The following is a 57,541-nucleotide window of genomic DNA, read 5'->3' as shown; positions in this document are numbered from 1 at the left end:
CATCCAGTTACCGAGAAACACGTCCATGTTCTTGCCGTCGGCCAGCGACTTGTAGGTCACGGGCACGGAGATCATGGTGGTCTTGGTCTTGTAGCCGAGGGCGTTGAGAACAACGGAAGTGGTGGCGGTGGTAGCGGTGATGTCGGTCCAGCCGACATCAGAGAAGTTAACGAGGCTGCACTGTGCCGGTTCTGCGGCTTGCGCCAGTAACGGCAGACTCAGCAGGGCGGCCAACAACAACGACGGGGAACCTTTCATGGATGGACTCCTTGGTGTTTTTTTTGGCAGTGTTCCGACTGTGGACCACCGCACTTATGGGTTGCGGTTGGTGGCGTTCTGACGACAGCTCTACCGCAGCGCCTTGCAATCGAGTCATCCCGATCATGTACCAGTGAAAATCTGACGCCTACAGGGAGGGTCGTATCCAGTACAGGGATGGTCGCTTCCAGTGTCGGTGACGTCGCTTACAGCTTTTTTCCGCCCCCGATGACCTGCTCGACTGCATAAAAACGGCGTATTTGCGGGGCGAAAACGTAACGACGCTGCTGGACATGACTGCGTCGGTGTCAGACGCCGAGCGCGCCGACAAAAGCCCGATGATGCCGGCATTCGGCGGATCGCAGCTTGAGCGTAGCAGCTCCGCCAGCGGGCGCTTTTGCCGCCCGGACCGGTATTCTCAGGAGCTTCGCAGCAATGGCTATCAGCGTTTTCGACCTGTTCAAAATCGGCATCGGCCCTTCCAGTTCCCACACCGTCGGGCCGATGCGCGCCGCCGCATTGTTCGTCGAGTCGCTGCGCGGCAAGCACCAGCTGGAACAGGTGCGGCGCATCGAGGTGCAGTTGTTCGGATCGCTTTCCGCCACCGGCATCGGCCACGGCAGCGACAACGCGGTGATCATGGGCCTGATGGGCGAGTGGCCGGACGCAATCGACCCGGCGCAGATCGGCCCGCGCATTCAGGCGCTGCGTGAAACCCATACGTTGTTATTGGATGGTCGCCTGTCGGTGCCGTTTGTGTGGGCGCGGGACATGCGTCTGATCGATGAAAACCTGCCATTCCATCCCAACGCCATGACGCTGGTGGCCGAAGGCGAGTTCGGTGAGTTGCACCGTGACACCTACTATTCGGTCGGCGGCGGCTTCGTCGTTGATGAGGCGCAAGCGTCCAGTGGTGTGGTCGATCTGGATCGCACCGAATTGCCCTACGACTTCTCCAGCGCGGTCGAGCTGCTGGAACTGTGCAAGAAGCACAACCTGCGGGTTGCCGAACTGATGATGGCCAACGAAAAAGTCTGGCGCAGTGAAGAAGAAATCCGCGCCGGGCTGATGAAACTGTGGCGGGCGATGCAGGATTGCGTCGAGCAAGGCCTCAAGCACGAAGGCATTCTGCCCGGCGGCCTGAACGTGCGGCGGCGTGCGGCGAAGTTGCACCGCAGCCTGCAAGAGCTGAACAAACCGAACGTCATCGGCTCGACCCTGAGCGCGATGGAGTGGGTCAACCTGTTCGCCCTGGCCGTCAATGAAGAGAATGCCGCCGGCGGGCGCATGGTTACCGCGCCGACCAATGGCGCGGCGGGGATCATCCCGGCGGTGCTGCACTACTTCATGAAATTCAGCGAGGCAGTCACCGACGCCAACGTCGTCGACTATTTCCTCGGCGCGGCGGCGGTCGGCATTCTGTGCAAGAAGAACGCTTCGATCTCTGGCGCCGAGGTCGGCTGTCAGGGCGAGGTCGGTTCGGCCTGCGCGATGGCAGCGGCGGGGCTGGCGGAGATTCTTGGCGCCACGCCCGAACAACTTTGCAATGCGGCGGAAATCGGCCTGGAGCACAACCTTGGTCTGACCTGCGACCCGGTCGGCGGGCTGGTGCAAGTGCCGTGCATCGAGCGCAATGCGATCGCCGCCGTGAAAGCCATCAACGCGGCGCAAATGGCCCTGCGCGGCGACGGCCAGCACTTTATCTCGCTGGACCGGGTGATCCGCACCATGCGCGATACCGGCGCCGATATGCATGACAAATATAAAGAGACTTCGCGCGGTGGCTTGGCGGTCAGTGCGGTTGAGTGCTGACCGTGAACCCGTGGCGAGGGGATTTATCCCCGCTGGGCTGCGAAGCAGTCCCAAATCCTGCAATCGAGTTTTGCCTGACACACTTTGGTGAATGGATTTACGACTGCTGCGCAGCCGATCGGGGATAAATCCCCTCGCCACAGGTTGATCTGGCAGAGTGGAGTGCCAGACCAGTCAAAACTGCTCGACAAAAGAACACCCCGATCCAGCCACGCCACCTTTTGGCGCGTCGCAATCAGACAAGCCTCACTGTCAGTCGTGACTCGTCAGTCGTTACCTGACCGTCCGTCGCCCGTGCTTGCGGTGACACTCTGTGCAAATCCTCTGCAGGCCAGTTCCCACAAGTGCTACCGATCTGCTCACAGGCTGCGCGGCAGGGCTCTGGCGGCGCCTGATGGCACTTCGAAATGGCGTGTTCCGAGGTCTCGGATAGACGCGTCGCGAGGTCGTTTTCAGGAGTTATTGAATGGCCGTCCAATTTCAGGCACGGCAATTGCTCTGTCATAACAAAGCCTGCTTTCTCCGTGAGACGCGGGCAATAACAAGAGCCTCCGCCTGAGGCCGCCACCTGCTTTGTGTGAGGAGATACCGCGATGACGTCGTTCAACTCCGGGGCCCAACCCCAGAACCGTGCGCCTCAATCCATCGGCTTTCTGCTGCTGGACAATTTCACGCTGATTTCCCTGGCGTCCGCCGTTGAGCCGCTGCGCATGGCCAACCAGTTGTCCGGTCGCGAGCTGTATCGCTGGAGCACCCTCACCGTCGATGGCGGCCAGGTCTGGGCCAGTGACGGTCTGCAAATCACCCCCGACGCCTCCATGCACAAAGCCCCGCCCCTGGACACGGTGATCGTCTGCGGCGGCATCGGCATTCAACGTACCGTAACCCGTGAACACGTCTCGTGGCTGCAAAGCCAGGCGCGCCAGTCCAAGCGCCTGGGCGCGGTGTGCACCGGCAGTTGGGCGCTGGCCTGCGCCGGTCTGCTCGACGGCTTCGATTGCAGCGTGCACTGGGAATGTCTGGCGGCGATGCAGGAAGCTTTCCCGCGCGTGGCCATGAGCACACGTCTGTTCACCCTCGACCGTAACCGCTTCACCAGCTCCGGCGGCACCGCGCCGCTGGACATGATGCTGCACCTGATCAGTCGCGATCACGGTCGTGAACTGTCGGCAGCGATCTCGGAAATGTTCGTCTACGAGCGCATCCGCAACGAACAGGATCACCAACGTGTGCCGCTCAAGCACATGCTCGGCACCAACCAGCCGAAGTTGCAGGAAATCGTCGCGCTGATGGAAGCCAATCTGGAAGAGCCGATCGATCTGGATGAACTGGCGGTGTATGTCGCGGTGTCGCGTCGACAGCTGGAGCGGTTGTTCCAGAAATACCTGCACTGCTCGCCGTCACGCTATTACCTGAAGCTGCGCCTGATCCGCGCCCGGCAACTGCTCAAGCAGACGCCGATGTCGATCATCGAAGTGGCGTCGGTGTGTGGTTTCGTCTCCACGCCGCACTTCTCCAAGTGCTACCGCGAATACTTCGGCATCCCGCCGCGTGACGAACGCGTGGGCTCCAACACCACCCAGCAGGTAGCGATGCTGCCGCTGCCGCAGGCCATCGTGATGTCGCCGCTCTCGGGGCCGATGTCGGCGCTGAGTCAGGCGCGCAATGAGTCGACGTTTGCCAGCGTAAGGCTGTAGACCGAGTCTGACCGTTCCCACGCAGAGCGTGGGAACGGTCAGGTGGGAGCGAGCCTGCTCGCGAAGGGGTTTCTCAGGCGCTGTGGGACTGCTGGTAATCCGAGAGGGCCGGCAACAATTGCTTGTCGATCGCCTGACGCACCGCCGGCTGAATGCTGGCGCCGCTGGTGTACATGTCCTTGACCATCTTGCGCAGTTCAAATGCGCGAACATTGTCCAGGCCGCGCACCGCACACTCGCAGGCCTGCTCGGCGGTGGTACCGCTCGGCACCTGAATACCCAAGGCCTTGAGCTGGCCCAACAGATCTTCCTGGTCAATCAAATCGGCGTACATCATTACGCAAATCCTTCTGTGGCAACGGAGGTCTTGGCTCGATTCTGGTGGCCCCGACCGGACGCGGCAAGGGCGTTTTGTCGCGGTGGCCGGGACGACTATGAACAGGTCGTTTTCGGCTAACCGACTGGATGGGCGACTAGGCACACTGGCTCCAGCTCGCTTCACGAAGGTTTGGTCACCCTCGCCTGGCAGCTCCTCAACAGTACCCTCCTCAGCTCCGATCCTGTCACGGCTTGATCGGAGTTTTTTTTTCTTGTGAATCAGCCAGGGATTTGTTGTTCCCGCTGACGCTTTCGCGAGCAGGCTCGCTCCCACTTTGCAATGCGTACCTTTGTGGGAGCGAGCCTGCTCGCGAAGAACGATGACGCGGTTCAACGTTGCAACACCAGAATCCGCGACAACAACTCATCCCGGTCGACATAGCAGCCCTGAAAATGCCGCGCCCCGGTCGCTGGGTCAAAGGCATTGCGCGCATGCAGCGTGCGGCGGTTGTCAAAGCACCACAACTCGCCCGGCTTGAGCCGCTGCATCAGCCGAAACCGCGGCTCGCGGGTCATCGCAATAAAGCGCCGATAGGCTCGATACAGCAGCGGCATCTGCGCCACCGACGTATCGAACGCCCCGCGCAGAAAGTTGGCCATGCGAATCTCCGCCACCCGGCCCAGCGCATCCACAGCGATGATCGGCGCCAGGCAGCGATAGTCGCTGTGCCGGTCCTTGTTGCGAAATTCCACAGGGATTTCGCACAGAGCCTCAAACAGCTGCGGCTCCTCCTGACGCAGGGCGTCGGCGATCGCAAAACCATCGACGAAAATGCTCTCGCCACCCTCGGCATCATTGACCAGGCAATGCAGAAATTGCAGCCCCGGTTGCAGCTCGCGAGTCGGCAGATCCGTGTGCAATGGCAGGTTGAAGGCGGTGTAGGCGTTGCTGTCGGCGTCGGCTTTGGATTGCACATTGAACAGCACGCCGAAATTGCTTTCGCGGATGAAGGAAATCCGTTGCGCGATGAGCTTCAGCGAGCCCGGCTCGGTGGGCACGCCGCGCACTTGGGTCAGGCCGATGTCGCGCACGGCGAGCAACCATTGCAGCAGCGCGGCGTTGTCGTTCATCAGCGCGCTGTAGTCGAACACCGGCAACTGCAGATCGCTGTGCCACAAATGGGGCTGCGGTTTGCCGGCCAGGCGTTCGGCGCGGGATTCATCGTCATAGGCATGTGCGCGCAGCCAGCCCGGATCGAAGCGGCTGAGGTGACCGTCCTGCCAGTCGATGCGCAGGCAGCCATCGCTGTCGATGCGCGTGGCCAGCGGTCGCAAATCCTCGGCGGCATCGACGCTCTCGAAAACCTGCTCGCGAGTGACGCTGTAGACACATTGATCACACGGGCAATTGTCGCGCAGCCATAGGTGGTGAAACGGACTGACACGATCGTCAGCCCATTCGATGACAACGCGATCCGCCAGACCCTGCACGCCACCGAGCGCGCTGATCAACGGATAAGTACGAAAATCGGCAACAGCGACGGCGGTATTCATGGCGGCTCCTTGGCAGTGGGGGATTTACCGAGCGGGTGGCAGCGCGATCACGCGGCCGATGTAAGCGGGAGCGGTCAGGTCGGTCTGATCGGCGACGATGGCTTGCAGGCGATGCAACGTATCGGGGCTGAACGGCGCCGAGCGCGGGCCGGCGAGGTCGACTTGCAAAAGCATCTGTTCATTGCCGGCCAGCGCTTGCTCATCGCCGACCTTGTGCAGGCTGTGATAGATGTGCAGGCGCTTGCTGTCGTGGCCGATGATTTGCGTGCGCACTTCGACCTCGGTGTCGAGCTTCACTTCGTGCAGATAATTGAGGTGCAGCTCAAGGGTGAACAGCGAGTGGCCGCTGGCCTCGCGGTTGCTGCTGTCCATGCCGAGGCGGTCCATCAGCGCATCGGTGGCGTAGCTGAAGATCAGCAAGTAAAAGGCGTCGCGCAGGTGGCCGTTGTAGTCGACCCAGTCGGGGATGATGGTGGTTTGGTAGGTGGTGAGGTGGGGCATGGTTTCGGTTTCCGCAGTTGATGGGTGAAGATCAAGAGCAACCCCCTCACCCCAGCCCTCTCCCCCAAGGGGGCGAGGGGGAAAGGGAGCCGATTTTCGAGCCTTTCAAGTCCAGAGTTCGACGCAGTGGTCAAGTCGGCGTAGCTTGCAAAAACACCTCGGTCAGTCCCCTCTCCCTCCGGGAGAGGGTTAGGGTGAGGGCAGCGGTGCCATGTCATACGCATTACTCGCTGAAACTCATTCCATGCTTTTCCTTGGTGGTTTTCACCGCCTCGAGCACCGCCAGCAAACAGTCATCACGATAGCGCTCCAGCGCCGAAATGCTGTGCCGACCGAGCTGATCAGTGGTGCCATCGACCACATCATCGATCAACTTATCGGTCAGCTCCGGTGCCGGCAGATACGTCCACGGCAACTGCAACGCCGGACCGAATTGCGACATGAAGTGGCGCATGCCGGCATCGCCGCCGGCCAGGGTGTAAGTCAGGAAAGTGCCCATGAACGACCAGCGCAGACCGGCGCCAAAGCGAATCGCATCGTCGATCTCGCCGGTCGTCGCCACACCGTCGTTGACCAGGTGCAACGCCTCGCGCCACAGCGCTTCGAGCAGGCGATCGGCGATGAAACCCGGCACTTCCTTGCGCACATGCAGCGGGCGCATGCCGAGGGATTGGTAGACTTGCATCGCCGCTTGCACCGCCTCCGGCGCGGTGTTTCTGCCGCCGACCACTTCCACCAGCGGCAACAGATAAACCGGGTTGAACGGATGCCCGACCACGCAGCGTTCAGGGTGCGTCGAACTCTCATAGAACTCGCTGGGCAAAAGGCCTGAAGTGCTGGAGCCGATCAGCGCATCGGGCTTGGCGGCGGCGCTGATCTTGCTGTGCAGGTCGAGCTTCAGTTCCAGCCGTTCCGGGGCGCTTTCCTGGATGAAATCGGCGTCACGCACACATTCCTCGATGGTTGCGACAAAGCGCAGACGATCCTGCGAAGCACCCGGCGCCAGGCCGTTTTTTTCCAGCGCGCCCCAGGCATTGGCCACGCGTTGGCGCAATGCCGCCTCGGCGCCGGGCGCCGGGTCCCAGGCCACTACATCAAGTCCGTGGGCGAGGGCGCGGGCGACCCAGCCACTGCCGATGACACCACTGCCCAGAGCGGCGAAGGTTTTGATTTCGGTGATAAAGCGCATGACGATTTCCTGGAGAGAGTTCGGTGATCCCTGTGGAAACTCTGTTCTCGTGGCGAGGGGATTTATCCCCGATCGGCTGCGAAGCAGTCGTAAAACCTGTGCTCTCGGTCTATCTGATGCCCCGGGTTGTCAGGTTTTGGGGCGGCTTCGCCACCCATCGGGGATAAATCCCCTCACCACAAAATTTATGTTCACAGGGAAATAAGGTGAGGTTCAGCCGCGCTGGGTCAGGCCCATTTTTTTGCGACCTTCGGCCGGCGTCAGCACGCGGGCACCGAGGCGGCTGAGGATTTCCGTGGCGCGTTCAACCAATTGGCCATTGGTCGCCAGCACGCCTTTGTCCAGCCACAGGTTGTCCTCCAGCCCGACCCGCACGTTGCCGCCCAGCAGCACCGCTTGCGCCGCCATCGGCATCTGCATGCGGCCGATGCCGAAGCCGGCCCACACCGCGTCGGCGGGCAGGTTGTCGACCATGGCTTTCATCGTGGTGGTGTCGGCCGGCGCGCCCCACGGGATGCCCAGGCACAGTTGAAACAGCGGGTTGTCGAGCAAGCCTTCCTTGATCATCTGCTTGGCGAACCACAGATGCCCGGTATCGAAAATCTCCAGCTCGGCCTTCACCCCCAGTTCGGTGATGCGCTTGGCGCCGGCGCGCAGTTGCGCCGGGGTAGAGACGTAAATGGTGTCGCCGTCGCCGAAGTTCAGCGTGCCGCAATCGAGGGTGCAGATTTCCGGCAGCAGTTCTTCAACGTGGGCGAGACGGGTCAGCGGACCGACCAGATCGGTGTTCGGGCCGAACTCCATCGGCTTCTCGCCAGGGCCGATTTCCAGGTCGCCGCCCATCCCGGCGGTGAGGTTGACGATGATGTCGACGTCCGCCTCGCGGATGCGCTCCATCACTTCGCGGTACAGCGCCACGTCACGGCTGAACTTGCCGGTCTGCGGGTCGCGCACATGGCAGTGCACGACGGTGGCACCGGCCTTGGCCGCTTCCACCGCAGCAGCGGCAATCTGTTTCGGGGTGACCGGCACGTGTGGGCTCTTGGCGGTCGTGTCGCCAGCACCGGTGAGTGCGCAGGTGATGATGACGTCGTGGTTCATGGTGCGTTTCCTTCAGGCGTGATGGATCTGTCCGCAGCCCGTGGCGGGGCTGCGAAGCGTCGTTGAATTCCCTCTCCCTTGGGAGAGGGCTAGGGTGAGGGGGCTTTTGATCGCAAGGTTATTTGCTGGTCAGCTGGAGGTTTTCAGCAGCCGGTTTGCCATCGAAAGTCGTCACACCTTCAAGCCAGCGCTGTTTGTCTTCGGGGTGATCCTTGAGCCACTGCTTTGCCGACTCGAAGGCATCCTTGTGATCGAGCAGCGGCTGCATCATCCGGCTCTCGGATTCGGCGGTGAAGGTCAGGTTGGCCAGCAGGCGGCCGATGTTTGGGCATTGCTCAGCGTACTTCGGTGACGTGACCGTCCACACCGTGGCCATGCCTTCGTTCGGGCCGAGGGCGTCTTCGCTACCAGTCAGATAGGTCATTTGGATATTGACGTTCATCGGGTGCGGCGCCCAGCCGAAGAACACTACGGCTTCCTTGCGGCGCACGGCGCGATCGACGGCGGCGAGCATGCCGGCCTCGCTCGATTCGACCAGCTGGAATTTGCCCAGACCAAACTGGTTCTTGGCGATCATCGCTTTGATCTGCGTGTTGGCACCTGAGCCTGGCTCGATGCCGTAGATCTTGCCCCCCAATTCCTTCTCGAATTTGGCGATGTCAGCGAAGGTTTTCAGGCCCTTGTCAGCCAGATAGGTCGGCACGGCGAGGGTGGCGCGGGCGTCTTTCAGGCTCGGTGCTTCGAGCACTTTGACCTGATTGGCCTCGACGAATGGCGTGATGGTCTGGGTCATCAGCGGGTTCCAGTAGCCGAGGAACAAGTCCAGGCGCTGATCGCGAATCCCGGCAAAGATGATCTGCTGCGAGGCGCTGGTCTGTTTGGTGCTGTAGCCGAGGCCGTCGAGCAGGACCTGGGTCATGGCACTGGTGGCGATCACGTCAGTCCAGTTGACCACGCCCATGCGTACGTTCTTGCAGGAGGCCGGTTCGGCCGCCATCACGCCGGTGCTGAAGAAAGCGGTACCGCTGAGTGCAAGAACGCAGCTGCTGATCAGTCGTTTCATGTCGGGTTCCTCGGCAGTTCGATTATTGTGGTTCCCGGCATCTGCGCGCCGGTGAGGCCAAGTTACGCAGCTATGCACCCGTGAAAGCGCACTGCGGCGACTGGCATTTGCACTGTAGCGACCTGCACGCTTGAACGCCGCCGATAATCGGCGTATCAACGAGCCACGCGACCCGCCAACCGAGTGCGCCCATGCCCCAGGATTTCTACTTTTTGCTGATGCCGGGGTTCTCCGCCATCGGCTTTATTTCCGCGATCGAACCGTTGCGCGTGGCCAACCGCTTTCGCGGCGAGTTGTACCGCTGGCATGTGCTCAGCGCCGATGGCGGCGCGGTACTGGCGAGCAACGGCATGTCGGTCAACGCCGATGCGGCACTGGAGCCGCTGAAGAAAGGCGCGACCTTGCTGGTGGTGGCCGGCTTCGAACCGCTGAAGTTCATCACGCCGACGCTGGAGCACTGGTTGCGCAGGCTGGACAAGGACGGCGTAACCCTCGGCGCCATCGACACCGGCAGCTTCGTCCTCGCCGAAGCGGGCCTGCTCGATGGCCATCGCCTGACCCTGCACTGGGAGGCGATCGATGCGTTCAAGGAGTCTTATCCACAGCTCAGCGTGACCCAGGAACTGTTTGAGATCGACCGGCGGCGGATCACCTCGGCGGGAGGTACGGCCTCGATTGATCTGATGCTCGACCTGATCGCCCAGGCCCACGGCGCGCAACTGGCGATTCAGGTCAGCGAGCAGTTTGTGCTCGGGCGCATCCGCCCGCGCAAGGATCACCAGCGCATGGAAGTCGCCACGCGTTACGGGATCAACAACAAGAAACTGGTGCAGGTGATCGGCGAAATGGAACAGCACAGCGAACCGCCGCTGACCACGCTACAACTGGCCGAGTCGATCAAGGTGACCCGGCGGCAACTGGAGCGTTTGTTCCGGCTGCACCTGAACGATACGCCGAGCAACTTCTATTTGCGGTTAAGGCTTGAGAAGGCCCGGCAACTGCTGCGCCAGACCGACATGAGCGTGCTCGAAGTGAGCATTGCCTGCGGTTTTGAATCACCGTCGTATTTCACCCGCAGCTATCGCGCACGTTTCGCCCGCTGCCCGCGCGAAGACCGGCGTACCGCGCAGGCGTGAATGGTTTCAGCGACACCCTAGAACCCTGTGAGAGCGGGCTTGCCCGCGATGAGGCCAGCACATCCAATATTGTTATTGCCGGACACACCGCCATCGCGGGCAAGCCCGCTCCCACAGGTTCGAAGGTGATTTCGGGAATCGGGTTATTTCTTCACCAACGCCGAACACGCCGCCTTGTAAGCCTCATGCTGATATTTGTTCAACGTCCCCGGCAGCTCGAAATTGTGCTTCTTGGCCTGGGCATTGATCGTCTGCGGCGACAGCAGCGTCACCTCACAACCATCAAGCAGTTGAAACACGCCCTCGATCTTGAACGTCGTCGGCCCACCGGCAAACTCGCCCTTTTTGCTGCGCTTTTTGATCGCGATCCGGTCCACCGAGTTTTCCCGCACAAACGACGCCACCTGCGCCGCAAACCGCCGCACGTTCGCCGCCTCGTCATCGTCATCCAGAGCAATCTTCTTCGTGGCGAGAGGGACGTGGCTCAACGTCGAACCGTCGAGCGCCGCCACGGCGATGATCGCTTCGCTGCCTTTGATTTCAATGCCGCAGATGTTCATGGGAATCCTTAGACTGGCTTAAGAGGTTCAGCTTACAGCTCAAACACTCACTCCTGCCCGATCGACTCCAAAAACTCCGACCGCTCATCACTCATCCGCGCCACGCAATCATTCTGCGCAATGGTGAACGCCTTGCTCCCCGCCGTTGCCGGGAACGCTTCCACCGCGCAATCCGCATCCCGCGTCTTCAACCATTGTTGCTGGGCGGTTTTCAGTTTGGCGGTGATGTCGGCCAGTTGCGTCGGGTTCTTGCCGTAGGCGGTCTGCATGCGTTCGCTGAGGCTGGCGTAGTTGTCTTTGAGCAGGTCTTCGGCGGTGCTGCGGCTGTAGGCGGAGCATTCCAGGGTCTGGATGTCGTTTTCCACCGCGTCGCACGGGTTGTTCTCGGATTCTTCGGCGGCGTGGGCGCCGGTCGCAATCAGTGCCAGGGCGAGGAAGATCGATTTCATTGGGGTCGCTCTAATCCGTTGGTAGGTGCAGGCTGCGGCAGATTCTGGCGCAAGCGCGCGGGCTTGAACAGCCAGCCGAGGAGGGCGGCTGACGACCCTTTGTCGCGGATTGACGCTTTCGGCAATTCCCCTGTCGTTTTTGCACCCGGTCGCCCCGGCACCGAGGCATATGCTGGCCCCAAAGCGCCGGCAGACGATTCGGCGCATGAATCGCCAATAAGGGGACGCCTGATGAGCCCAGCCGAATTACACGCCGACAGCATCGTTATCGACGGTCTGATCATTGCCAAATGGAACCGCGAGCTGTTCGAAGACATGCGCAAGGGCGGTCTGACGGCGGCCAACTGCACTGTGTCGGTGTGGGAAGGCTTTCAGGCGACCGTGAACAACATTGCTGCCAGCCAGAAACTGATCCGTGAGAACAGCGATCTGGTGATGCCGGTGCGCACCACCGCCGACATCCGTCGGGCCAAGGAGCAGGGCAAGACCGGTATCCTCTTCGGCTTCCAGAATGCCCACGCTTTCGAAGACCAGATCGGCTATGTCGAGGTGTTCAAGCAGCTCGGCGTTGGCATCGTGCAGATGTGCTACAACACCCAGAATCTGGTCGGCACCGGGTGCTACGAGCGTGATGGCGGCCTGTCAGGTTTCGGTCGCGAGATCGTTGCCGAGATGAACCGCGTCGGCGTCATGTGCGACCTGTCCCACGTCGGTTCCAAGACCTCCGAAGAAGTCATTCTCGAATCGAAAAAACCGGTCTGCTACTCGCACTGCCTGCCATCGGGTCTCAAAGAGCATCCGCGCAACAAATCCGATGCAGAGCTGAAGTTCATTGCCGACCACGGCGGTTTTGTCGGCGTGACCATGTTCGCGCCGTTCCTCGCCAAGGGCATCGATTCGACCATCGACGATTACGCCGAAGCTATCGAATACACCATGAACATCGTTGGCGAAGACGCCATCGGTATCGGCACCGATTTCACTCAGGGTCACGGCCAGGACTTCTTCGAATACCTGACCCACGACAAGGGCTACGCCCGCCGCCTGACCAGCTTCGGCAAGATCATCAACCCGCTGGGCATCCGCACCGTCGGCGAATTCCCCAACCTCACTGAAACCCTGCTCAAGCGCGGCCATTCCGAGCGCGTGGTGCGCAAGATCATGGGCGAGAACTGGGTAAGCGTTCTTAAGAACGTCTGGGGCGAATAACGCTTTCTCAAGACCGCCGCCGATCTGCCCCCTCTCCTGCGGGAGAGGGCTGGGGTGAGGGCCGCGGCCAACACTGAACCATCATTTTTCTGGAGTTAAGTTTCCATGGCCAAGATCGCCCCGCAATTGCCAATCGAAGTCGACAGCGAGACCGGTGTCTGGACCTCCGACGCCCTGCCAATGCTCTATGTGCCGCGTCACTTTTTCGTCAACAACCACATGGGCATCGAGGAAGTGCTCGGCGCTGAAGCCTATGCCGAGATCCTCTACAAGGCCGGCTACAAATCCGCCTGGCACTGGTGTGAAAAGGAAGCCGAATGCCACGGTCTGGAAGGCGTCGCGGTGTTCGAGCACTACATGAAGCGCCTGTCGCAGCGCGGCTGGGGCCTGTTCAAGATTCAGGACATCGACCTCGACAAGGGCACCGCCAGCGTCAAGCTCGAGCACTCGGCATTCGTCTATGTCTACGGCAAGGTCGGGCGCAAGGTTGATTACATGTTCACCGGCTGGTTCGCCGGCGCCATGGACCAGATTCTCGAAGCCCGTGGCAGCAAGATCCGTACTGTCGCCGAACAAGTCTACGGAGGCTCCGAAGAGGGCCACGATGACGGCTTGTTCATCGTCAAGCCGTTGTAAGCCGAGGACCGTGCCATGGCTTTCGAAGCAATGTTCCAGCCGATCCAGATCGGCAAACTGACCATCCGCAACCGCGTGCTCAGCACCGCGCACGCCGAGGTCTACGCGACTGACGGTGGCATGACCACCGACCGCTACGTCAAATACTACGAAGAGAAAGCCAAGGGCGGTATCGGCCTGGCCATCTGCGGCGGTTCGTCCGTCGTGGCGATCGACAGCCCGCAGGAATGGTGGAGTTCGGTCAATCTGTCCACCGACCGGATCATTCCGCACTTCCAGAATCTGGCCGACGCCATGCACAAGCATGGCGCCAAGATCATGATCCAGATTACCCACATGGGCCGTCGCTCGCGCTGGGACGGTTTCAACTGGCCGACCTTGATGTCGCCGTCGGGCATCCGTGAACCGGTGCACCGCGCCACTTGCAAAACCATCGAGCCGGAAGAGATCTGGCGAGTGATCGGCAACTACGCCCAGGCTGCGCGCCGGGCCAAGGCTGGTGGCCTCGATGGCGTCGAACTGTCGGCCGTGCACCAGCACATGATCGACCAGTTCTGGAGCCCGCGCGTCAACAAGCGTACCGATGAATGGGGCGGCACCTTCGAAGGGCGGATGAAGTTCGGCCTGGAAGTCTTGAAAGCCGTGCGCGCCGAGGTCGGTGACGACTTCTGCGTGGGCATGCGTCTGTGCGGTGACGAGTTCCACCCGGACGGCTTGTCCCACGAGGACATGAAGCAGATCGCCAAGTATTACGACGACACCGGCATGCTCGATTTCATCGGCGTGGTCGGCTCGGGTTGCGATACCCACAACACCCTGGCCAACGTTATTCCGAACATGAGTTATCCACCGGAGCCGTTCCTGCACCTGGCTGCCGGGATCAAGGAAGTGGTCAAGGTGCCGGTGCTGCACGCGCAGAACATCAAGGACCCGAACCAGGCCACGCGCATCCTTGAGGGCGGTTACGTCGACATGGTCGGCATGACCCGCGCGCACATCGCCGACCCGCACCTGATCGCCAAGATCAAGATGGGCCAGATCGACCAGATCAAGCAGTGCGTCGGCGCCAACTATTGCATCGACCGTCAGTATCAGGGCCTGGACGTGCTGTGCATCCAGAACGCCGCGACCTCCCGTGAATACATGGGCGTGCCGCACATCATCGAGAAATCCACCGGGCCGAAACGCAAGGTGGTGATCGTTGGTGCCGGCCCGGCCGGGATGGAAGCCGCACGCGTGGCTGCCGAGCGTGGCCACGACGTCACGCTGTTCGAGAAAAAAGACTTCATCGGCGGGCAGATCACCACCGCATCGAAAGCACCGCAGCGTGACCAGATCGCCGGCATCACCCGCTGGTTCCAGCTGGAACTGGCGCGGCTGAAAGTCGATCTGCGCCTGGGCACGGCGGCGGATGCCGACACCATCATGGACCTGCGTCCGGATGTCGTGGTGCTGGCGGTCGGCGGTCATCCGTACCTTGAGCAGAACGAACACTGGGGCGCGGCCGAAGGGCTGGTGGTCAGCAGCTGGGACGTGCTCGACGGCAAGGTTGCGCCGGGCAAGAACGTGCTGGTCTACGACACCATTTGCGAGTTCACCGGCATGTCGGTCGCCGACTTCCTCGCCGACAAGGGCAGCCAGGTCGAGATCGTCACCGACGACATCAAACCGGGCGTGGCCATCGGCGGCACGTCGTTCCCGACCTACTACCGCAGCATGTACCCGAAAGAAGTGATCATGACCGGCGACATGATGCTGGAGAAGGTCTACCGCGAAGGCGACAAGCTGATCGCGGTGCTGGAGAACGAATACACCGGCGCGAAAGAGGAACGGGTGGTCGATCAGGTGGTCGTCGAAAACGGCGTGCGCCCGGACGAGGAAATCTACTACGCGCTCAAGGACGGCTCGCGCAACAAGGGCCAGATCGACGTCGAAGCGCTGTTCGCGATCCAGCCGCAACCTTCGCTGAGCGAAGCGGGCGACGGCTACTTGCTGTTCCGCATCGGCGACTGCGTGGCGCAGCGTAATACCCATGCCGCGATCTATGACGCACTCAGACTGTGTAAAGACTTTTAAGGCTGGCTAACCGATCGTTCCCACGCTCTGCGTGGGAATGCCTCACTGGACGCTCTGCGTCCGCTTTGGGACGCGGAGCGTCCCGGGCTGCATTCCCACGCAGAGCGTGGGAACGATCATCGAACGCCGTGTTTCTCCAGGCTGTCTGGTGGGAGCTTCACCATGTTGAACACCCTTCTTCCAATCCTGTTGTTCGCAGCCCTGGGCCTTGCGGTCCTCGGCGCGTTGCGGCGGATGAACATGTGGCGTCGGGGCCGAGCCTCGAAGGTCGATCTGCTCGGCGGTCTGCTGGCCATGCCCAAGCGCTACATGGTCGACCTGCACCACGTCGTCGCGCGGGACAAATACATTGCCAACACCCACGTCGCCACGGCGGGCGGTGCGGTGGCGTCGATTGTGCTGGCCATTCTGGTGCACGGTTTCGGCCTGCATAACCGCATCCTTGGCTACGCCTTGCTGCTGATGTCGGCGGTGATGTTCGTCGGCGCGATCTTCATGTACCTGCGCCGGATCAATCCGCCTGCACGTCTGTCGAAAGGCCCGTGGATGCGCCTGCCGAAAAGCCTGCTGGCCTTCTCCGCGTCGTTTTTCCTGGTGACCCTTCCGGTCGCCGGGATCCTGCCGGAAAACTTCGGCGGCTGGCTGCTCGCCGCCATCCTCGGTGTTGGCGTGCTGTGGGGCGTGGCGGAGCTGTTCTTCGGCATGACCTGGGGCGGGCCGATGAAGCACGCCTTTGCCGGTGCGCTGCACCTGGCCTGGCACCGTCGCCCGGAACGCTTCGGCGGCGGGCGCTCGACCGGTTTGAAACCGCTGGACCTGAACAATCCCGATGCGCCGCTGGGCGTGGAAAAACCCAAGGATTTCACCTGGAACCAGTTGCTCGGTTTCGACGCCTGCGTGCAGTGCGGCAAGTGCGAAGCGGCTTGCCCGGCCTTCGCCGCCGGCCAGCCGCTGAACCCGAAAAAACTGATTCAGGACATGGTCGTTGGCCTCGCCGGCGGCACCGACGCGAAGTTCGCCGGCAGCCCGTATCCAGGCAAACCGATCGGCGAGCATGGCGGCAGTCCGCATCAACCGATCGTCAACGGTCTGGTCGACGCCGAAACCCTGTGGTCTTGCACCACCTGCCGTGCCTGCGTCGAGGAGTGCCCGATGATGATCGAGCACGTCGATGCGATCGTCGACATGCGCCGGCATCTGACCCTGGAAAAAGGTGCGACGCCGAACAAGGGTGCCGAAGTCCTCGAAAACCTGATCGCCACCGATAACCCCGGCGGTTTCGCCCCGGGCGGGCGGATGAACTGGGCGGCGGATCTGAACCTCAATCTGCTCAGTGAGAAGAAATCCACCGACGTGCTGTTCTGGGTCGGCGACGGCGCCTTCGACATGCGCAACCAGCGCACCCTGCGCGCGTTCGTCAAAGTGCTGAAAGCGGCAAACATCGACTTCGCCGTGCTCGGCCTCGAAGAGCGCGACAGTGGTGATGTGGCGCGGCGTCTCGGCGACGAGGCTACGTTCCAGTTGCTGGCCAAGCGCAACATCCAGACGTTGGCCAAATACAGCTTCAACCGCATCGTCACCTGCGATCCGCACAGTTTCCATGTGCTGAAAAACGAGTACGGCGCCTTCGATGGCAACTACCTGGTGCAGCACCACAGCAGCTACATGGCCGAGATCATTCAGGCCGGCGCGCTCAACCTCGGCCAGCACAAAGGCAACAGCGTGACCTATCACGATCCGTGCTACCTGGGCCGCTACAACGGCGAGTACGAAGCGCCGCGCGAAGTGCTGCGTGCCCTCGGCATCGAAGTCAAAGAGATGCAACGTTCCGGCTTCCGCTCGCGCTGCTGCGGCGGTGGCGGCGGCGCGCCGATCACTGACATTCCGGGCAAGCAGCGCATCCCCGACATGCGCATGGAAGACATCCGCGAAACCGGCGCCGAACTGGTGGCGGTGGGTTGTCCACAGTGCACGGCGATGCTCGAAGGCGTGGTCGAACCGCGTCCGCTGATCAAGGACATCGCCGAACTGGTCGCCGACGCGTTGCTCGAGGACGCCGCGCCAAGCAAGCCTGCCACGCCGGCCAAACGTGAACCTGCGGAGGTGCACTGATGAGCGACATTATCCGCCGCGACCCGCGCGCCGAATGGATTGCCCGTAACCGTTTGCACCCACTGCACGCGGCGATGCAACCGGCGCAGCACAGCTGGATGGGGCCCAATGGCGTCATCCGCAAGAATCTGCACGGCATGGGTTTTATCGGCCCCAACGGCATCAAACGGATCGACCGCAGCGGTGCGCAGCAGGGTGGGGCGGTCAAACGCTCGGCTGCTGTTGAAGTGCAGTTGCCGCTGCATCAGGTACCGGCCCCGGCGTTCTACATCAGTGTGGTGCCGGATATGGTCGGTGGTCGCCTGAGCAGCCACGACCGCGATCTGCTCGGCCTCGCTCACCAACTGGCCGGCAGCGATGGTGCGGTGCTTGCTGTGGTGTTCGGCGAGCACAAGGAAAGCGCTTTCGAAACTGCTGGCGTCGATCGCCTGCTGGTGCTGGCAGGCGAGGAATTCAGCGGTTATGCACCGGAACAACGGGTGCAGGGCTTGCGCGCTGTGGATAACCAATTCAACCCGCGTCACTGGTTGCTGCCGGACAGCCGCAGCGGTGGCGGCGAACTCGGCCGGCGCTTTGCTGCAGCGTTGGGTGAGCGCCCGGCCACGCGGGTCTGGCAGGTCAAGGATCAGGAGTGCATCGGCCGCGCCGGGGCCGGATTGCAAGACCTGGCGCGTCCAGTGGCGCGGTTGATTCTCGCCGCTGCCGAATGCGCAGAACCGGTCAGCGAAACTCGTCACGAAGCGTTGCCAGTGGAGTTATCCACAAGCGTTGCGCGCAGCTTGTCGCGCATCGAAGATCTCGGCGCAGTGGCGGTAGATCCGGCGGCGATTCCGATGGCCGAAGCCGAGTTCATCTTCTCCGGCGGTAACGGCGTCAAGGACTGGCAGTTGTTCCACGAAACCGCCGCAGCCCTCGGCGCCACCGAAGGCGCTTCGCGGGTTGCGGTGGACGATGGCTTCATGGCCCGGGATCGCCAGGTCGGCGCGTCCGGCACCTGGGTCACTGCGCGGGTCTATGTGGCTGTGGGTATCTCTGGCGCGATCCAGCACCTGCAAGGCATTGGCGCCTGCGACAAGGTGGTGGCGATCAACCTCGATCCGGGTTGCGACATGATCAAGCGTGCCGACCTCTCGGTGATCGGCGAAAGCGCAGAGATTCTGCAAGCGTTGATCGAAGCGGTCGCGGCTTACCGCAACGAAGCCAAGCGCGATGCGGCTTAAGGAAACCCTATGAACACGAACGTTATCAGTCTGGTTTCAATCGGCGCTCACCCGACCTCGGGTCGGCCACGGCGCGCCGATCAGGATGCGCGCGCGGTGGAACTGGGCCTGCAACTGGCTGGGGATAACCTGCAAGTGCTGCACGCCGGTGATGTAGCCGAACCGGCCCTGCGTGCCTATCTGGGCATGGGCCTGGAACAGCTGCATGTGCTGGAACAACCCGCTGGCGCCGACGCCTTGCCGGCGCTGACCGCGTACCTGCGCGATGCCGGAGCGCAAGTGGTGCTGACCGGCAGCCAGGCGGAAACCGGCGAAGGTTCGGGGATGTTGCCGTTCCTGCTGGCCGAAGGTCTGGGCTGGCCGCTGGTGGTGGGCCTGGCGCAGGTCGAATCGATCAATGATGGTTCAGCGCTGGTCCTGCAAGCGTTGCCGCGCGGCCAGCGACGCCGCTTGAAGGTCAAACTGCCGTTTCTGGCCACTGTGGATAACGCCGCGCCGAAGCCTCGGCAGAGCGCGTATGGCCCGGCACGACGGGGCGAATTGGCCGCCGATGACGTTGAAGTGGTGGAGGACCAATTGATGGCCGTCGCCACACTGCAGCCGGCCAAGCCACGGCCCAAGCGCTTGAAGGTGATCAAGGCGAAGAGCGGCGCCGACCGGATGAAGGCCGCGACGGCCAAGGCCAGTGGCGGCGGCGGGCAGGTGCTCAAAGGCGTCACCGCACAGGCTGGGGCGGAGGCGATTCTGAAGCTGCTGATTGAAGAGGGCGTTGTCCGCTGAAAAGCCCCTCACCCTAGCCCTCTCCCAGAGGGAGAGGGGACCTACCGCGGCGAATTGGCCAAGTACACCGACCTGCGACATGGCGGTGGCCTTGGTCTGGCCAAGCCTGAGATCAATACAATGTTTCAGGTCGATGTAACCTCACCAGTCGACGCGGTCGGCCCCCTCTCCCTTTGGGAGAGGGTTGGGGTGAGGGGAAGCGGCTTACCCACATTCTCTGTTGGCGAAGCTGTGGATAACGTGTTCGCCCTTCCGCGCACCCCACGCCATTCAAGCCTTCCAGCCATAAGATCAAAAAACGATCAGCGTAACTCTCGGATTTGTGAGGCTTTTCCCTCGGTATAAATCGAGAACTTGCCCCCAATCTCTGTTGGCGCTTCTGTGGATAAGATGTTCGCTATCAGCTGTAGGCCATATGGAACAAGGCTTACGGAAGGTTGATCATTTCCTGATCAAATGAGCTATCCAAGCAAAGAAAGCGTCCCGCAAGAGCACTTTTCCCCGTCCGCACGGTTTTTTCCACAGGCCAGCCAAAGTTACCCCCGATCTCTGTTGGCGCTTCTGTGGGTAACGTGTTTGCTACCTGCTAGAGGCCTTTAAATACTAGGTCTACAGCGATTCGATCAAAAAACAACCAATCGTTTTCAGAAACCATGCTTATGGATAAGTCACGGTTTTTCTTTGCAAATCAGCAGGATAATTTTCAAGTCATCCACAGTTACCCCCATTTGCTGTGGGCGGGTCTGTGGATAACTTGTTTGCGGAAGGCTGGAGGGCTTGGTGGGTATGGGGGCGGGGGTGGTTGATCGGAAATTGATCAATCAGACTTGTGATGTAGGTCAGGACGCCTTCGCGAGCAGGCTCGCTCCCACAGGGGAATGCATTCCACCTGTAGAAGCTGCCGCAGGCTGCGATCTTTTGCTCCTGATCAGCCCTGAACCGGTACGCCTTTTAGGTAAGGCGCAGGCTCTGCCCCGAGGTTGTTCAACATCCGCTCGCTGTACCAGTCGACGAAGTTGACCACGCCGAATTCATAGGTCTTGGAATAAGGCCCCGGTTGGTAAGCGGTGGAGTTGATCCCGCGCTGGTTTTCCTCAGCCAGACGCCGATCCTGATCGTTGGTCGCGTCCCACACCTGGCGCATGCGCTCGACGTCGTAATCGACACCTTCCACCGCATCCTTGTGCACCAGCCACTTGGTGGTGACCATGGTTTCCTGAGCGCTGATCGGCCACACGGTGAAGACGATGATGTGATCGCCCATGCAGTGGTTCCACGAGTGCGGCAGGTGCAGGATGCGCATCGAGCCCAGGTCCGGGTTCTTGATGCGGCCCATCAGTTTCGCGCAGCCTTGCTTGCCGTCGAGGGTCATCGATACGGTGCCCTTGAGCAGCGGCATGCGCACGATACGGTTGCGCAAGCCGAAACTGGCGTGAGCGTAAGGGATCTTTTCCGCTTCCCAGGCAGCGGCGGAGGCGGCGACGTGATCCTTGAACGCCTGATCGGCGCGCGGATCGGTGACGTCGTCCCACTCCAGCAGGGTTTTCAACAGTTCCGGGTGCGATGCGTTGCAGTGGTAGCACTCGCGGTTGTTTTCCAGCACCAGTTTCCAGTTGGCTTTCTCCATCAAGGTGGTGGTAATCGCCACCTTGGTGTTCTCCATGTCGTACGGTTCCATGTAATGGTTGAGCGTCGACAGGAAGTCATCGATGGCCGGCGGGTTCTCTGCCAGGCTGATGAAGATGTAGCCGCCAGCGGTTTCCACGTTCACCGGTTTCAGGGCGTACTGCTTCATGTCGAAGTCGGCGCCCATCTCGGTGCCGGCGAACAGCAGGCGACCGTCCAGTTCGTAAGTCCACTGGTGGTAATGGCAGACCAGTTTGGCGACTTTGCCTTTTTCACTGGTGCACAGGCGCGAGCCACGGTGGCGGCAAACGTTGTGGAACGCGTGCACCACGCCCTCGGCGCCACGAATGACGATGATCGGGTTCTTGCCGACCTGCAGGGTCAGGTAGTTGCCCTTGGCCGGGATCTCGCAGGTCATGCCGGCGATCAACCATTCCTTCTGGAAGATCTCCTGCATATCGATATCGAACAGGCGCTCGTCGCTGTAGAACGGCTGTGGCAGCGAAAAAGTGCGCTCGCGCTCCTGGAGCATTTGTGCGGTGGCCTTGCGTGCGGGTTCCAGCGGATCGCCCAGGCTGATTTTTGCGGTGACGTCCATCGATGTAATCCTCATGGCCCTCTGCGTGGCCGGCGAAAGTGGCTGATCAGGTGTGCTGCAAAACGGTTGCTACGCAAGGTGTAAAGAAGTCGTCTTGTGTTGGGGCGAGTGTGGGGCCGGCGCTGGGGGGAACCTTATCCATGCGCGACATGGCGCAATCTGTTCCCGACGCGCAAGCCCCGGTGTTCAAGGGCTGGTCGCGATAAGTATGTCAATGTCGCGGATAGGTAAACGCGCGGTCTGCGCTATACGCAGAATCGCCGACAAGAGGCCGACAGTCGGCCGTGGAGAACAGCATGTCCAACAGCTTCCTGAATCCGGTCACCACCCAGACCTGGGCCAATGGCCGACACATTGTCCGTTGCGTCAAAGTCATCCAGGAAACCTGGGATGTGCGCACCTTCTGCTTTATGGCCGACCAGCCGATCCTGTTCTTCTTCAAGCCGGGGCAGTTCGTCACGCTGGAGCTGGAAATCGAAGGCCAGCCGATCATGCGCTCGTACACGATTTCCAGCTCGCCGTCGGTGCCGTACAGCTTTTCGGTGACGATCAAACGCGTGCCGGGCGGCAAGGTCTCGAACTGGTTGCACGACACTTTGCATGAAGGTCAGGAGCTGGCGGTGCACGGCCCGGTCGGGCTGTTCAACGCGATCGACTTCCCGAGCCCGAAGGTTCTGTATTTGAGCGGCGGCGTCGGCATCACCCCGTGCATGTCGATGGCGCGCTGGTTCTACGACACCAACGCCAACGTCGACATGACCTTCGTGCACAGCGCGCGCTCGCCGAAAGACATCATTTACCACCGCGAGCTTGAGCACATGGCGTCGCGGATCGACAACTTCAGCCTGCACCTGATCTGCGAAAAGCACGGCCTCGGTGAGCCATGGGCCGGTTATCGCGGTTACCTGAACCACAAGATGCTCGAACTGATGGTTCCGGACTTCCTCGAACGCGAAGTGTTCTGCTGCGGCCCGACGCCATACATGACTGCGGTCAAACGCCTGCTGGAAGCGGCCGGCTACGACATGTCGCGCTACCACGAAGAATCCTTCGGCGCCACGCCACCCGAGGCCCGCGCCGACGCGGTGGAACAGGCCGAACAAGCCGCCGATGCGCCGGAAATCGACGCCGCGGATCTGCACCAGGTGGAATTCACCGCGTCCGGCAAGAGCATCCGCGTCGGCCCGGGCGAAACCGTCCACGCGGCAGCCGCCAAACTCGGCCTGATGATCCCGAAAGCCTGCGGCATGGGCATTTGCGGGACATGCAAGGTGATGAAACTGGGCGGCGAAGTGGAGATGGAGCACAACGGCGGGATTACCGAGGATGACGAGGCCGAAGGGTTTATCCTGTCGTGCTGCAGCGTGCCGAAGGGGGATGTGCGGATTGAGTTCTGAGGCTTTTATGATCGTTCCCACGCTCCGCGTGGGAATGCCGCCCGGGACGCTCCGCGTCCCATTTCAATACCAGCGCTGAATCTCGATCATACCCTCGATTCCCGCGTAGTCCCTGGCACTCGAATAACGCCAATGCTCCGGTAAATCCACATATCCGCGTTTCACCGGGTTGTTGTGGATGTATTCAAGTTTCTGGCGCATCACCGATTCGCTGTAGACCATCTCTGCGTGTGCACCTTCTTGCCATAGCTGATAAACCCGATCCTGTTTGTGCGCACGCTTGCTGAAGCGCAGGCGCTGCAAGGCTTTGTCGGCGCCTTTGGTTTGCAAGTCGTTGATGATCTGCCGCGCGGTAAAGGATTTGAACTGGCTGAGGCATTTGCTCAGATCGGATGCTTGGGCGACGAAGTGCAGGTGGTTTTCCAGAATCACGTAGCCGTATAGCTTCAAGTCATGATGAGCCTGTTGATATCGCCAGCAGTTGAGCAGGTGCTCAACGATGTACGGGCGAATGAATAACGGCAACCACTCCATTACGGTGCAGGTCAGGAAATGCGGTTTGTCGCTTTCGGTAATCGTATAGCGGTTGCGGCCCATGGGATTCGATCCTTGAATCTTGCGGTGCGAATGAGATGGAACGCGGAGCGTCCCGGGATGCGTTACCACGCAGAGCGTGGGAACGATCAGGGTGAGGCCGGAGTAGGGAACGTGCTAGAAGAGACGTCTGCAACTACAGTGGGAAAAGTCATTCCCGACCTAAGATCGTTCCCACGCTCTGCGTGGGAATGCAGCCACTGACGCTCTGCGTCATAGCGGTCTTGACCTTGTCGATAATGGTGAGGCTGGAACGCGGAGCGTCCCGGGAGACATTCCTTTGCTGCGCGTGGGAACGATCAATGCGGTGGGAATCAGGCCGACATGACCTCGCGAATATCGCGCGCCAGTTCGCGCACGCGCTCTTCTTCGGTGTCCCAGGAGCACATGAAACGTGCGCCGCCCTTGCCGATGAAGGTGTAAAAGCGCCAGTTCTTTGCAGTCAATGCAGCGATGGCCGGCTCGGACAGTTGCAGGAACACGCCGTTGGCCTGCACCGGGAACATCAGTTCGACGCCGGGAATGTCGCTGACCAGTTCTGCCAGCAGTTGCGCGCAGTGGTTGGCGTGGCGGGCGTATTTGAGCCAAGCGTCGTTTTCCAGAATGCCGACCCACGGTGCCGACAAAAAGCGCATTTTCGACGCCAGTTGCCCGGCCTGCTTGCAGCGGTAGTCGAAGTCTTCGGCCAGTTTGTGGTTGAAGAACAGGATCGCTTCACCCACCGCCATGCCGTTTTTCGTGCCGCCGAAGCACAGCACGTCGACGCCGGCTTTCCAGGTCAGGTCGGCGGGCGAGCAGCCGAGGAATGCGCAGGCGTTGGAGAACCGCGCGCCGTCCATGTGCAGGTGCAGGCCCAGTTCCTTGCAGGTTGCGCTGATGGCGCGGACTTCTTCCGGGGTGTAGACGCTGCCGACTTCGGTGGCCTGGGTCAGGGTCACCACGCGCGGTTTCGGGTAGTGGATGTCCTGACGCTTGAGTGCGACTTCGCGGATCGATTGCGGGGTGATCTTGCCGTTTTCAGTGCCGGCGATCAGCAGCTTCGAGCCGTTGGAGAAGAATTCCGGAGCGCCGCATTCGTCGGTTTCGACGTGGGCGGTTTCCGAGCAGATCACGCTGTGGTAACTCTGGCACAGCGACGACAGGGCCAGCGAGTTGGCGGCGGTGCCGTTGAAGGCGAAGAACACTTCGCAGTCGGTTTCGAACAGTTTGCGGAAATGATCCGCCGCGCGGGCGGTCCATTCATCGTCGCCGTAAGCGCGCTGGTGGCCGTGGTTGGCCTGTTCCATGGCAGCCCAGGCTTCCGGGCAGATCCCGGAATAGTTGTCGCTGGCGAATTGTTGGCTCTTGTCGGTCATGGCCGGCTTCCGTAATCGAGACTCTTGTGAAGGCTCGTGGTCAATGAGGATGCGCACTTTACCGAAGATCTTCCGGGGAGCACATGCGATGTCGGGTGGGGAAAATTACCAGTTTATGGGCCGATTATGCACCTGAGCCAACGCGACGGCGCCCTGGATCTGCTCAAATGGCTGGCGTTGCTGAGCATGTTGCTCGATCACCTGCGATATGTCGGCTTCTCCGCCGATTGGTTGTATGTGCCGGGTCGCCTAGCGTTTCCATGGTTTTGCCTGGCGATGGCGGCGAATCTGGCACGAGACGGTTCGCGCAAAATGGAATGGCGCTATCTGGGCTGGCTGTTGCTGTTCAGTGCAATCAGCGAAATCCCTTATCGCTTTTATATCCCCGACCCTGACACGTTCAACGTGATGCCGACGCTGGCGCTGGGCTTGCTGGTGGCGCGCGGCTGGCAGGACTCAGCGTCGGTGCCACGGTTGCTCGCGCTGGCCGCGCTAGTGGTTGCGGCGGTTTTTTCAGAACGACTGATGTTCGGTTTCTTCGGCGTATTGTTGCCATTGGCGATGCTGCTGGTGTTCCGCCGACCCCGGTATTTCAGCCTGTTGCCGGGGCTGGTGTGTCTGGGGGCGAACCAATGGCAGGTGCTGCTCGAATCGGCGCGTTTCGGCAACAGCGTGGCGATTCTCGGCCTGGCGACATGTCTGTTTGCGCCGATGCTCGGAATGTTCTTGTTGCGACATGGGCGACATCTCCAGCCTCCACCGATGCGGCGCTGGGCGTATGCGCTGTATCCCGCGCATTTCCTCCTGCTGCTACTTATCCGCCAGCTCGCCGCTTAACCCTGTGGGAGCTGGCTTGCCAGCGATAGCGGTGGTTCAGCCACCATCCATGCCAGATGTGCCGCCGCCATCGCTGGCAAGCCAGCTCCCACAAGGTCATTTCCAGCCATGTCGTAAACGCACCTTTGCGTGGCGTCCGCAGGCATTTGAGCTGTCTGTGCCGGTCATACCATCGCATCAAAGGGCACTGCCATCATTGCCAGTGCCTTACCGAGACGAATGGCGCACAGATGCCGCTGGGAGAGACGCGATGTTCAGCAAGCAAGACCAGATCCAGGGTTACGACGATGCACTGCTGGCGGCGATGAATGCCGAGGAGCAACGTCAGGAAGATCACATCGAGCTGATCGCGTCGGAGAACTACACCAGCAAGCGCGTCATGCAGGCGCAAGGCAGCGGCCTGACCAACAAATACGCCGAGGGCTATCCGGGCAAGCGCTACTACGGCGGCTGCGAGCATGTGGATAAAGTCGAAGCGCTGGCCATCGAACGCGCCAAGCAACTGTTTGGCGCCGACTATGCCAACGTCCAGCCGCACTCCGGCTCCTCGGCCAACAGCGCCGTGTATCTGGCGCTGATCCAGCCGGGTGACACCATCCTCGGCATGAGCCTGGCCCACGGCGGTCACCTGACCCACGGCGCGAAAGTGTCGTCCTCGGGCAAGCTCTACAACGCTGTGCAGTACGGCATCAACACCGACACCGGGCTGATCGACTACGTCGAAGTCGAGCGTCTGGCCGTCGAGTGCAAACCGAAAATGATCGTTGCCGGTTTCTCTGCTTACTCGAAAACTCTGGACTTCCCGCGCTTCCGTCAGATCGCCGACAAGGTCGGCGCGCTGCTGTTCGTCGACATGGCCCACGTCGCCGGTCTGGTCGCTGCTGGCCTGTATCCGAACCCGCTGCCGTACGCCGACGTGGTCACCACCACCACGCACAAGACCCTGCGCGGTCCGCGTGGTGGGTTGATCCTGGCCAAGTCCAACGAAGAGATCGAGAAGAAGCTCAACGCCGCCGTTTTCCCCGGCGCCCAGGGCGGCCCGCTGATGCACGTCATCGCCGGTAAAGCGGTGTGCTTCAAGGAAGCGCTGGAGCCTGGCTTCAAGGCTTATCAGCAGCAAGTGATCGACAACGCCCAGGCGATGGCCAGCGTGTTCATCAAGCGTGGCTACGATGTGGTCTCCGGCGGCACCGACAACCATCTGTTCCTGGTCAGCCTGATCCGTCAGGGCCTGACCGGCAAGGACGCCGACGCCGCGCTGGGCCGTGCCCACATCACGGTGAACAAGAATGCCGTGCCGAACGATCCGCAGTCGCCGTTCGTGACCTCGGGCCTGCGCATCGGCACCCCCGCGGTGACCACACGCGGCTTCAAGGTCAGCCAATGCGAAACCCTCGCCGGCTGGATCTGCGACATCCTCGACAACCTCGGCGACGCCGATGTCGAGGCCAATGTCGCCCAGCAGGTCTCGGCCCTGTGCGCAGACTTCCCGGTTTATCGCTGAGTCGGTTTTGGAGTAATGACTATGCAACGCTATTCCGGCTTCGGCCTGTTCAAACACTCGCTCAGCCACCACGAAAACTGGCAGCGCATGTGGCGCACGCCCACCCCGAAAAAAGTCTACGACGTGGTCATCGTCGGCGGCGGCGGGCACGGCCTGGCGACGGCCTACTATCTGGCCAAGGAGCACGGCATTACCAATGTCGCCGTGGTCGAGAAAGGCTGGCTCGGCGGCGGTAACACCGCGCGCAACACCACCATCGTGCGTTCCAACTACCTGTGGGACGAGTCGGCGCACCTCTACGAACACGCGATGAAATTGTGGGAAGGCCTGTCGCAGGATCTCAACTACAACGTGATGTTCTCCCAGCGTGGCGTCTACAACCTGTGCCACACCCTGCAGGACATCCGTGATTCCGAGCGTCGGGTCAGCGCCAACCGCCTCAACGGCGTCGACGGCGAACTGCTCGACGCCAAGCAGGTTGCGGACGAGATTCCGTACCTGGACTGCTCGAAAAACACCCGCTACCCGATCATGGGCGCCACCGTGCAGCGTCGCGGCGGCGTCGCCCGTCACGATGCCGTGGCGTGGGGCTTCGCCCGTGCCGCCGATGCCTTGGGCGTGGACCTGATCCAGCAGACCGAAGTGATCGGTTTCCGCAAGGAAAATGGCGTGTGCATCGGCGTTGAAACCAACAAGGGTTTCATCGGCGCCAAACGCGTCGGCGTGGTGACGGCCGGTAACTCCGGGCACATGGCCAAGCTTGCCGGTTTCCGCCTGCCGATCGAATCCCACCCGCTGCAAGCGCTGGTGTCCGAGCCGATCAAACCGATTATCGACAGTGTGATCATGTCCAACGCCGTACACGGTTACATCAGCCAGTCCGACAAGGGCGACCTGGTGATCGGCGCCGGTATCGACGGCTACAACGGCTACGGCCAGCGTGGTTCGTACCCGGTGATCGAACACACCATCCAGGCCATCGTCGAGATGTTCCCGGTGTTGTCCCGCGTACGCATGAACCGCCAGTGGGGCGGCATCGTCGACACCACTCCGGATGCCTGCCCGATCATTTCCAAGACGCCGGTACCGAACATGTTCTTCAACTGCGGTTGGGGCACCGGTGGCTTCAAGGCCACACCCGGCTCGGGCAACGTGTTTGCCGCGAGTCTGGCCAAGGGTGAAATGCACCCATTGGCTGCACCTTTCTCCATCGACCGTTTCCACAACGGTGCGTTGATCGATGAACACGGCGCTGCTGCGGTTGCCCACTAACAGGAGAAATCCCCATGTTGCATATCTTCTGTCCTCACTGCGGCGAACTGCGCTCTGAAGAGGAATTCCACGCATCCGGTCAGGCGCATATCCCGCGTCCGCTGGATCCGAACGCCTGCACCGATGAAGAGTGGGGCGACTACATGTTCTTCCGCGATAACCCGCGCGGTCTGCACCACGAGTTGTGGGACCACGTTGCCGGTTGCCGCCAGTACTTCAACGTCACTCGCGATACCGTGACCTACGAGATTCTCGAGAGCTACAAGATCGGCGAGAAGCCGCAATTCACCGACAAGGCTGGCACTGCAAAAACAGCCACGACGGCGCTGGGAGAGAAGGTATGAGCCAGACCAATCGCCTGTCCAACGGTGGACGGATCGACCGCAACAAAGTGCTGAGCTTCACCTTCAACGGCCAGACCTACAAAGGCTATGAAGGCGACTCGCTGGCCGCTGCCCTGATCGCCAACGGCGTCGACATCATCGGCCGCAGCTTCAAGTATTCGCGCCCTCGCGGCATCTTCGCGGCTGGTTCCGAAGAGCCGAACGCTGTGCTGCAGATCGGTGCCACCGAAGCCACGCAGATTCCCAACGTGCGCGCCACGCAACAGGCGTTGTATCAGGGCCTGGTCGCCACCAGCACCAATGGCTGGCCGAGCGTCAACAACGACATGATGGGGATTCTCGGCAAGGTCGGCGGCAAGCTGATGCCGCCGGGTTTCTACTACAAAACCTTCATGTACCCGCAATCGTTCTGGATGACTTACGAGAAGTACATCCGCAAGGCTGCCGGCCTCGGCCGTTCGCCGACCGAGAACGATCCGGACACCTACGACTACATGAACCAGCACTGCGACGTGCTGATCGTCGGTGCCGGCCCGGCCGGTCTCGCCGCAGCCCTGGCCGCTGCGCGCAGCGGTGCCCGCGTGATTCTGGCCGATGAGCAGGAAGAGTTCGGCGGCAGCCTGCTCGACTCGCGCGAAAGCCTCGACGGCAAACCGGCGATGGAATGGGTTGCCAGCGTCATCGCTGAATTGAAGAACACCCCGGACGTGCTGCTGTTGCCGCGCGCCACGGTCAACGGTTACCACGACCACAACTTCCTGACCATTCACGAACGCCTCACCGATCACCTCGGTGACCGCGCGCCGATCGGACAGGTGCGTCAGCGCATCCACCGTGTCCGCGCCAAGCGCGTGGTGCTGGCGACAGGCGCCCACGAGCGTCCACTGGTCTACGGCAACAACGATGTGCCGGGCAACATGCTCGCCGGTGCGGTGTCGACCTACGTGCGTCGTTATGGCGTAGCGCCAGGCAAGAAACTGGTGCTGTCGACCAACAACGATCACGCCTATCGCGTCGCTCTGGATTGGCTCGATGCCAGTCTGCAAGTGGTGGCGATCGCTGACGCCCGCAGCAATCCGCGCGGTGCATTGGTCGAAGAAGCGCGCGCCAAAGGCATTCGCATCCTCACCGGCAGCGCCGTCATCGAGGTGCGTGGCAGCAAGCGAGTGACCGCTGCACGCGTCGCCGCGATTGACGTAAAGGCCCACGCCGTAACCAGTCCGGGCGAGTGGCTCGATTGCGATCTGGTGGCCAGCTCCGGCGGTTACAGCCCGGTGGTTCACCTGGCTTCGCACCTCGGTGGCAAACCGGTCTGGCGTGAAGACATTCTCGGTTTCGTACCGGGCGAAGCACCGCAGAAGCGCGTGTGCGTCGGTGGCGTCAATGGCGTCTACGCGCTCGGCGATTCGCTGGCCGACGGTTTTGAAGGTGGCGTGCGCGCTGCCGCCGAAGCCGGTTTCCAGACTGTCGAAGGCGTGTTGCCGAAAGCCCTGAGCCGTCTCGAAGAGCCGACCCTGGCGCTGTTCCAGGTGCCGCACGAGAAGAACTCGGCGCGAGCACCGAAGCAGTTCGTCGACTTCCAGAACGACGTCACCGCCGGTGGCATCGAACTGGCGACCCGCGAAGGTTTCGAGTCGGTCGAGCACGTCAAACGCTACACCGCGCTGGGCTTCGGCACCGATCAGGGCAAGCTCGGCAACGTCAACGGTCTGGCCATTGCCGCCCGTTCGCTGAACGTGACCATCCCGCAGATGGGCACCACCATGTTCCGTCCGAACTACACGCCGGTGACCTTCGGCGCCGTGGCCGGTCGGCATTGCGGGCACATCTTCGAACCGGTGCGCTACACCGCGCTGCATGCCTGGCATGTGAAGAACGGCGCCGAGTTTGAAGACGTCGGCCAGTGGAAACGTCCCTGGTACTTCCCGAAAAACGGCGAAGACCTGCACGCGGCGGTGAAGCGCGAATGCAAAGCCGTGCGCGACAGCGTTGGCCTGCTCGATGCCTCGACCCTCGGCAAGATCGACATCCAAGGCCCAGATGCCCGCGAGTTCCTCAACCGCGTGTACACCAACGCCTGGACCAAGCTCGACGTGGGCAAGGCTCGCTACGGTCTGATGTGCAAGGAAGACGGCATGGTCTTCGACGACGGTGTGACCGCGTGTCTGGCCGACAACCATTTCGTCATGACCACCACCACCGGCGGCGCCGCGCGCGTACTGCAGTGGCTGGAGCTGTACCACCAGACCGAATGGCCGGAACTGAAGGTGTACTTCACGTCGGTCACCGACCACTGGGCGACGATGACCCTGTCCGGGCCGAACAGCCGCAAGCTGCTCAGCGCCGTGACTGACATCGATCTGAGCAACGAAGCGTTCCCGTTCATGACCTGGAAAGAAGGTCTGGTCGGCGATGTGCCGGCGCGGGTGTTCCGTATCTCGTTCACCGGTGAGCTGTCGTACGAAGTCAACGTGCAGGCCGATTATGCGATGGGCGTGCTGGAGAAAATCGTCGAGGCCGGCAAGCAGTACAACCTGACGCCGTACGGCACCGAAACCATGCACGTGCTGCGTGCCGAGAAGGGCTTCATCATCGTCGGCCAGGACACCGACGGCTCGATGACCCCGGATGACCTGAACATGGGCTGGTGTGTCGGTCGCACCAAACCGTTCTCGTGGATCGGCCAGCGCGGCATGAACCGTGAAGATTGCGTGAAAGATCAGCGCAAACAATTGGTGGGTCTCAAGCCGATCGATCCGACCAAATGGCTGCCGGAAGGCGCGCAACTGGTGTTCAACACCAAGCAGGCGATCCCGATGACCATGGTCGGCCACGTGACCTCCAGCTACGCGCACAACTCCCTCGGTTATTCGTTTGCCATGGGTGTGGTCAAGGGCGGTCTCAAGCGCATGGGCGAGCGGGTGTTCGCACCGCTGGCCGATGGCAGCGTGATCGAGGCGGAAATCGTGTCTTCGGTGTTCTTCGATCCGAAGGGTGAGCGGCAGAACATCTGACAACCTCGGGAGCGGTGGGCGGGCGGCTATTCGCGAGCAGGCTCGCTCCCACATTCGATCGCGTTCCCCTGTGGGAGCGAGCCTGCTCGCGAAGGCGGCGGCACAGCTACCACAGGAACCAACAGAATTCAGAAGGTGCTTTATGACCACAGCCAATGTTTACCAGCAACGCCCGACCACCGGCGCCCGTGCCGAGTCGTCGCTGCACCATGCCGACCTCGCCAGCCTGGTCGGCAAGGGCCGCAAGAATGCCGGCGTGATCGTGCGGGAAAAGAAACTCCTCGGCCACCTGACTATTCGTGGCGATGGCCACGATGCAGCCTTCGCGGCCGGTGTGCACAAAGCGTTGGGCATTGAATTGCCCGGCGCGCTGAGCGTGATCGTCAAAGGCGAAACCAGCCTGCAATGGATGGGCCCGGACGAGTGGCTGCTGATCGTGCCAAGCGGCGAAGAATTCGCCGCCGAGCAGAAACTGCGTGAAGCGCTGGGCGATCTGCACATTGCCATCGTCAACGTCAGCGGCGGCCAGCAGATCCTCGAGCTGAGCGGGCCGAACGTGCGTCAGGTGCTGATGAAATCCACCAGCTATGACGTGCACCCGAACAACTTCCCGGTCGGTAAAGCGGTGGGCACGGTGTTCGCCAAGTCGCAGCTGATGATTCGCCATACCGCCGAAGACACCTGGGAACTGCTGATCCGTCGCAGCTTCTCGGATTACTGGTGGTTGTGGTTGCAGGATGCTTCGGCCGAGTACGGCCTCAGCGTTCAGGCCTGAAAGATCAAAAGCTACCCCCTCACCCCAGCCCTCTCCCCCAAGGGGGAGAGGGGAAAGGGAGCAGATAGATGATCGTTCCCACGCTCCGCGTGGGAATGCATCCCGGGACGCTCCGCGTCCCAAGAGCGGACGCAGAGCGTCCATGGCGGCATTCCCACGCAGAGCGTAGGAACGATCAGAGGAAAAAATATGAGCCGCGCCCCAGACACATGGATTCTGACCGCCGACTGCCCCAGCGTCCTCGGCACGGTGGACGCGGTCACGCGTTTTCTGTTCGAGCAGGGCTGTTATGTCACCGAGCACCACTCGTTCGATGACCGCCTCTCCGGGCGTTTCTTCATTCGCGTGGAATTCCGTCAGCCCGACGGCTTCGACGAGCAATCCTTCCGCGCAGGTCTGGCCGAGCGCGGACAGGCGTTCGGCATGCTCTTCGAGCTGACCGCGCCGAACTACCGGCCGAAAGTGGTGATCATGGTCTCCAAGGCCGATCACTGCCTCAACGACTTGCTCTATCGCCAGCGCATCGGCCAGTTGTCGATGGACGTGGCGGCGGTGGTGTCCAACCATCCGGATCTCAAGCCGTTGGCCGACTGGCACCAGATTCCCTACTACCATTTCCCTCTCGACCCCAACGACAAACCGGCGCAGGAGCGTCAGGTCTGGCAGGTGATCGAAGAGGCCGGCGCCGAACTGGTGATCCTTGCCCGCTACATGCAGGTGCTGTCGCCGGAGCTGTGCCGCAAGCTCGACGGCAAGGCGATCAACATTCATCACTCCCTGCTGCCGGGCTTCAAGGGCGCCAAGCCGTATCACCAAGCCTACAACAAGGGCGTGAAACTGGTGGGCGCGACGGCGCATTACATCAACAACGATCTCGATGAAGGGCCGATCATCGCCCAGGGCGTCGAGGCGGTGGATCACAGTCATTACCCCGAGGACCTGATTGCCAAGGGCCGGGATATCGAAGGCCTGACCTTGGCGCGGGCGGTCGGGTATCACATCGAAAGAAGGGTGTTCCTGAACGCCAACAGAACTGTCGTTCTTTAGCGCAAGCTCCAAGCTACAAGCCGCAAGAACAAGCGGTCAGCACACTTCTTGCGGCTTGTAGCTTGCCGCTTGAAGCTCAATCAACTCTCTACCCAACAACAAATATAGAGGTGATGGCATGTCTGGCAATCGTGGTGTGGTGTATCTCGGCGCTGGCAAGGTCGAAGTACAGAAAATCGACTATCCGAAAATGCAGGACCCGCGTGGTCGCAAGATCGAGCACGGGGTCATTCTCAAAGTGGTTTCCACCAACATCTGCGGCTCCGACCAGCACATGGTGCGCGGCCGAACCACGGCGCAGACCGGTCTGGTGCTGGGTCACGAAATCACCGGCGAGGTGATCGAAAAGGGCTCTGACGTCGAAAACCTGAAGATCGGCGATCTGGTCTCCGTACCGTTCAACGTAGCTTGTGGGCGCTGCCGTTCCTGCAAAGAGCAACACACCGGCGTCTGCCTGACCGTCAACCCGGCCCGTGCCGGCGGCGCATACGGTTATGTCGACATGGGCGACTGGACCGGTGGCCAGGCCGAATACGTGCTGGTGCCGTACGCCGACTTCAACCTGCTGAAACTGCCGGATCGCGACAAGGCCATGGAGAAAATCCGCGACCTGACCTGCCTCTCCGACATCCTCCCGACCGGTTACCACGGCGCCGTCACTGCCGGCGTTGGCCCGGGGAGCTCCGTGTACATCGCTGGCGCCGGTCCGGTCGGCCTCGCCGCTGCCGCTTCCGCACGTTTGCTCGGTGCGGCGGTGGTGATCGTCGGCGACGTCAACACCATCCGCCTGGCTCACGCCAAGGCACAGGGTTTTGAGGTCGTCGACCTGTCCAAGGACACCCCGCTGCACGAACAGATCGCCGCGCTGCTGGGCGAGCCGGAAGTCGACTGTGCGGTGGACTGCGTCGGTTTCGAAGCACGCGGCCACGGCCACGACGGCGTCAAGGCCGAAGCCCCGGCCACGGTGCTCAACTCACTGATGGGCGTGGTGCGCGTTGCCGGCAAGATCGGTATTCCGGGCCTTTACGTCACCGAAGATCCGGGCGCCGTCGACGCTGCCGCGAAAATGGGCAGCCTGAGCATCCGCTTCGGCCTGGGCTGGGCCAAATCCCACAGCTTCCACACCGGCCAGACGCCAGTGATGAAGTACAACCGCCAGTTGATGCAGGCGATCATGTGGGACCGCATCAACATTGCCGAAGTGGTCGGCGTGCAAGTGATCAGCCTCGATCAGGCGCCGGAAGGTTACGGCGAGTTCGATGCGGGTGTGCCGAAGAAGTTTGTGATTGATCCGCATAAGTTGTTCAGTGCGGCGTAAGGTTTTACCGCAACGCAAAACGGCGACCTCAGGGTCGCCGTTTTTATTGCCGCATTTTCACATTTTCTCGACGGACCGTGGCTGAGAATGGATCTGCAACCCGGAACATGCCGCCCGATACCCGGTCAAACCGGCAGTTTCGTCGCCGTTGTCCGGTGGCAGCTTTTCCCCAAGAGGATGTCTGAATGAAGATTTCACGCGGTTTTGCCCTGGCATCGCTCCTGACTCTGGCCGCCGGGCCGGTGTTTGCCGGTTTCAGTTTGAACGACGTGGCCGGTGCGGTAGCGGGGATGCAGGGTGGTGACAAGGCGGCTGCTTCGGCGCCGACCTCGGAGACCGCTGGTTTGTTGAGTGCTCTGAGTGCACTGGACGTCACGCCGGAGCAGGCCGTTGGCGGTACCAGTGCGATGCTCGGGCTGGCGAAGAATCAGTTGAGCAGCACCGACTATTCGCAACTGGCCAAGGAAGTGCCGGGTATCGACAAGTTGTCCGGTGGCAGCGGCAATCTGGCGGCGCTCGGGGCTTTGCTCGGTTCGTCCGGCAAGTCCGCAGGCCTTGAGAATGCACTGGGCAATGTCAAAGACAGCAACGACCTCAACAACGCGTTCAGCGCGCTGGGCATGGACAGCGGCATGATCGGCCAGTTTGCCCCGGTGCTGCTGCAATACCTCGGTCAGCAGGGCGTCGGCGGTTCGCTGTTGAGCAGCCTGGGCAGCATCTGGGGTGTCGGCACGGGCACCTGAGTCAGCGGCGCTCGTTGCGCAGCTCGACGATGCGCTGATCCTTCTCGGTCCAGAGCTGGTTGACCCAGTTCTGGACGTGTTGGCGAAAGGCCGGATCTTTCTCGTAATCGCCCTGCCACAGCGCCGGGTCGAGTTCGCGGGTCCTGATGTCGATGATCACTCGCGGCACGTTGCCGCTGATCAGATCCCAGAAGCCCGGGATTTTTTCCTGCGGATACACCACCGTCACATCGAGCATCGCGTCGAGCTGTTCGCCCATCGCCGCCAGCACGAACGCCACGCCGCCGGCCTTGGGTTTGAGCAAGTGGTTGAACGGTGATTCCTGCTGGGTGCTTTTCGCCAGGGTATAGCGCGTGCCTTCCAGATAATTCACCACCGTCACCGGTTGGCGCTTGAACAGCTCGCACGCCGCTTTGGTGATTTCCAGATCCTTGCCCGCCAGCTCGGGGTTCTTTGCCAGAAAGGCTTTGGTGTAGCGCTTCATGAACGGGTAATCCAGCGCCCACCACGCCAAGCCCAGGAACGGCACCCAGATCAGCTCTTTCTTCAGGAAGAACTTGAAGAACGGCGTGCGTCGGTTGAGGGTCTGGATCAGTGCTGGAATGTCGACCCACGATTGATGGTTGCTGACCACCAGATAGGACGTGTCGCGGCGCAGATCGTCGCCGCCGCGAATGTCCCACTGCGTCGGGATGCACAGCCGGAAGATCAGCTTGTCGATCTCGGCCCAGGTCTCGGCAATCCACATCACCGCCCCCGATGCGTAATCCCGCCAGCGCCCGGGTGCAACCAGCTTGAGCAGGGCGAACACCATCAACGGCCCGATCAGGATCAGGGTGTTGAGCAACAGCAGCAGGGTGACGAAACAGCCGGTGAGCAGGCGGCGCATAAGCAACTCTATGAAGTGGCAGGGGCGAGCCATGATAAGCAGCTTCGCGCAGCAGGCCAAATCGGCGCTGACGAATGTTTCACTTCAGTCCCGTTAACCTGATCGTTCCCACGCTCTGCGTGGTAACGCCGCCCGGGACGCTCCGCGTCCCCTGTGACGCAGAGCGTCACTGGATGCATTCCCACGCAGAGCGTGGGAACGATCAACCGCGCGACGGTCTAAAGTGCCGTTGCCCAACCTCCCAAGGAAGCCCCTTACGTGAAATCCCTCCTTGCTCTGTTTGCCCTCGTTGCGCTGCCGGTCATGGCCGCCGAGCCGACGCTGTACGGTCGCTACGAATACATCGCGCTGCCGGAAATCGGTGGCGAAGTGCTCAAGGCCAAGATGGACACCGGCGCGCTGACCGCCTCGCTGTCGGCAAAGGACATCGAGACCTTCACCCGTGATGGCGAAGACTGGGTGCGTTTCCGCCTCGCCACCAAGGACGCCAGCAACAAGGTTTTCGAGCACAAGGTCGCGCGCATCAGCAAGATCAAAAGCCGTTCCGACGAGGACGATGAAGAGCGCGACAGCAGCGATGTCGCCAAGCGCCCCGTGGTCGATCTGGAACTGTGCCTGGGCAACGTCAAGCGCACCGTCGAGGTCAACCTGACCGACCGCAGCCATTTCAACTACCCGCTGCTGATCGGCGCCAAGGCCTTGCGTGAGTTCGGCGCGGCGGTCAACCCGGCGCGGCGTTACACCGCCGACAAGCCTGACTGCTAAGTGGTCTGATTGACGTAACCCCGGGCTTGGGGCACCGTTCGCGCACTAACTGCCACGGGCTCGGACGCCATGCCGCACATCCTGATTGTCGAAGACGAAGCGGCGATTGCCGACACATTGATTTTTGCCTTGCAGGGCGAGGGGTTCAGCACCACGTGGCTGAACCTCGGCGCGGCGGCGCTGGAGCATCAGCGACAAACCCCGGCCGACCTGATCATTCTCGATATCGGTTTGCCGGACATCAGTGGCTTCGAAACCTGCAAGCAGTTGCGACGCTTCACGGAAGTGCCGGTGCTGTTTCTCAGCGCCCGCGACGCCGAGATCGACCGCGTGGTGGGTCTGGAGATCGGTGCCGACGATTACGTGGTCAAGCCGTTCAGCCCGCGTGAAGTGGCGGCGCGGGTCAAAGCCATCCTCAAGCGCATGGCGCCGCGCGCAACCCTGGAAGCAGGCTCAACGCTGTTTCGCATCGATGCTGAACGCGTGCAGATCAGCTATCGCGGCCAGCCGCTGAGCCTGACCCGCCATGAATTCCGCTTGTTGCAATGCCTGCTCGAACAACCTGAGCGGGTGTTCAGCCGCGAGCAATTGCTCGATGCGCTGGGCGTAGCGGCAGACGCCGGTTACGAACGCAGCATCGACAGCCACATCAAAAGCCTGCGCGCCAAGTTGCGCCTGGTGCGCGCCGAGGCCGAGCCGATCCAGACCCATCGCGGCCTCGGTTACAGCTACAGCCCGGGGCACAGCTGATGTCGCTGGGGCTGCGAATCTTTCTGGTGTATGTGCTGTTTGTCGGCCTGACCGGTTATTTCGTCCTCAACACGGTGATGGAAGAAATCCGCCCCGGCGTGCGTCAGTCCACCGAAGAGACGCTGGTGGACACCGCCAACCTGATGGCAGAAATCCTGCGCGACGATTTCAAGGCCGGCACCCTCAGCGAGAACCGCTGGCCGCAATTGCTCCGTGCCTATGGCGAGCGTCAGCCGCAAGCGACCATCTGGGGCTTGCCGAAAAACCAGGTAAACCACCGCATCTACGTCACCGACGCCAAGGGCATCGTCGTGCTCGACTCCAGCGGCGTCGCAGTCGGCCAGGATTATTCGCGCTGGAACGACGTCTACCTGACCCTGCGCGGCGAGTACGGCGCGCGCTCCAGCCGTAGCGATCCTGACGATCCGAGCTCTTCAGTGATGCACGTCGGCGCGCCGATCCGCGACAACGGCAAGATCATCGGCGTGGTCACCGTGGCCAAGCCCAACAGTTCGCTGCAACCCTACGTCGATCGCACCGAGCGGCGCTTGCTGTTTTACGGCGCCGGACTGATCGGCCTCGGCCTGCTGTTCGGTGCTTTGCTCTCATGGTGGCTGAGCCGCGCGCTGCACCGTTTGACCGGTTATGCCCAAGCGGTGAGCGAAGGCCGGCGCGTGGAAGTGCCGCATTATCGCGGCGGCGAACTGGAGCAACTGGCGACTGCGGTGGAGCAGATGCGCACGCAGCTCGAAGGCAAGGCCTACGTCGAGCGCTACGTGCACACCCTGACCCATGAATTGAAAAGTCCGCTGGCGGCGATCCGGGGCGCAGCGGAGCTGCTGCAAAGTGATATGCCGGCCGTCCAGCGTTTGCGCTTTGTCAGCAACATCGACAGCGAAAGCGCGCGGATGCAGCAGTTGATCGAGCGCCTGCTCAACCTGGCGCAAGTCGAACAACGCCAAGGGCTGGAAGAACGGGTGGCAGTGCCGCTGGCGCCGTTGGTCGCAGAACTGCTCAAGGCGCAGGCCGCGCGAATCGAGGGCAGACAACTGCGTGTCGAGCAATTGATCGGCGAGGATCTGCTGTTGATTGGCGAGCCGTTTCTGCTGCGCCAGGCGTTGGGCAATCTGCTGGAAAACGCACTCGATTTCACCCCGACGTCGGGGCTGTTGCGCTTGAGCGCCGAGCGGGTTGGCGAGCTGATCGAGTTCCGCCTGTTCAACCAGACCGCGCCGATTCCCGATTACGCCTTGCCGCGTTTGACCGAACGCTTCTACTCGTTGCCGCGCCCGGACAGCGGACGTAAGAGCACCGGGCTGGGGCTGAACTTCGTTGAAGAAGTGGTCAAGTTGCATGGCGGGGTGATGCGCATTGGCAATGTCGAGGGCGGGGTTGAAGTGGTATTGCGCTTGCCGTGAGACCCCGTTGCTGCCTTCGCGAGCAGGCTCGCTCCCACAGGGAATGCATTCTCCACACAATCTCCATATTCCCCCCACACTGCCACCACACCGCATCAGCAGACTCCTCCCATCCAAACAGGGAGAGTCCCATGAACAAGAATCTGACCATCAAACTCGGCGCGATCGCCTTGCTGATCCTGCTGTTGCTGATCCCCTTGCTGATGATCGACGGCATCATCGATGAGCGTCAGCAACTGCGCGACGGTGTGCTCGAAGACATCGCGCGCAGCTCCAGTTACAGCCAGCAACTGACCGGGCCGGTGATGGTGGTGCCGTATCGCAAGGTGGTGCGCACCTGGAAAACCAACGAGAAAACCAACAAGCGCTACGAAGAAGTCAGCGAAGCGCGCGGGCGTCTGTACTTTCTGCCGGAGCGTTTCGAACTCGACGGCCAGGTGCAGACCGAGCTGCGCAAACGCGGCATTTACGAGGCGCGACTGTTTCACGCCGATAACCGTATCGACGGGCATTTTTCCCTGCCGGCGCAGTTGGGCATCAAGGAAAATTTTGCCGATTACCAATTCGACGCGCCGTTCCTTGCCGTCGGTATCAGCGATATTCGCGGTATCGAAAACGCGCTGAAACTCGAGCTCGCCGGCCAGCAACTGGATTTCGTGCCCGGCAGCGAAGTGGCCTGGATCGGCGAGGGCGTGCACGTCACCCTGCCGGCGCTCGACGCCAGCAAAGCCACGCAACTGACCTTCGGTTTCGACCTGCGCCTGCAAGGCACCGGCTCGCTGCGTGTGGTGCCGGTGGGCAAGACCAGCAGTGTCAGCCTCGCCGCCAACTGGCCGCACCCCAGCTTCGTCGGCAACTTCCTGCCGGCCAAGCGCGAGATCAACGATCAGGGTTTCAGCGCCGACTGGCAGACCTCGTTTTTCTCCACCAACCTGCAAGAGGCGATGGAGCGCTGCGTCGCTGGCGACTGTGATGCACTCAACGGGCGCAGCTTCGGCGTCAGCTTCATCGATCCGGTGGATCAGTACCTGAAGAGCGATCGGGCGATCAAATACGCGCTGCTGTTCATCGTCTTGACCTTCGCCGGTTTCTTCCTCTTCGAAGTGCTGAAAAGCCTGGCGGTGCACCCGGTGCAATATGCCCTGGTCGGTGTTGCGCTGGCCTTCTTTTACCTGCTGCTGTTGTCGCTGTCGGAACACATCGGTTTTGCGCTGGCGTATCTGTTGTCGGCCAGTGGCTGCGTGTTGTTGATCGGTTTCTATGTCAGCCACGTCCTGCGCAGCGCGCGGCACGGCTTGAGTTTTTCGGCCGGGCTGGCGGCGCTGTATGGCTTGCTGTACGGCTTGCTCAGTGCCGAGGACTACGCGCTGTTGATGGGCTCGCTGATGCTGTTCGGTCTGCTCGGGGTGTTCATGGTGCTGACGCGCAAACTGGACTGGTACGGGATTGGTTTGAAGCCGGCCAGGCCGCTGGAGTTTGACGTGGAGGCGATGCAATGAGCGGGTGGCTTGGGTTACGCGAGGAACAGCGGGAAGCGGAGGTTTTGGTGACGCTGCTTATTGCGTCACTACCTCCGAAACCGAGTTGGTGCATTCGCGAGCAAGCTCGCTCCCACATTGGAATGTGGTCAACTGTGGGAGCGAGCCTGCTCGCGAAGAGGCCGGAACAGGCAGCCCAGATCTAAGGCTTGGGCATCGTCGCCACCATGGACGGTCGCTGACTCACCTCGAAATACCAGTTGGCCAGTTGCGGATTGGCTGCACGCCAGTCCATGTCCGGGAAGCGCAGATCCAGATAGCCCAGCGCGCAGGCCACGCTGATCGCCGCGACATCGAAGTGGCTGGTCAGCTCGGCAATCGCTTCGCTCTCCAGCACGGCGAGGGCGCGGCGGATCTTGTCGCGCTGAGCGTCCAGCCATTCATCCCAGTGTTTTTCCACCGGGCGCAGGACGGTTTCATAACGCACCATCACCGAGGCATCCATGATCCCGTCAGCCATCGACGCCAGGGTCAGGCGCCGCCAGCGCGCCGCACCTTCACGGGGGATCAGCGGATTGCCGACGTGCTGCTGGTCGAGGTACTCAAGGATGACGCGGCTGTCATGGATGACATTGCCATCGGCCAGGCGCAGGGCGGGGATCTTGCTCAACGGGTTGTCGGCGATCAGCTCCGGGTTCGGGCTGACCGGGCTGAGCACACAGTCCTGCAGCGCGACACGATCCTGCTGACCGGTTTCGTGCAGCAGCACCATGACCTTGCGGACGAAGGGCGACAGGGTGTTGTGGTACAGGGTCATGCTGGGGGCGGACATGGGCAAGGTCTCGATCAGGACAATGATCGGGCAGCATAGCCTGCTCGCGTCCGGCGCAGAACCCATGTGGGAGCGAGCCTGCTCGCGAAGGCGTCGTGACAGTCGACTTTGATGTTGAGGGTCCGGGCGCTTTCGCGAGCAGGCTCGCTCCCCCAAGGGATTCTCAGCTTCGCGGCAGAAAACCTCTTATCGCCAGAAATGCCGGCACACCAAGCCCGACCCAGCTCAACGCATCCCAGATTCCATCCCCCAGCAACGCCGCAAACAGCCCCGCCGCACTGAGCAGGGCGATCACGATCGGTGTGCTGAAAACCTTCCAGAAACTCGACTGACGCGGCTTCATGCCGAGGCCTCCGCCGGTTCCAGAACAGGCTTGGCCGCCTTGCGCCGCACTACCCAAAGATAAACGCCACTGGCCAACACGATGATCGTCAGCACATCCAGCGTCGCCCAGAGAATCTTCATCGGCATGCCGCCGTAGTCACCAAAGTGCAGCGGCTGCGACATGCCCATGGCGTCCATGTACCACGGCCGTTCGGCCACGGCGGTGACTTGCAGCGTCGTGGCGTCGATCAGCACCGGCGTCAGCAGGTGCGAGGTCAGGTGCGTGCCGCCCTTCATGAACACCGAATAATGGTGCTCGCTGGAAAAACGGGTGCCGGGGAAGGCGATGAAATCCGGTTTCATCCCCGGTGCGACTTCCTCGGCGATGTCGAGCAGCCGCGTAGCCGGGGCCAGTTGGGTCAACGGCGGCGCATCGCGATACGGCGCGATCAGCGTGGTCAACGCGTCGTTGCGCCAGGCGGCGATGAGCAGGTCGGCGCAGGCGCTGATCACTCCGGTCACGCCCACCACCAGGCACCAGGTCAAAGTGACGACGCCGATCAAATTGTGCAGGTCGAGCCAGCGCAGTCTTGTCGATTTGTCCTGGCGCACGGTGCCGAATTTCAAGCGGCGCATGAACGGCAGGTACAGCACCGTGCCGGACACGATCGCCACGACAAACAACAGACCCATGAACGCCAGCAGCAGCTTGCCCGGCAGCCCGGCGAACATGTCGACGTGCAGGCGCAGGATGAACAGCATCAAGCCACCGTTGGCCGAAGGGGTTTCCAGCGCTTCGCCAGTGCGCGCATCGAGCATGAAGGTGTGCGAAGAGTTCGGCTCGGTGTCGGCCGTCCTGGCCATGATCGCGAACGCCGCGTTCGGCTCTTCGTCGTCATAACCGAAGTACTGCATGACTTCGCCCGGGCGATGTTTCTGCGCGGCATCTACCAGTTGCTGCAGATCGAGTTGCGGCGTGTCGGCCGGCATCTCGCGCAGCTCCGGGGCGTTGCCCAGCGCGTGATCAATCTCGTGGCTGAAAATCAGCGGCAGACCGGTCAGCGCCAGCATCAGCAGAAACACCGTGCAGATCAGGCTGGTCCAGGTGTGGATGAACGACCAGCGGCGGATGGTTTTACTTTTCATTGCATGACCTTCAAAAACACCAAAGCCGTCCGGTACGGACGGCCTGGGAACATGGCCTGTTTCAGCTCACTGGCTTACCACTTGTAAGTGGCGCTGGCGACGACACTGCGCTGGTCGCCGTAGTAGCAATAGAAGCTGTCGCAGGTGGAAATGTAGTCCTTGTCGAACAGGTTGGTCGCGTTCACCGCCAGCGATGCACCTTTGAGACTGTTGTCCAGACGGCCCAGATCATAATGCACGCTGGCGTCGAACACGGTATAGGCATCGGCCTTGCCCAGCCAGGTGTTGGCCTTGTCGCCGTAGGTGTTGCCGGTGTAGCGCACGCCGGCGCCAATGCCGAAACCGTCGAGCACGCCGGCGTGCCAGGTGTAGTCGGTCCACAGCGAGGCTTGTTGGTTGGGCATCAGTTGCAGGCGGTTGCCCTTGTCGACGCCTTTCTGCACTTCGGATTTGGCCAGGGTGTAGGCGGCGATGACTTTGAGGTTGTCGGTCACATCCGACACCGCTTCGAGCTCCAGGCCTTTGACCTTCACTTCGCCAGTCTGGCTGGTCACCGAGACGTTGTTGACGAAGGTGTTCACCGCGACGTTCTTTTGGGTCAGGTCATACACGGCGGCGGTCAGCAGGGTCTTGCTGCCCGGAGGCTGGTATTTGATGCCCAGTTCCCACTGCTTGCCTTCGGTTGGCTTGAGCGAGCCGGTCGAGGTGGCATCGGCGCCCGTCGTCGGCTGGAACGACTCGGCGTAGGACAGGTACGGCACGAAACCGTTATCGAAGACGTAGCTGAGCGCCGCGTTGCCGCTGAATTTCTTGTCACGCTGAGTGTTGGTGGCGTCGCTCTGGTTGATGAATTGGGTGCTGGTGTGGACCCAGTCTTCACGGCCGCCGAGGGTCAGGCGCCACTGGTCGAGAGCCATTTGGTCTTGCACGTAGAGACCGGTCTGGTAGGTCTTCTGGTTGTAGTCGTAAAACGCCGTGGAGCGCGCCGGACGTACGATCGGCTGGCCGTAGATCGGGTTGATGACGTTGGTTTGCAGACCATCGCCAAAGATCGAGGTGTAGTTGGTGTTGCTGCGCTGGTGATCCAGACCCAGCAGCAAGGTGTGGCGAATGTCGCCCGTGGCGAAGTCGGCCTGGAAGTTGTTGTCCACGGCAAACTGGCTGATGTCTTCGTCGACGCTGGTGCTGGTGCGGCCGACGTTGCCCTCTGCATCCACGGTGGTGAACGGGTAGGAACCGGGTGTCAGCGACTGGAAAGACAGGTCCGACTTGGTGTAGCGCAGGTTCTGTTTGAACTGCCAGACATCGTTCAGCCGATGTTCGAAGGCATAACCCAGCGCGTAGTAGGTGCGGTCGTAGTATTCCCAATCCGGATCGCCGAGATTCTTGTGATGGGAAATATCACCGAGCGGCGATTTGATCTTCGTGCCCTGGATCGGCAGAAACTGGCTGGTGATGCCGGTGTCATCGCGGGTGAACTGGCTCAGCAGAGTGAGTTTGGTGTCGTCATCGATGTTCCAGGTCAGGCTCGGCGCGATGTTGTAGCGCTTGTTGTCGACGTGGTCGATCTGGGTGCCGCTGTCGCGCACCACGCCGCTGAGGCCATAGAGAAACTGCCCGGCCTCATCGATCTTGCCGGTGCTGGCGAAGTTGATCTGTCGGTGGTTGTCGCTGCCGTATTGCAGCTGGATTTCGCTGCTGGCCTCCGCGCTCGGGCGGCGGCTGACCATGTCGAGCAAACCGCCCGGCGGTGTCTGGCCGTACACCGACGAGGCCGGACCGCGGAGCAGGGCGAGGCGGTCGAGGTTCCAGGTTTCCTGTTTCGGGTTGGCGTACACGCCTTTGGGCAGCGGCAGGCCGTCGAGGAACTGGGTCGGTTCGAAACCGCGCACGCGCAGCCAGTCGGCGCGGGTGTCGCTGCCGTAGCTGCTGGCGGTGATGCCCGGCATGTAGCGCACCGCGTCGTCGAGGCTGTGCACGCTGCGGTCGTCCATTTGCTGGCGGGTTGCCACCGAAATCGAACGCGGTGCTTCGACCAGGGCGGTATCGGTCTTGGTGCCGGCGGCGGTGCGGGTCGCGGTGTAGCCTTCGACCGGGCCCCAGGCGCTTTCGAAGTTTTCCACGCCGATGACCGAAGTTTCCGGCAGGGCCAGCGTGCCTTCAGGCACGGCCACCAGGGTGTAAGTGCCGGCGCTGCTCTGTTCCAGCTGCAGACCGGTGCCGCGCAAAGCCGCGCGCAGGGCACCGGCGGCGTCGTACTGGCCGTTGACCGGCGCCGAGGTTTTGCCGGCGGCCAGCGCAGGATTGAGCGACAGGGCGAGGCCGCCCTGGCTGGCGATCTGGTTCAGGGTGGTCGACAGCGGCGCCGCCGGCAGGTTGTAGGCGCGCACGCTGGACGCTTGCTCAGCGGCGAGCAACGGGCTGCTGATCAGCGGCGTGCCGAAAGCGATGGCAAAAGCCAGCAGACTGGGGCGCAACAAGGTGTCTGGCGAACGGGACATACGGCGGCTCCTGAATGGAAATATTTCTCAATTGCCTGTGTGCCGGACGAGATTGGAAAAGTGATAGGGCTGGGTGGAAATTCTTTTTTGCGGGAAATGGTTGTGCGGCTGATGGCGCCTTCGCGAGCAGGCTCGCTCCCACACTGATCGTTCCCACGCTCCGCGTGGGAATGCCTCAATGGACGCTCTGCGTCCGCTTCGGCAGGGACGCAGAGCGTCCCGGGCTGCATTCCCACGCAGAGCGTGGGAACGATCATGTCAAGGGGCGGAGGGTTCCGCCTTCGCCACGGTGACCCAATACGGCGTATGCCGCTCGATCTGCACCGGCAGGGTCGGCAGCAAAGCGCTCAGGGCCTTGTCGATGTCATGCAACGGAAAACTGCCGGTAATGCGCAGATCGGCCACTTCCGGCGCCACGCCCAGATGCCCGCGACGATAGCGCCCGAGCTCATGCACCAGATCGCCCAGCCGTGCGTTGTCCACCACCAGCATGCCGCGCGTCCAGGCATCGGCGCCGGGGGCGAGGGCGGCAATCGAGCCCAGCCCGTCACTGCGCAACAGCACCTGCTGGCCTTCGCGCAGAACCAGTTCTTGCGGGTTGGCCTGGGCATGGGCCGCGACCGCCGACTGCAACACGCTCAGGCGTGTGCCATCGTCCTCGCGCTTGACCAGAAACCGCGTGCCCAGCGCGCGCATGCTGCCTTCGCGGGTTTCGACGATAAACGGCCGCGCGTCGCCATGCCCGGTCTCGACGAGGATTTCGCCCTCCTGCAACACGATCAAGCGGCGTTCGTCATCGAAGCGTACGTCGACCGCGCTGTGGGTATTGAGGTTGAGCAGAGTGCCGTCGGACAGGCGCACGGTGCGCTGTTCACCGGTGGCGGTGCGCTGATCGGCGAGCCAGTAATCCAGCGGCAGGTAGCGCTCGCTGACAAACAGCCCCAGACCGATCATCACCACGACACTGGCCAGCCCGCTGCCGAGTTTGCGCACGCGCCGGCGAATGCCTTCGCGCGATTGCAGCAACGCGCTTCGGGCCGGGCCCTTGGCGACGCTGAAGCGCTGATCGAGCATGCCCAACTGACGCCAGGCACGGGCATGTTCTTCATGGGCGGCATGCCATTTAGCGAATTCTTCACGCTCCAGCGCGGTGCTCGAATCGAGGGTCAATTGCCAGGCAATCGCCGCGTCCAGCACATGCGCCGGCACCGGGCGCGAACTGGCCGCCGTCATGTCGGCTCACCGTACAGGGCGATGTAGCACTGGCGCAGGCCTTGGGCCAGATACTGCCGCACGCGCGGTACCGAGACACCGAGTTTGTCTGCGATTTCGGCGTGGCTGAGGCCGTCGAGGCGGTTATACAGGAAGGCCGCGCGGGCCTTGGTCGACAACTTGCCGAGCAGGCGATCGATGGCTTTGAGGTCGTCGAGGATCATTTGCTGTTCTTCCACCGAAGGCTGCTCGTCTTCGGGGATCAGCATCAGTTCGGTGAGGTAGGCCTGTTCCAGCGCGGCGCGGCGGAAGTAGTCGAACAACAGGCCTTTGGCGATCGCCACCAGAAACGCCCGAGGTTCGCGCGGCGTAAGCAGTTCGTCGCGGTTGAGCAAGCGCACGAAGGTGTCCTGGCTCAGGTCTTCGGCACGCTGCGGACACGCCACATTGCGCCGCAACCACGCCAGCAGCCAACCGCGATGGTCGCGATACATCGCACCGACGAGCTCACTGTGGGGGTTGGGCACTGACGACACCGGACATCACCGATTGGGAAATGTTAACTAACGAGAATAGTTCGCGATTCTGGCAGAGGTGGGAATGGTTAGCAATTGGCCACTGGTCAGGTGATAGGGCTGCATGCCTCTGTAGGAGCTGCCCAAGGCTGCGATCTTTTGATCTTGCTGTTTATAAAATCAAAAGATCGCAGCCTGCGGCAGCTCCTACAGGGGTAGCGCTAGAAAGAGTGAGTTTGCTGCCGCCGCTTCCACTGGCTCAACCGCTGCTGCAACTGCAACGGACTGTAAATCTGCTGCGCCCGCGCCCGGCTGAACAGAATCAATGCCAACTCCGCCGTGGCCAGCGCATCGGCACTCGCGTTATGCCGCTCGAACACTTCAAGCCGGAACCACTCGATCCACTCATCCAGCCCGGCCTCGCGAATCTGCGCCTGCGGACATAACAGCGGCGCAATGTCCGCCACATCCAGAAACACATGCTGCAGCTTATGCCCCAAGTGCTCCTTCACTGCACGCCCGAGCATGTGCTGATCGAACGGCGCATGAAACGCCAGCACCGGGCTGTCGCCGATGAACTCCAGCAACTCCAGCAACGCTTCCGCCGGGTCGCTGCCTGCGGCAATCGCATTCGGCCCCAAGCCATGAATCAGTACGCTGGGGCTGAGCTTCAGCTCGCGACATTGCAGCGTGCGCTCGAACTGCTGACTGAAATCGATCGCGCCGTCCTCGATCACCACGGCGCCGATCGACAGGACCCGATCCTTGCTCATATTCAGGCCGGTGGTTTCCAGGTCCAGCACCACCCAGCGCTGCCCGCGCAGGCTGCATTCGTTCAGCTCGGCGAGCGCCGGCAGCTTCGCCAGCCGCTGCTGCGAGTCCGCCGACACCACGGGGCTGGCCGGGCGTAGCCAGGAGAACAGGCTCATAGCTGATACCGCAAGGTCAGGCTGCTTTGCAGGCGCTGCGCCTGGCGCAGGGATTCGCGCAGGATGCGCCGGTCGAGATGATTGAGGCTGTCGGGATCGACGCGGTTGGAGTACGGCTGATTTTCCCGGGTTTGCAACTGATGCTGCTGCATGCGCGTTTGTTGAATGAAGTGATAGGCCTCTTCATACGCCGCGCCGTCGAGCGGCTCGATGACCTCTTTATCGACCAGTTGGCGAAAGCGTTCGAGGGTGTTGTTGGCGTCGATGCCGTTGGCCAGCGCCAGCAGACGGGCGCCGTCCACGAACGGCGTCAGGCCCTGGATTTTCAGATCCAGCGTGGCCTTCTCACCGTTCTTGCGGGCCAGCACGAATTCACGGAAGCGCCCAACGGGAGGGCGATTGCGCAGCGCATTTTCGGCGAGCATGCGCTGGAACAGACGATTGTCAGCGACTTGATCGAGGATGCCCCGGCGCAATTGCTCGCAGCCTTGCTCATCGCCCCAGACCACGCGCAGGTCGAAATAAATGCTCGAGCCCAGCAGGTTCTCCGGCGTGGCTTCGCGGATGAACGCCGCAAAGCGCCGCGCCCATTCGGCCCGCGACAGACACAGCTCGGGATTGCCGGCCATGATGTTGCCCTTGCACAGGGTAAAGCCGCACTGCGCCAGGCTCTGGTTGATCTGCTGGGCAATCGGCAGCAGCTTGCCGCGAATCTCTGCTGCGTGCGCGGCATCGCGGGCATCGAACAGGATGCCGTTGTCCTGGTCGGTGTGCAGCGTCTGCTCGCGCCGACCCTCGCTGCCGAAACACAGCCAGCTGAACGGCACGCCCGGGTCGCCCTTTTCGGCGAGGGTCAGTTCGATCACCCGACACACCGTGTGATCGTTGAGCAGGGTGATGATGTGGGTAATCTGCGTCGACGACGCGCCGTGGGCGAGCATGCGCTCGACCAGTTGGCCGATCTCGCCGCGCAAGGTCACCAGTTGTTCGACCCGTTGCGCGCTGCGGATGGTCCGGGCCAGGTGCACCAGATCGACCCGTTGCAGGGAGAACAGGTCACGCTCGGACACCACGCCACACAGGCGTTGATCCTTGACCAGGCAGACGTGAGCAATGTGCCGCTCGGTCATGGCGATCGCCGCATCGAAGGCACTGTGATCCGGCGACAGATAAAACGGTGATCGAGTCATGTGCTGTTCGATGGCGTCGCTGAAATCGCCGACACCTTCGGCGACCACATGGCGCAAATCGCGCAGGGTGAAAATCCCCAGCGGCGCCTTGTGCTCATCCACCGCGACGATGCTGCCGACCTGTTGCTCGTGCATCAGCTTCACCGCTTCACGCAGCGGCGTCTCGGCGCTGCAAGTCACCGGATGGCGCATCGCAAGTTCACCGAGACGGGTGTTCAGCGAGTATTGAGTGCCGAGGGTCTCCACGGCTTTTTGCTGGACTTGCTGGTTGACCTGATCGAGCAGGCTGCTCACCCCACGCAAGGCGAAGTCGCGGAAGGCGCTGGAGAGGGCGAACAGTTTGATGAACGCCAGTTTGTTCAGTTGCAGGCAGAAGGTGTCTTCGCCCGCCAGATGTTCGGTGCGCGTGGCGCGTTCACCGAGCAGCGCGGCCAGCGGAAAGCATTCGCCGGTGGTGATTTCGAACGTGGTCTCGGTGCCGGGCTTGGTGATGTGCTGGCGTTCGCCGACCACCCGACCCTGTTTGACGATATGAAAGTGTTCCACCGGGCCGTCGGCCGGTTTGATGATGCTCTCGCCCTGGGCAAAAAAACGCAGCTGACATTGCTCCACCAGATAGGCGAGGTGGGCATGTTCCATCTGATTGAAGGGCGGGAAGCGCTGGAGGAATTGCAGGGTGCCCTGAATGTTCTGCAACACCGCGGTTTTCCCTGCCTGGGTGAAGGCGTCCGCTTTGCTCATAACCATTACCGCAGTCTTTTTCGAATTGTTGTTGTCGGATCGTTGCGACCATGGTCGGCCCCGGCGGGCAGGGTGCCCATTGGACGTAAGTCTAGGTTTTGCCACCATTGGCCGATTTTCGGAAATAACCTACGCAAAAGGTCGGAAAAGCTTGCGCTAGCCACTTGGAAAAAATTCCGACGAAGTGCACATTGAAGCGCTGTCCGGTGATGTCTGACGACTTGCCAGGGATTGTTTGAACATTTAGAGAGCGCCATGTCCGACCACGATATTTTGAGCGACGCCGAGCGGGAAGCGCTCAGCGCAGTGATGCTCGAACCTGATCTGCCGCCGCAGCGTGTCCTGATCGTCGACGACGACAAGGACGCCCGCGAGTTGTTGTCGGAGATTCTCGCGCTGGACGGCATTCGCTGCATGACCGCAGCCAGCGGTGAAACCGCGCTGAAAATGCTCGATGAAAAGCCTTCGATCGGTCTGGTCATTACCGACCTGCGCATGGGCAATGTCGATGGCCTCGAGCTGATTCGCCAGGTGCGTGAATCGGTACGGGCAGCGATGCCGATCATCATCGTCTCCGGCGATGCCGACGTGAAAGATGCGATCGAAGCGATGCACTTGAGCGTGGTGGATTTTCTGCTCAAGCCGATTGATACGGGGAAGTTGCTTGAGCTGGTGAAACACGAATTGGGCATAGAACCCTAAGACATATTTCGCCGCCCAGCAGATGATCGTTACCAGGGTCTGCGTGGGAATGCATCAATGGACGCTCCGCGTCCGCAGTTGTGGGACGCGGAGCGTCCCGGGCTGCATTCCCACGCAGAGCGTGGGAACGATCAATCCACCTCAAAAACAAAAAGGCCCTGATCTCTCGATCAGGGCCTTTTTCATTCCAACCATCAACTCAAGTCACAGACCATTCTTGGCCTTGAACTCGCGACGACGACGGTGCAGCACCGGCTCGGTGTAGCCGTTCGGTTGCTTGGTGCCTTCGATGACCAGTTCGACCGCCGCCTGGAAGGCGATGTTGCTGTCGAAGTCCGGTGCCAGCGGGCGATACAGCGGGTCGTTGGCGTTCTGGCGGTCAACCACCGGCGCCATGCGCTTGAGGCTTTCCATCACTTGCTCTTGGCTGACGATACCGTGGCGCAGCCAGTTGGCGATGTGCTGGCTGGAGATACGCAGCGTCGCACGGTCTTCCATCAGGCCGACGTCGTTGATGTCCGGCACTTTCGAGCAACCGACACCCTGGTCGATCCAGCGCACCACGTAACCGAGAATGCCCTGGGCGTTGTTGTCCAGTTCGTTCTTGATCTGCTCTGGCGTCCAGCTTGGGTTCACTGCCAGTGGAATGGTCAGGATGTCATCCACCGAGGCGCGCGCACGTTTGGCCAGTTCGGCCTGACGCGCAAACACGTCAACCTTGTGGTAGTGCAGCGCGTGCAGCGCAGCGGCAGTCGGCGATGGCACCCAGGCAGTGTTGGCGCCGGCGAGTGGGTGAGCGATTTTCTGCTCGAGCATCGCGGCCATCAGATCCGGCATCGCCCACATGCCTTTACCGATTTGCGCGCGACCTTGCAGGCCGGTGCTCAGACCGATATCGACGTTCCAGTTTTCGTAGGCGCCGATCCACTTCTCGGCCTTCATGTCCGCCTTGCGCACGACAGGGCCGGCTTCCATGGAGGTGTGGATTTCGTCGCCGGTGCGGTCGAGGAAACCGGTGTTGATGAACACCACGCGCTCGCTGGCGGCCTTGATGCAAGCCTTGAGGTTGACCGTGGTGCGGCGCTCCTCGTCCATGATCCCGACTTTCAGGGTGTTGCGCGGCAGGCGCAGGACGTCTTCGATACGCCCGAACAGCTCGTTGGTGAACGCCGCTTCTTCCGGGCCGTGCATTTTCGGTTTGACGATGTACACCGAACCGGTGCGGGTGTTGCGCCGCGAGGTGTTGCCGTTGAGGTTGTGCATTGCTGCCAGGCAAGTCACCAGACCGTCGAGAATGCCTTCCGGCACTTCGTTGCCTTGGCTGTCGAGGATCGCATCAATGGTCATCAGATGGCCGACGTTGCGCACGAACAACAGCGAACGACCGTGCAGGGTCACTTCTCCGCCATTGGGCGCGGTGTAGGTGCGATCCGGGTTCATGGTGCGGGTAAAGGTCTGGCCGCCCTTGGACACGGATTCCGCGAGGTCGCCCTTCATCAGGCCGAGCCAGTTGCGGTAGATCACCACTTTGTCGTCGGCATCAACGGCGGCCACGGAGTCTTCGCAGTCCATGATCGTGGTCAGCGCCGCTTCCATGAGGATGTCTTTGACGCCGGCGGCGTCGGTCTGGCCGACCGGGGTGCTGGCGTCGATCTGGATTTCGAAGTGCAGGCCGTTGTGCTTGAGCAGCACCGCGATCGGCGCGTTGGCGTCGCCCTGGAAGCCGATCAACTGAGCGTCATCGCGCAGGCCGCTGTTGCTGCCGCCCTTCAGAGTGACGACCAGTTTGCCGTCAGCGATTTTGTAGCCGGTCGAATCGACGTGGGAGCCTGCGGCCAGTGGTGCGGCTTCGTCGAGGAAAGCACGGGCGAAAGCGATGACTTTGTCGCCACGCACCTTGTTGTAGCCTTTGCCTTTTTCCGCGCCGCCGTCCTCGCTGATCGCGTCGGTGCCGTAGAGAGCGTCGTACAGCGAACCCCAGCGGGCGTTCGAAGCATTGAGCGCGAAGCGCGCATTCATCACCGGCACGACCAGTTGCGGGCCGGCGGTGCGGGCGATTTCATCGTCGACGTTTTGCGTCGTGGCCTGGAAATCAGCCGCTTCTGGCAGCAGATAGCCGATCTCTTGCAGGAAAGCTTTGTAGGCCACGGCATCGTGCGCCTGGCCGGCATGCTGCTGATGCCAGGCATCGATGCGCGCCTGGAAGTCATCGCGTTTGGCGAGTAGGGCTTTGTTCTTCGGCGCCAGGTCGTGAATGACCTTGTCGGCACCTTCCCAGAATTGTTCGGCGGTGAGGCCGGTACCGGGAATGGCTTCGTTGTTCACGAAGTCGAACAGGACTTTGGCGACCTGCAGGCCACCGACTTGAACGTGTTCAGTCATTGCTTGCCTCACTCTGCTCAGCTATTTCGCTTTTCAGCTCGTCAATTTAACAATGAAGCTTCCGGCCATTTAAACCACAAACCTGCGGACCAGTACATGCCATTGCTGGCGGCTGGGCTAGGACCAATCAACGGCTTGGAGGCCTTGCTGACGGGGCTTTCAGGGTTGCGAAGGGCCTTGGGCAGACATCGATCCAGCGTTATGTAGTGCGCGCTGCGGCATACTACATGATGAGTTGCGCTTGTGAAAATCAGACTAATTACGTCGTTCTGCGACCTCATGACGCATTGCGGTCACGTCGCGGAACGGGATGTTCTCAAAAAAGCATTGGATTGTTCCAGCTAAATATCGAAAGTTGTACACATAATTACTGTGGGCCTGCTAAGGGGCAATTTGGGTGTAACGATTTGTGGCGAGGGCATTTATCCCCGTTGGGTGGCGAAGTCGCCCCCTGCGGTCCGGCTGGCAGACCCAATTGGCAGGACTCACGACTGCTGCGCAGCCGGACGGGGATAAATCCCCTCGCCACAGATTCTCAGCACAAGTTGCGATGACAGGCTGAATCACTCCGCTTGCCTATACTTGCCCTTCGATAACAAAAGACATGACAAGAGGGCTGCGCCATGGACCATCTCGTACTCACCGTTTTCGCCCCGGACAAGCCCGGGCAGGTCGAGCGCATCGCCCAATGCATTGCCGAGCACGGCGGCAACTGGCTGGAAAGCCGCATGTCACGCATGGCCGGGCAGTTCGCCGGGATTCTGCGCGTGGGTGTGCCGGCGGAGGCTTACGACGAACTGGTCGATGCCCTGCAAGCGCTGTCGGCCCATGGCATTCGGGTACTGATAGCCGAAAGCGGAGTGGAGCAGTCCTGCACGTGGAAACCGATCACTATGGAACTGGTCGGCAATGACCGACCGGGTATCGTCCGCGATATCACTCGGCTGTTGAGCGAGCAGGGTGTGAACCTGGAGCGACTGGTAACTGAGGTGCGCCCGGCGCCGATGAGCAGCGAGCCGCTGTTTCACGCCGAGGCGATTCTGGCGGTGCCACTCACCTTGTCGCTCGACGTTCTGCAGGCGCGCCTGGAAACCCTGGCCGATGATCTGATGGTCGAACTGGTGTTACGCACAGAGGTTTAGCGCAGACAGGGTTATTCAGGTTTAACGTGCACCTGCCTGTGGATAACCTGTAGAGACAGACCGCCACGCCACGCCGGCCGTGGCTTTGCGCAGGTTGATCAAAAAACCGCCAGCATTCAGTGACTTGCGCACAAACGGCGGGGATCACGCTGTGGATAAGCTTGGGAAGGAACGATGCAGGCCACGAGAACCGTGGCCTGCAGAGGTTTGTGCGTTTTTTGATCAGGCGCGCCGGCGCAAACTTATCCACGCATCAACGCTATAGACCGCCAGGCCGGCCCAGATAAACATGAACGCAACCAGCGTGCTGGACGACAAATGCTCGCCAAACAGCAGCACGGCTTGCAGCAACACCAGCGTCGGCGCGATGTATTGCAGGAAGCCGATGGTGGTGTAGGGCAAGTGGCGGGTGGCGGCGTTGAAACACACCAGCGGCACCAGTGTCACCGGGCCGGCGGCCACCAGCCACCAGGCTTCGGAGGTGGTCCAGAAGGCCGGCTGCACACTCGTGGCAGTCTGATTGAACAGCAACCATGCAATCGCGATCGGCACCAGCATCCAGGTCTCCACCACCAGCCCCGGCAACGCCTTGACCGGCGCCTGCTTGCGGATCAGACCGTAGAAGCCGAAGGTCAGCGCCAGCGCCAGCGACACCCACGGCAGACTGCCGACCTGCCACACCTGCTGCGCCACGCCGATGGCAGCCAGCCCGACCGCCACCCACTGCATGCGCCGCAGTCGTTCGCCGAGCAGCACCATGCCCAACAGCACGTTGACCAGCGGATTAATGTAATAACCCAGACTCGCCTCGAGCATGCGACCGTTGTTCACCGACCACACGTAGGTCAGCCAGTTGGCCGCGATCAGCGTGCCGCTCAAGGCAAGAATCGCCAGGCGCTTGGGATTGTCGAGCAACTCGCGCAGCCAGCCCGGGTGTTTCCACACCATCAGCAGCAACGCACCGAACAGCGCCGACCACAGCACCCGATGGATGATGATCTCGACGGCCGGGACTTCGGCAATGGCTTTGAAATAGATCGGGAAAAGGCCCCAGATGATGTAGGCGCTCAGGCCCAGAATATACCCGCGACGCGGGTTGGCGGCTTGCATGCAGAATCCTTGCTCAGGCAGCTGACAAAGGAGGGATTGTAAGGAGATTTGTCCGCGAATGTCGTAGACCAATGTTCATAGAATTGTGAACAGCGATCTTGTGGGAGCGAGCCTGCTCGCGAACGCGGTCTGACATTCAACATCGATGTTGCCTGAAATGACGTCTTCGCGAGCAGGCTCGCTCCCACAGGGTTCAGGTTTGAATCAGAAGAGTTTCAGCGGTTCTTCATTCAGTGCCGCCAACTGCTCACGCAATGCCAGCACCTGGTCGCCCCAATACCGCTCCGTGCCAAACCACGGAAAGCTGTGCGGGAACGCCGGGTCATCCCAGCGCCGCGCCAGCCAGGCGCTGTAGTGCATCAGGCGCAAGGCGCGCAACGGTTCGATCAGCGCCAGCTCGCGCGGGTCGAAATCATGGAATTCGTTGTAGCCGTCCATCAATTCCGACAACTGCCCGAGACATTCCTGGCGATCGCCGGCGAGCATCATCCAGATGTCCTGCACCGCCGGGCCCATGCGGCAGTCGTCGAGGTCGACGATGTGGAACATCTCGTCGCGGCACATCATGTTGCCGGGGTGGCAGTCGCCGTGTATGCGGATGTTCTGGTGCGGCGTGGCGGCGTAGACGTCTTCGACGCGTTTGAGCAGGTCGCGGGCAACCGACTCGTAAGCCGGCAGCAGGCTCTTGGGAATGAAATTGCCTTCGAGCAAAGTGTTCAGCGAGGCATGGCCAAAGTTCTGCACTGCGAGGGCTTCGCGATGCTCGAACGGCTTGGTGCCGCCCACCGCATGCATGCGCCCGAGCAACTGGCCAAGGCGATAGAGTTGATCAAGATTGCCCGGCTCCGGCGCCCGGCCACCACGACGCGGGAACAGGGTGAAGCGGAAGCCGGCGTGCTCATGCAGGGTTTCGCCGTTATGAATCAGCGGCGCTACCACCGGAATGTCGATGTCGGCCAGTTCGAAAGTGAACTGGTGCTCTTCGATTATGGCCTCGTTGGTCCAGCGCTGCGGACGATAGAACTTGGCAATCAGCGGCTCGGAGTCTTCGATACCGACCTGATACACCCGGTTTTCGTAGCTGTTGAGCGCCAGAATGCGCGCGTCGCTGAGGAAACCGATGCTTTCAACGGCATCCAGGACGAGATCGGGGGTGAGGGTTTCAAACGGGTGGGCCATGCTGACTCCTGCGCGCAGCAGGCTGCTGCGTCCGGCTCGGCATGGTAGCGCAGATGGCGGCGCGAAGGGTGTTGGTGTCTGCCCGGGCCTCTTCGCGAGCAGGCTCGCTCCCACCTTGGAATACGATTCCCTGTGGGAGCGAGCCTGCTCGCGAAAGCGGTTTATCAGGCGCCGACAACCCCGCCGTCTTCGCGAGTAATCGCCATCACCGAAGACCTTGGCTTGCCGTTGGGCAGATGCT

General features: G+C 61.5%; 49 protein-coding genes (1 of these 49 only partly in view). 25 read left to right on the top strand and 24 right to left on the bottom strand.

Features of this window, described 5'->3' with window-relative positions:
• Positions 1-258: the 5' end (the start) of a choline ABC transporter substrate-binding protein gene (locus D8U61_RS14775; protein WP_016772806.1), read on the bottom strand. Its footprint begins 690 nt before the window's first position; the window shows 258 of its 948 coding nt (coding positions 1-258); its start codon is at positions 256-258; its stop codon lies beyond the left edge, outside the window.
• 435 nt (positions 259-693) lie between these two features.
• On the opposite strand from D8U61_RS14775, the gene D8U61_RS14770 reads away from it, so the two are divergent.
• Positions 694-2,070 carry an L-serine ammonia-lyase gene (locus D8U61_RS14770; protein ID WP_016772807.1) on the top strand — a complete coding sequence of 459 codons (1,377 nt, stop codon included), beginning with the start codon at positions 694-696 and terminating at the stop codon, positions 2,068-2,070.
• Between the two features lie 593 nt (positions 2,071-2,663).
• The gene (locus D8U61_RS14765; protein ID WP_007949927.1) at positions 2,664-3,767 is read left to right on the top strand and encodes a GlxA family transcriptional regulator; all 1,104 of its coding nucleotides are present in this window, start codon (positions 2,664-2,666) and stop codon (positions 3,765-3,767) included.
• A 73-nt stretch (positions 3,768-3,840) separates the two neighbouring features.
• On the opposite strand, the gene D8U61_RS14760 is transcribed toward D8U61_RS14765, so the two are convergent.
• The 6 genes from D8U61_RS14760 to D8U61_RS14730 all read right to left on the bottom strand — a co-directional run bounded on the left by D8U61_RS14760 (position 3,841) and on the right by D8U61_RS14730 (position 9,493).
• Positions 3,841-4,104, bottom strand: a complete 264-nt coding sequence (locus D8U61_RS14760; RefSeq protein WP_016772808.1) for a hypothetical protein — start codon at positions 4,102-4,104, stop codon at positions 3,841-3,843.
• Between the two features lie 371 nt (positions 4,105-4,475).
• Complete coding sequence (locus tag D8U61_RS14750; RefSeq protein ID WP_130927180.1) at positions 4,476-5,639, bottom strand: gamma-butyrobetaine dioxygenase; 1,164 nt, start codon at positions 5,637-5,639, stop codon at positions 4,476-4,478.
• 24 nt (positions 5,640-5,663) lie between these two features.
• Complete coding sequence (locus D8U61_RS14745) at positions 5,664-6,140, bottom strand: thioesterase family protein (protein ID WP_130927179.1); 477 nt, start codon at positions 6,138-6,140, stop codon at positions 5,664-5,666.
• Between the two features lie 223 nt (positions 6,141-6,363).
• A complete protein-coding gene (locus D8U61_RS14740) occupies positions 6,364-7,329 on the bottom strand; it encodes an L-carnitine dehydrogenase (RefSeq protein ID WP_016772811.1) in 966 nt (321 codons plus the stop codon).
• 213 nt (positions 7,330-7,542) lie between these two features.
• Positions 7,543-8,430: a 3-keto-5-aminohexanoate cleavage protein gene (locus D8U61_RS14735; RefSeq protein WP_024014602.1), complete on the bottom strand. Its 888-nt coding sequence runs from the start codon at positions 8,428-8,430 to the stop codon at positions 7,543-7,545.
• 118 nt (positions 8,431-8,548) lie between these two features.
• On the bottom strand, positions 8,549-9,493 hold the full coding sequence (locus D8U61_RS14730) for a choline ABC transporter substrate-binding protein (RefSeq protein ID WP_024014601.1): 945 nt from the start codon (positions 9,491-9,493) through the stop codon (positions 8,549-8,551).
• A 191-nt stretch (positions 9,494-9,684) separates the two neighbouring features.
• On the opposite strand from D8U61_RS14730, the gene D8U61_RS14725 reads away from it, so the two are divergent.
• Positions 9,685-10,629 (top strand): GlxA family transcriptional regulator, encoded by a 945-nt coding sequence (locus tag D8U61_RS14725; RefSeq protein WP_123443797.1) that lies wholly within the window; start codon positions 9,685-9,687, stop codon positions 10,627-10,629.
• Between the two features lie 143 nt (positions 10,630-10,772).
• Here the strand turns inward: D8U61_RS14725 and D8U61_RS14715 are convergent, their stop codons facing one another.
• Both D8U61_RS14715 and D8U61_RS14710 read right to left on the bottom strand, forming a co-directional pair.
• Positions 10,773-11,189 carry a DUF3010 family protein gene (locus D8U61_RS14715; protein WP_016772815.1) on the bottom strand — a complete coding sequence of 139 codons (417 nt, stop codon included), beginning with the start codon at positions 11,187-11,189 and terminating at the stop codon, positions 10,773-10,775.
• Between the two features lie 47 nt (positions 11,190-11,236).
• A complete protein-coding gene (locus D8U61_RS14710) occupies positions 11,237-11,638 on the bottom strand; it encodes a lysozyme inhibitor LprI family protein (protein ID WP_125925563.1) in 402 nt (133 codons plus the stop codon).
• Between the two features lie 231 nt (positions 11,639-11,869).
• Between D8U61_RS14710 and D8U61_RS14705 the strand changes: the two genes are divergently transcribed.
• From D8U61_RS14705 to D8U61_RS14680, 6 genes are all read left to right on the top strand, one after another.
• Positions 11,870-12,847 (top strand): dipeptidase, encoded by a 978-nt coding sequence (locus tag D8U61_RS14705; RefSeq protein ID WP_024014597.1) that lies wholly within the window; start codon positions 11,870-11,872, stop codon positions 12,845-12,847.
• A gap of 105 nt (positions 12,848-12,952) precedes the next feature.
• Positions 12,953-13,483, top strand: a complete 531-nt coding sequence (locus tag D8U61_RS14700; protein ID WP_039757633.1) for a 4-vinyl reductase — start codon at positions 12,953-12,955, stop codon at positions 13,481-13,483.
• Between the two features lie 15 nt (positions 13,484-13,498).
• On the top strand, positions 13,499-15,559 hold the full coding sequence (gene dgcA / locus D8U61_RS14695; RefSeq protein ID WP_024014595.1) for a dimethylglycine demethylation protein DgcA: 2,061 nt from the start codon (positions 13,499-13,501) through the stop codon (positions 15,557-15,559).
• Positions 15,560-15,721: 162 nt separating this feature from the next.
• Entirely contained in the window at positions 15,722-17,671 is a 1,950-nt protein-coding gene (gene dgcB / locus D8U61_RS14690; RefSeq protein ID WP_130927178.1) for a dimethylglycine demethylation protein DgcB, read from the top strand.
• Positions 17,671-18,891: an electron transfer flavoprotein subunit alpha/FixB family protein gene (locus D8U61_RS14685; protein WP_130927177.1), complete on the top strand. Its 1,221-nt coding sequence runs from the start codon at positions 17,671-17,673 to the stop codon at positions 18,889-18,891. The genes dgcB and D8U61_RS14685 overlap by 1 nt, the downstream gene beginning before the upstream one ends.
• Positions 18,892-18,900: 9 nt before the next feature.
• Entirely contained in the window at positions 18,901-19,671 is a 771-nt protein-coding gene (locus D8U61_RS14680; RefSeq protein WP_130927176.1) for an electron transfer flavoprotein subunit beta, read from the top strand.
• Between the two features lie 928 nt (positions 19,672-20,599).
• On the opposite strand, the gene gbcA is transcribed toward D8U61_RS14680, so the two are convergent.
• Positions 20,600-21,895, bottom strand: coding sequence for a glycine-betaine demethylase subunit GbcA (gbcA, locus tag D8U61_RS14675; protein WP_130927175.1), 1,296 nt, complete (start codon positions 21,893-21,895; stop codon positions 20,600-20,602).
• Between the two features lie 296 nt (positions 21,896-22,191).
• Between gbcA and gbcB the strand changes: the two genes are divergently transcribed.
• Entirely contained in the window at positions 22,192-23,292 is a 1,101-nt protein-coding gene (gene gbcB, locus D8U61_RS14665; RefSeq protein WP_016772824.1) for a glycine-betaine demethylase subunit GbcB, read from the top strand.
• A 63-nt stretch (positions 23,293-23,355) separates the two neighbouring features.
• Here gbcB and D8U61_RS14660 read toward each other — a convergent pair whose 3' ends face one another.
• Together D8U61_RS14660 and D8U61_RS14655 are read right to left on the bottom strand one after the other, a co-directional pair.
• Entirely contained in the window at positions 23,356-23,889 is a 534-nt protein-coding gene (locus D8U61_RS14660) for a transposase (protein ID WP_130927174.1), read from the bottom strand.
• A 311-nt stretch (positions 23,890-24,200) separates the two neighbouring features.
• On the bottom strand, positions 24,201-25,241 hold the full coding sequence (locus tag D8U61_RS14655; RefSeq protein WP_016772826.1) for a low specificity L-threonine aldolase: 1,041 nt from the start codon (positions 25,239-25,241) through the stop codon (positions 24,201-24,203).
• 126 nt (positions 25,242-25,367) lie between these two features.
• Between D8U61_RS14655 and D8U61_RS14650 the strand changes: the two genes are divergently transcribed.
• The 9 genes from D8U61_RS14650 (at position 25,368) to D8U61_RS14605 (ending at position 36,095) form a co-directional block, all read left to right on the top strand.
• Entirely contained in the window at positions 25,368-26,078 is a 711-nt protein-coding gene (locus tag D8U61_RS14650; protein WP_125925477.1) for a TraX family protein, read from the top strand.
• A 250-nt stretch (positions 26,079-26,328) separates the two neighbouring features.
• Positions 26,329-27,582, top strand: a complete 1,254-nt coding sequence (glyA, locus tag D8U61_RS14645; protein ID WP_130927173.1) for a serine hydroxymethyltransferase — start codon at positions 26,329-26,331, stop codon at positions 27,580-27,582.
• A 21-nt stretch (positions 27,583-27,603) separates the two neighbouring features.
• The gene (locus tag D8U61_RS14640; RefSeq protein ID WP_016772829.1) at positions 27,604-28,854 is read left to right on the top strand and encodes a sarcosine oxidase subunit beta; all 1,251 of its coding nucleotides are present in this window, start codon (positions 27,604-27,606) and stop codon (positions 28,852-28,854) included.
• A 14-nt stretch (positions 28,855-28,868) separates the two neighbouring features.
• Entirely contained in the window at positions 28,869-29,198 is a 330-nt protein-coding gene (locus D8U61_RS14635; RefSeq protein ID WP_016772830.1) for a sarcosine oxidase subunit delta, read from the top strand.
• Positions 29,195-32,212, top strand: a complete 3,018-nt coding sequence (locus D8U61_RS14630) for a sarcosine oxidase subunit alpha (RefSeq protein WP_130927172.1) — start codon at positions 29,195-29,197, stop codon at positions 32,210-32,212. The genes D8U61_RS14635 and D8U61_RS14630 overlap by 4 nt, the downstream gene beginning before the upstream one ends.
• A gap of 142 nt (positions 32,213-32,354) precedes the next feature.
• Positions 32,355-32,987 carry a sarcosine oxidase subunit gamma family protein gene (gene soxG / locus D8U61_RS14625; protein WP_016772832.1) on the top strand — a complete coding sequence of 211 codons (633 nt, stop codon included), beginning with the start codon at positions 32,355-32,357 and terminating at the stop codon, positions 32,985-32,987.
• A 189-nt stretch (positions 32,988-33,176) separates the two neighbouring features.
• Positions 33,177-34,034: a formyltetrahydrofolate deformylase gene (gene purU, locus D8U61_RS14615; protein ID WP_039757644.1), complete on the top strand. Its 858-nt coding sequence runs from the start codon at positions 33,177-33,179 to the stop codon at positions 34,032-34,034.
• Between the two features lie 118 nt (positions 34,035-34,152).
• Positions 34,153-35,352, top strand: a complete 1,200-nt coding sequence (fdhA, locus tag D8U61_RS14610) for a formaldehyde dehydrogenase, glutathione-independent (protein WP_016772834.1) — start codon at positions 34,153-34,155, stop codon at positions 35,350-35,352.
• A 185-nt stretch (positions 35,353-35,537) separates the two neighbouring features.
• Complete coding sequence (locus D8U61_RS14605) at positions 35,538-36,095, top strand: DUF2780 domain-containing protein (protein ID WP_130902421.1); 558 nt, start codon at positions 35,538-35,540, stop codon at positions 36,093-36,095.
• 1 nt (position 36,096) lies between these two features.
• Here D8U61_RS14605 and D8U61_RS14600 read toward each other — a convergent pair whose 3' ends face one another.
• A complete protein-coding gene (locus D8U61_RS14600) occupies positions 36,097-36,984 on the bottom strand; it encodes an acyltransferase (RefSeq protein WP_130927171.1) in 888 nt (295 codons plus the stop codon).
• Between the two features lie 258 nt (positions 36,985-37,242).
• Here D8U61_RS14600 and D8U61_RS14590 point away from each other — a divergent pair, with 258 nt between their 5' ends.
• The 4 genes from D8U61_RS14590 to creD all read left to right on the top strand — a co-directional run bounded on the left by D8U61_RS14590 (position 37,243) and on the right by creD (position 41,416).
• Complete coding sequence (locus tag D8U61_RS14590) at positions 37,243-37,749, top strand: ATP-dependent zinc protease (RefSeq protein ID WP_016772839.1); 507 nt, start codon at positions 37,243-37,245, stop codon at positions 37,747-37,749.
• A 69-nt stretch (positions 37,750-37,818) separates the two neighbouring features.
• Positions 37,819-38,499, top strand: coding sequence for a two-component system response regulator CreB (creB, locus tag D8U61_RS14585; protein ID WP_024014583.1), 681 nt, complete (start codon positions 37,819-37,821; stop codon positions 38,497-38,499).
• Positions 38,499-39,917 carry a two-component system sensor histidine kinase CreC gene (gene creC, locus D8U61_RS14580; RefSeq protein ID WP_130888270.1) on the top strand — a complete coding sequence of 473 codons (1,419 nt, stop codon included), beginning with the start codon at positions 38,499-38,501 and terminating at the stop codon, positions 39,915-39,917. The genes creB and creC overlap by 1 nt, the downstream gene beginning before the upstream one ends.
• Before the next feature lie 131 nt (positions 39,918-40,048).
• Positions 40,049-41,416 (top strand): cell envelope integrity protein CreD, encoded by a 1,368-nt coding sequence (creD, locus tag D8U61_RS14575; protein ID WP_130927170.1) that lies wholly within the window; start codon positions 40,049-40,051, stop codon positions 41,414-41,416.
• A gap of 181 nt (positions 41,417-41,597) precedes the next feature.
• Here creD and D8U61_RS14565 read toward each other — a convergent pair whose 3' ends face one another.
• The 8 genes from D8U61_RS14565 to D8U61_RS14525 all read right to left on the bottom strand — a co-directional run bounded on the left by D8U61_RS14565 (position 41,598) and on the right by D8U61_RS14525 (position 50,785).
• Positions 41,598-42,227, bottom strand: a complete 630-nt coding sequence (locus tag D8U61_RS14565) for a glutathione S-transferase (RefSeq protein ID WP_051600799.1) — start codon at positions 42,225-42,227, stop codon at positions 41,598-41,600.
• A 163-nt stretch (positions 42,228-42,390) separates the two neighbouring features.
• Complete coding sequence (locus D8U61_RS14560; protein WP_016772844.1) at positions 42,391-42,570, bottom strand: hypothetical protein; 180 nt, start codon at positions 42,568-42,570, stop codon at positions 42,391-42,393.
• The gene (locus tag D8U61_RS14555) at positions 42,567-43,697 is read right to left on the bottom strand and encodes a PepSY-associated TM helix domain-containing protein (protein ID WP_016772845.1); all 1,131 of its coding nucleotides are present in this window, start codon (positions 43,695-43,697) and stop codon (positions 42,567-42,569) included. Before D8U61_RS14555 ends, D8U61_RS14560 begins: the two co-directional genes overlap by 4 nt.
• 74 nt (positions 43,698-43,771) lie before the next feature.
• Positions 43,772-46,198: a TonB-dependent siderophore receptor gene (locus D8U61_RS14550; RefSeq protein WP_130927169.1), complete on the bottom strand. Its 2,427-nt coding sequence runs from the start codon at positions 46,196-46,198 to the stop codon at positions 43,772-43,774.
• 258 nt (positions 46,199-46,456) lie between these two features.
• Positions 46,457-47,431 carry a FecR family protein gene (locus tag D8U61_RS14540; RefSeq protein ID WP_130888267.1) on the bottom strand — a complete coding sequence of 325 codons (975 nt, stop codon included), beginning with the start codon at positions 47,429-47,431 and terminating at the stop codon, positions 46,457-46,459.
• Positions 47,428-47,904, bottom strand: a complete 477-nt coding sequence (locus D8U61_RS14535; protein ID WP_189691481.1) for an RNA polymerase sigma factor — start codon at positions 47,902-47,904, stop codon at positions 47,428-47,430. Before D8U61_RS14535 ends, D8U61_RS14540 begins: the two co-directional genes overlap by 4 nt.
• Before the next feature lie 242 nt (positions 47,905-48,146).
• Positions 48,147-48,854, bottom strand: a complete 708-nt coding sequence (locus D8U61_RS14530; protein ID WP_130888266.1) for a 3'-5' exonuclease — start codon at positions 48,852-48,854, stop codon at positions 48,147-48,149.
• The gene (locus tag D8U61_RS14525; RefSeq protein WP_306662997.1) at positions 48,851-50,785 is read right to left on the bottom strand and encodes a putative nucleotidyltransferase substrate binding domain-containing protein; all 1,935 of its coding nucleotides are present in this window, start codon (positions 50,783-50,785) and stop codon (positions 48,851-48,853) included. The genes D8U61_RS14530 and D8U61_RS14525 overlap by 4 nt, the downstream gene beginning before the upstream one ends.
• A gap of 255 nt (positions 50,786-51,040) precedes the next feature.
• Here D8U61_RS14525 and D8U61_RS14520 point away from each other — a divergent pair, with 255 nt between their 5' ends.
• Positions 51,041-51,487, top strand: coding sequence for a response regulator (locus tag D8U61_RS14520; RefSeq protein ID WP_016772851.1), 447 nt, complete (start codon positions 51,041-51,043; stop codon positions 51,485-51,487).
• A gap of 204 nt (positions 51,488-51,691) precedes the next feature.
• Here D8U61_RS14520 and D8U61_RS14515 read toward each other — a convergent pair whose 3' ends face one another.
• Positions 51,692-53,869 (bottom strand): malate synthase G, encoded by a 2,178-nt coding sequence (locus D8U61_RS14515; RefSeq protein ID WP_130927167.1) that lies wholly within the window; start codon positions 53,867-53,869, stop codon positions 51,692-51,694.
• A 623-nt stretch (positions 53,870-54,492) separates the two neighbouring features.
• On the opposite strand from D8U61_RS14515, the gene D8U61_RS14510 reads away from it, so the two are divergent.
• Complete coding sequence (locus tag D8U61_RS14510) at positions 54,493-55,011, top strand: glycine cleavage system protein R (RefSeq protein ID WP_130888262.1); 519 nt, start codon at positions 54,493-54,495, stop codon at positions 55,009-55,011.
• Between the two features lie 222 nt (positions 55,012-55,233).
• Here the strand turns inward: D8U61_RS14510 and rarD are convergent, their stop codons facing one another.
• Positions 55,234-56,121 carry an EamA family transporter RarD gene (rarD, locus tag D8U61_RS14505; RefSeq protein ID WP_016772855.1) on the bottom strand — a complete coding sequence of 296 codons (888 nt, stop codon included), beginning with the start codon at positions 56,119-56,121 and terminating at the stop codon, positions 55,234-55,236.
• 204 nt (positions 56,122-56,325) lie between these two features.
• Positions 56,326-57,300: a serine/threonine protein kinase gene (locus D8U61_RS14495; RefSeq protein ID WP_130888261.1), complete on the bottom strand. Its 975-nt coding sequence runs from the start codon at positions 57,298-57,300 to the stop codon at positions 56,326-56,328.
• Between the last annotated feature and the right edge of the window lie 241 nt (positions 57,301-57,541).

Origin of the sequence: Pseudomonas sp. Sample_14, assembly GCF_004307515.1 — a bacterium.
In the GTDB taxonomy this organism is placed as follows: Bacteria; Pseudomonadota; Gammaproteobacteria; order Pseudomonadales; family Pseudomonadaceae; genus Aquipseudomonas; species Aquipseudomonas atacamensis.
The sequence above is the reverse complement of the archived record's forward strand: the minus strand, read 5'-3'. Positions and strand labels throughout refer to the sequence as shown.

Bases quoted from the DNA above. Each gene is read 5' to 3' on its own strand.
- D8U61_RS14770 (WP_016772807.1), top strand. From the start codon at position 694: ATGGCTATCAGCGTTTTCGACCTGTTCAAAATCGGCATCGGCCCTTCC.
- D8U61_RS14765 (WP_007949927.1), top strand. From the start codon at position 2,664: ATGACGTCGTTCAACTCCGGGGCCCAACCCCAGAACCGTGCGCCTCAA.
- D8U61_RS14760 (WP_016772808.1), bottom strand. From the start codon at position 4,104: ATGATGTACGCCGATTTGATTGACCAGGAAGATCTGTTGGGCCAGCTC.
- D8U61_RS14750 (WP_130927180.1), bottom strand. From the start codon at position 5,639: ATGAATACCGCCGTCGCTGTTGCCGATTTTCGTACTTATCCGTTGATC.
- D8U61_RS14745 (WP_130927179.1), bottom strand. From the start codon at position 6,140: ATGCCCCACCTCACCACCTACCAAACCACCATCATCCCCGACTGGGTC.
- D8U61_RS14740 (WP_016772811.1), bottom strand. From the start codon at position 7,329: ATGCGCTTTATCACCGAAATCAAAACCTTCGCCGCTCTGGGCAGTGGT.
- D8U61_RS14735 (WP_024014602.1), bottom strand. From the start codon at position 8,430: ATGAACCACGACGTCATCATCACCTGCGCACTCACCGGTGCTGGCGAC.
- D8U61_RS14730 (WP_024014601.1), bottom strand. From the start codon at position 9,493: ATGAAACGACTGATCAGCAGCTGCGTTCTTGCACTCAGCGGTACCGCT.
- D8U61_RS14725 (WP_123443797.1), top strand. From the start codon at position 9,685: ATGCCCCAGGATTTCTACTTTTTGCTGATGCCGGGGTTCTCCGCCATC.
- D8U61_RS14715 (WP_016772815.1), bottom strand. From the start codon at position 11,189: ATGAACATCTGCGGCATTGAAATCAAAGGCAGCGAAGCGATCATCGCC.
- D8U61_RS14710 (WP_125925563.1), bottom strand. From the start codon at position 11,638: ATGAAATCGATCTTCCTCGCCCTGGCACTGATTGCGACCGGCGCCCAC.
- D8U61_RS14705 (WP_024014597.1), top strand. From the start codon at position 11,870: ATGAGCCCAGCCGAATTACACGCCGACAGCATCGTTATCGACGGTCTG.
- D8U61_RS14700 (WP_039757633.1), top strand. From the start codon at position 12,953: ATGGCCAAGATCGCCCCGCAATTGCCAATCGAAGTCGACAGCGAGACC.
- dgcA (WP_024014595.1), top strand. From the start codon at position 13,499: ATGGCTTTCGAAGCAATGTTCCAGCCGATCCAGATCGGCAAACTGACC.
- dgcB (WP_130927178.1), top strand. From the start codon at position 15,722: ATGTTGAACACCCTTCTTCCAATCCTGTTGTTCGCAGCCCTGGGCCTT.
- D8U61_RS14685 (WP_130927177.1), top strand. From the start codon at position 17,671: ATGAGCGACATTATCCGCCGCGACCCGCGCGCCGAATGGATTGCCCGT.
- D8U61_RS14680 (WP_130927176.1), top strand. From the start codon at position 18,901: ATGAACACGAACGTTATCAGTCTGGTTTCAATCGGCGCTCACCCGACC.
- gbcA (WP_130927175.1), bottom strand. From the start codon at position 21,895: ATGGACGTCACCGCAAAAATCAGCCTGGGCGATCCGCTGGAACCCGCA.
- gbcB (WP_016772824.1), top strand. From the start codon at position 22,192: ATGTCCAACAGCTTCCTGAATCCGGTCACCACCCAGACCTGGGCCAAT.
- D8U61_RS14660 (WP_130927174.1), bottom strand. From the start codon at position 23,889: ATGGGCCGCAACCGCTATACGATTACCGAAAGCGACAAACCGCATTTC.
- D8U61_RS14655 (WP_016772826.1), bottom strand. From the start codon at position 25,241: ATGACCGACAAGAGCCAACAATTCGCCAGCGACAACTATTCCGGGATC.
- D8U61_RS14650 (WP_125925477.1), top strand. From the start codon at position 25,368: ATGCACCTGAGCCAACGCGACGGCGCCCTGGATCTGCTCAAATGGCTG.
- glyA (WP_130927173.1), top strand. From the start codon at position 26,329: ATGTTCAGCAAGCAAGACCAGATCCAGGGTTACGACGATGCACTGCTG.
- D8U61_RS14640 (WP_016772829.1), top strand. From the start codon at position 27,604: ATGCAACGCTATTCCGGCTTCGGCCTGTTCAAACACTCGCTCAGCCAC.
- D8U61_RS14635 (WP_016772830.1), top strand. From the start codon at position 28,869: ATGTTGCATATCTTCTGTCCTCACTGCGGCGAACTGCGCTCTGAAGAG.
- D8U61_RS14630 (WP_130927172.1), top strand. From the start codon at position 29,195: ATGAGCCAGACCAATCGCCTGTCCAACGGTGGACGGATCGACCGCAAC.
- soxG (WP_016772832.1), top strand. From the start codon at position 32,355: ATGACCACAGCCAATGTTTACCAGCAACGCCCGACCACCGGCGCCCGT.
- purU (WP_039757644.1), top strand. From the start codon at position 33,177: ATGAGCCGCGCCCCAGACACATGGATTCTGACCGCCGACTGCCCCAGC.
- fdhA (WP_016772834.1), top strand. From the start codon at position 34,153: ATGTCTGGCAATCGTGGTGTGGTGTATCTCGGCGCTGGCAAGGTCGAA.
- D8U61_RS14605 (WP_130902421.1), top strand. From the start codon at position 35,538: ATGAAGATTTCACGCGGTTTTGCCCTGGCATCGCTCCTGACTCTGGCC.
- D8U61_RS14600 (WP_130927171.1), bottom strand. From the start codon at position 36,984: ATGCGCCGCCTGCTCACCGGCTGTTTCGTCACCCTGCTGCTGTTGCTC.
- creB (WP_024014583.1), top strand. From the start codon at position 37,819: ATGCCGCACATCCTGATTGTCGAAGACGAAGCGGCGATTGCCGACACA.
- creC (WP_130888270.1), top strand. From the start codon at position 38,499: ATGTCGCTGGGGCTGCGAATCTTTCTGGTGTATGTGCTGTTTGTCGGC.
- creD (WP_130927170.1), top strand. From the start codon at position 40,049: ATGAACAAGAATCTGACCATCAAACTCGGCGCGATCGCCTTGCTGATC.
- D8U61_RS14565 (WP_051600799.1), bottom strand. From the start codon at position 42,227: ATGTCCGCCCCCAGCATGACCCTGTACCACAACACCCTGTCGCCCTTC.
- D8U61_RS14560 (WP_016772844.1), bottom strand. From the start codon at position 42,570: ATGAAGCCGCGTCAGTCGAGTTTCTGGAAGGTTTTCAGCACACCGATC.
- D8U61_RS14555 (WP_016772845.1), bottom strand. From the start codon at position 43,697: ATGAAAAGTAAAACCATCCGCCGCTGGTCGTTCATCCACACCTGGACC.
- D8U61_RS14550 (WP_130927169.1), bottom strand. From the start codon at position 46,198: ATGTCCCGTTCGCCAGACACCTTGTTGCGCCCCAGTCTGCTGGCTTTT.
- D8U61_RS14540 (WP_130888267.1), bottom strand. From the start codon at position 47,431: ATGACGGCGGCCAGTTCGCGCCCGGTGCCGGCGCATGTGCTGGACGCG.
- D8U61_RS14535 (WP_189691481.1), bottom strand. From the start codon at position 47,904: ATGTATCGCGACCATCGCGGTTGGCTGCTGGCGTGGTTGCGGCGCAAT.
- D8U61_RS14530 (WP_130888266.1), bottom strand. From the start codon at position 48,854: ATGAGCCTGTTCTCCTGGCTACGCCCGGCCAGCCCCGTGGTGTCGGCG.
- D8U61_RS14525 (WP_306662997.1), bottom strand. From the start codon at position 50,785: ATGAGCAAAGCGGACGCCTTCACCCAGGCAGGGAAAACCGCGGTGTTG.
- D8U61_RS14520 (WP_016772851.1), top strand. From the start codon at position 51,041: ATGTCCGACCACGATATTTTGAGCGACGCCGAGCGGGAAGCGCTCAGC.
- D8U61_RS14515 (WP_130927167.1), bottom strand. From the start codon at position 53,869: ATGACTGAACACGTTCAAGTCGGTGGCCTGCAGGTCGCCAAAGTCCTG.
- D8U61_RS14510 (WP_130888262.1), top strand. From the start codon at position 54,493: ATGGACCATCTCGTACTCACCGTTTTCGCCCCGGACAAGCCCGGGCAG.
- rarD (WP_016772855.1), bottom strand. From the start codon at position 56,121: ATGCAAGCCGCCAACCCGCGTCGCGGGTATATTCTGGGCCTGAGCGCC.
- D8U61_RS14495 (WP_130888261.1), bottom strand. From the start codon at position 57,300: ATGGCCCACCCGTTTGAAACCCTCACCCCCGATCTCGTCCTGGATGCC.